Annotated in this window: 55 protein-coding genes, 1 tRNA gene and 2 pseudogenes; 27 read left to right on the top strand and 31 right to left on the bottom strand. The window is 68.2% G+C overall.

The window, feature by feature from the left end; translation table 11 throughout:
- Positions 1-8: 8 nt before the first annotated feature.
- The 3 genes from KW83_RS21270 to nrdR all read right to left on the bottom strand — a co-directional run bounded on the left by KW83_RS21270 (position 9) and on the right by nrdR (position 2,272).
- Positions 9-455: a transposase gene (locus tag KW83_RS21270; protein ID WP_200879708.1), complete on the bottom strand. Its 447-nt coding sequence runs from the start codon at positions 453-455 to the stop codon at positions 9-11.
- A gap of 264 nt (positions 456-719) precedes the next feature.
- Positions 720-1,808, bottom strand: coding sequence for a bifunctional diaminohydroxyphosphoribosylaminopyrimidine deaminase/5-amino-6-(5-phosphoribosylamino)uracil reductase RibD (gene ribD / locus KW83_RS17280; RefSeq protein WP_036181440.1), 1,089 nt, complete (start codon positions 1,806-1,808; stop codon positions 720-722).
- Positions 1,805-2,272 carry a transcriptional regulator NrdR gene (gene nrdR / locus KW83_RS17275; RefSeq protein ID WP_036181438.1) on the bottom strand — a complete coding sequence of 156 codons (468 nt, stop codon included), beginning with the start codon at positions 2,270-2,272 and terminating at the stop codon, positions 1,805-1,807. Before nrdR ends, ribD begins: the two co-directional genes overlap by 4 nt.
- Before the next feature lie 173 nt (positions 2,273-2,445).
- Between nrdR and KW83_RS17270 the strand changes: the two genes are divergently transcribed.
- Positions 2,446-3,117, top strand: coding sequence for an SDR family oxidoreductase (locus KW83_RS17270; RefSeq protein WP_036181436.1), 672 nt, complete (start codon positions 2,446-2,448; stop codon positions 3,115-3,117).
- Positions 3,118-3,134: 17 nt separating this feature from the next.
- Here the strand turns inward: KW83_RS17270 and KW83_RS17265 are convergent, their stop codons facing one another.
- Both KW83_RS17265 and KW83_RS17260 read right to left on the bottom strand, forming a co-directional pair.
- On the bottom strand, positions 3,135-3,545 hold the full coding sequence (locus tag KW83_RS17265; protein WP_036181434.1) for a secondary thiamine-phosphate synthase enzyme YjbQ: 411 nt from the start codon (positions 3,543-3,545) through the stop codon (positions 3,135-3,137).
- On the bottom strand, positions 3,542-3,901 hold the full coding sequence (locus KW83_RS17260; protein ID WP_036181432.1) for a hypothetical protein: 360 nt from the start codon (positions 3,899-3,901) through the stop codon (positions 3,542-3,544). Before KW83_RS17260 ends, KW83_RS17265 begins: the two co-directional genes overlap by 4 nt.
- A gap of 113 nt (positions 3,902-4,014) precedes the next feature.
- Here KW83_RS17260 and KW83_RS17255 point away from each other — a divergent pair, with 113 nt between their 5' ends.
- On the top strand, positions 4,015-4,584 hold the full coding sequence (locus KW83_RS17255; protein ID WP_051928624.1) for a DedA family protein: 570 nt from the start codon (positions 4,015-4,017) through the stop codon (positions 4,582-4,584).
- Positions 4,585-4,632: 48 nt separating this feature from the next.
- Here KW83_RS17255 and rpoD read toward each other — a convergent pair whose 3' ends face one another.
- From rpoD to KW83_RS17240, 3 genes are all read right to left on the bottom strand, one after another.
- A complete protein-coding gene (gene rpoD / locus KW83_RS17250; protein ID WP_036181430.1) occupies positions 4,633-6,636 on the bottom strand; it encodes an RNA polymerase sigma factor RpoD in 2,004 nt (667 codons plus the stop codon).
- A 147-nt stretch (positions 6,637-6,783) separates the two neighbouring features.
- Complete coding sequence (dnaG, locus tag KW83_RS17245) at positions 6,784-8,709, bottom strand: DNA primase (protein WP_036181428.1); 1,926 nt, start codon at positions 8,707-8,709, stop codon at positions 6,784-6,786.
- A gap of 46 nt (positions 8,710-8,755) precedes the next feature.
- Positions 8,756-9,181, bottom strand: a complete 426-nt coding sequence (locus KW83_RS17240; RefSeq protein ID WP_036181426.1) for a hypothetical protein — start codon at positions 9,179-9,181, stop codon at positions 8,756-8,758.
- 171 nt (positions 9,182-9,352) lie between these two features.
- Between KW83_RS17240 and KW83_RS17235 the strand changes: the two genes are divergently transcribed.
- Complete coding sequence (locus KW83_RS17235) at positions 9,353-9,847, top strand: fasciclin domain-containing protein (RefSeq protein WP_036181424.1); 495 nt, start codon at positions 9,353-9,355, stop codon at positions 9,845-9,847.
- Positions 9,848-9,941: 94 nt separating this feature from the next.
- Here KW83_RS17235 and KW83_RS17230 read toward each other — a convergent pair whose 3' ends face one another.
- Entirely contained in the window at positions 9,942-10,418 is a 477-nt protein-coding gene (locus KW83_RS17230; RefSeq protein ID WP_036181422.1) for a hypothetical protein, read from the bottom strand.
- A gap of 97 nt (positions 10,419-10,515) precedes the next feature.
- Here KW83_RS17230 and KW83_RS17225 point away from each other — a divergent pair, with 97 nt between their 5' ends.
- From KW83_RS17225 to KW83_RS17180, 10 genes and pseudogenes are all read left to right on the top strand, one after another.
- Positions 10,516-10,818: a hypothetical protein gene (locus KW83_RS17225; protein WP_036181420.1), complete on the top strand. Its 303-nt coding sequence runs from the start codon at positions 10,516-10,518 to the stop codon at positions 10,816-10,818.
- 289 nt (positions 10,819-11,107) lie between these two features.
- Positions 11,108-12,400, top strand: coding sequence for a homoserine dehydrogenase (locus tag KW83_RS17220; protein WP_036181418.1), 1,293 nt, complete (start codon positions 11,108-11,110; stop codon positions 12,398-12,400).
- Between the two features lie 97 nt (positions 12,401-12,497).
- Positions 12,498-13,481: a class II fructose-bisphosphatase gene (glpX, locus tag KW83_RS17215; RefSeq protein ID WP_036181417.1), complete on the top strand. Its 984-nt coding sequence runs from the start codon at positions 12,498-12,500 to the stop codon at positions 13,479-13,481.
- Positions 13,481-14,161, top strand: coding sequence for an orotate phosphoribosyltransferase (locus KW83_RS17210; RefSeq protein WP_036181415.1), 681 nt, complete (start codon positions 13,481-13,483; stop codon positions 14,159-14,161). Before glpX ends, KW83_RS17210 begins: the two co-directional genes overlap by 1 nt.
- A 203-nt stretch (positions 14,162-14,364) precedes the next feature.
- On the top strand, positions 14,365-15,855 hold the full coding sequence (locus tag KW83_RS17205) for a replicative DNA helicase (protein ID WP_036181413.1): 1,491 nt from the start codon (positions 14,365-14,367) through the stop codon (positions 15,853-15,855).
- A pseudogene (locus KW83_RS17200) lies at positions 15,855-16,223 on the top strand (VOC family protein); the annotation flags it as partial. The gene KW83_RS17205 and the pseudogene KW83_RS17200, both read left to right, overlap by 1 nt.
- Positions 16,224-16,306: 83 nt before the next feature.
- The gene (gene alr / locus KW83_RS17195) at positions 16,307-17,344 is read left to right on the top strand and encodes an alanine racemase (protein WP_036181411.1); all 1,038 of its coding nucleotides are present in this window, start codon (positions 16,307-16,309) and stop codon (positions 17,342-17,344) included.
- 136 nt (positions 17,345-17,480) lie between these two features.
- A complete protein-coding gene (locus KW83_RS17190; protein ID WP_051928623.1) occupies positions 17,481-18,248 on the top strand; it encodes a hypothetical protein in 768 nt (255 codons plus the stop codon).
- A gap of 41 nt (positions 18,249-18,289) precedes the next feature.
- Positions 18,290-19,654, top strand: a complete 1,365-nt coding sequence (gene radA, locus KW83_RS17185) for a DNA repair protein RadA (protein WP_036181409.1) — start codon at positions 18,290-18,292, stop codon at positions 19,652-19,654.
- 10 nt (positions 19,655-19,664) lie between these two features.
- Entirely contained in the window at positions 19,665-20,219 is a 555-nt protein-coding gene (locus tag KW83_RS17180; RefSeq protein WP_036181407.1) for a CvpA family protein, read from the top strand.
- Between the two features lies 1 nt (position 20,220).
- Here the strand turns inward: KW83_RS17180 and KW83_RS17175 are convergent, their stop codons facing one another.
- Both KW83_RS17175 and KW83_RS17170 read right to left on the bottom strand, forming a co-directional pair.
- Positions 20,221-21,111, bottom strand: coding sequence for a DMT family transporter (locus tag KW83_RS17175; protein WP_036181405.1), 891 nt, complete (start codon positions 21,109-21,111; stop codon positions 20,221-20,223).
- The gene (locus KW83_RS17170; RefSeq protein ID WP_036181449.1) at positions 21,108-21,707 is read right to left on the bottom strand and encodes a LysE/ArgO family amino acid transporter; all 600 of its coding nucleotides are present in this window, start codon (positions 21,705-21,707) and stop codon (positions 21,108-21,110) included. The genes KW83_RS17175 and KW83_RS17170 overlap by 4 nt, the downstream gene beginning before the upstream one ends.
- A 115-nt stretch (positions 21,708-21,822) precedes the next feature.
- On the opposite strand from KW83_RS17170, the gene KW83_RS17165 reads away from it, so the two are divergent.
- Positions 21,823-22,095 (top strand): DksA/TraR family C4-type zinc finger protein, encoded by a 273-nt coding sequence (locus KW83_RS17165; protein ID WP_036181403.1) that lies wholly within the window; start codon positions 21,823-21,825, stop codon positions 22,093-22,095.
- 212 nt (positions 22,096-22,307) lie between these two features.
- Here KW83_RS17165 and KW83_RS17160 read toward each other — a convergent pair whose 3' ends face one another.
- The 4 genes from KW83_RS17160 to KW83_RS17145 form a co-directional block, all read right to left on the bottom strand.
- Positions 22,308-23,048 carry a YebC/PmpR family DNA-binding transcriptional regulator gene (locus KW83_RS17160; protein WP_036181401.1) on the bottom strand — a complete coding sequence of 247 codons (741 nt, stop codon included), beginning with the start codon at positions 23,046-23,048 and terminating at the stop codon, positions 22,308-22,310.
- A gap of 92 nt (positions 23,049-23,140) precedes the next feature.
- Complete coding sequence (locus KW83_RS19390) at positions 23,141-23,464, bottom strand: hypothetical protein (protein ID WP_051928622.1); 324 nt, start codon at positions 23,462-23,464, stop codon at positions 23,141-23,143.
- Positions 23,465-23,478: 14 nt separating this feature from the next.
- Complete coding sequence (locus tag KW83_RS17150; RefSeq protein WP_036181398.1) at positions 23,479-25,257, bottom strand: SLC13 family permease; 1,779 nt, start codon at positions 25,255-25,257, stop codon at positions 23,479-23,481.
- A gap of 121 nt (positions 25,258-25,378) precedes the next feature.
- Positions 25,379-26,185, bottom strand: a complete 807-nt coding sequence (locus KW83_RS17145; protein WP_036181395.1) for a TIGR00282 family metallophosphoesterase — start codon at positions 26,183-26,185, stop codon at positions 25,379-25,381.
- 94 nt (positions 26,186-26,279) lie between these two features.
- On the opposite strand from KW83_RS17145, the gene KW83_RS19385 reads away from it, so the two are divergent.
- Positions 26,280-26,960 carry a copper chaperone PCu(A)C gene (locus KW83_RS19385; protein WP_051928621.1) on the top strand — a complete coding sequence of 227 codons (681 nt, stop codon included), beginning with the start codon at positions 26,280-26,282 and terminating at the stop codon, positions 26,958-26,960.
- A gap of 4 nt (positions 26,961-26,964) precedes the next feature.
- On the opposite strand, the gene KW83_RS17135 is transcribed toward KW83_RS19385, so the two are convergent.
- Both KW83_RS17135 and mgtE read right to left on the bottom strand, forming a co-directional pair.
- The gene (locus tag KW83_RS17135) at positions 26,965-27,522 is read right to left on the bottom strand and encodes a 5-formyltetrahydrofolate cyclo-ligase (protein ID WP_036181393.1); all 558 of its coding nucleotides are present in this window, start codon (positions 27,520-27,522) and stop codon (positions 26,965-26,967) included.
- On the bottom strand, positions 27,519-28,898 hold the full coding sequence (mgtE, locus tag KW83_RS17130) for a magnesium transporter (protein WP_036181392.1): 1,380 nt from the start codon (positions 28,896-28,898) through the stop codon (positions 27,519-27,521). Before mgtE ends, KW83_RS17135 begins: the two co-directional genes overlap by 4 nt.
- A gap of 133 nt (positions 28,899-29,031) precedes the next feature.
- On the opposite strand from mgtE, the gene guaD reads away from it, so the two are divergent.
- A complete protein-coding gene (gene guaD / locus KW83_RS17125) occupies positions 29,032-30,381 on the top strand; it encodes a guanine deaminase (RefSeq protein WP_051928619.1) in 1,350 nt (449 codons plus the stop codon).
- On the opposite strand, the gene KW83_RS17120 is transcribed toward guaD, so the two are convergent.
- From KW83_RS17120 to KW83_RS17105, 4 genes are all read right to left on the bottom strand, one after another.
- The gene (locus tag KW83_RS17120; protein WP_051928618.1) at positions 30,356-30,814 is read right to left on the bottom strand and encodes a CAP domain-containing protein; all 459 of its coding nucleotides are present in this window, start codon (positions 30,812-30,814) and stop codon (positions 30,356-30,358) included. The two genes, guaD and KW83_RS17120, sit on opposite strands and share 26 nt — an antisense overlap.
- 34 nt (positions 30,815-30,848) lie before the next feature.
- Complete coding sequence (locus tag KW83_RS17115; protein WP_036181390.1) at positions 30,849-32,189, bottom strand: 8-oxoguanine deaminase; 1,341 nt, start codon at positions 32,187-32,189, stop codon at positions 30,849-30,851.
- Positions 32,186-32,986: an inositol monophosphatase family protein gene (locus tag KW83_RS17110; RefSeq protein WP_036181388.1), complete on the bottom strand. Its 801-nt coding sequence runs from the start codon at positions 32,984-32,986 to the stop codon at positions 32,186-32,188. Before KW83_RS17110 ends, KW83_RS17115 begins: the two co-directional genes overlap by 4 nt.
- 88 nt (positions 32,987-33,074) lie before the next feature.
- A complete protein-coding gene (locus KW83_RS17105) occupies positions 33,075-33,446 on the bottom strand; it encodes a helix-turn-helix domain-containing protein (protein WP_036181386.1) in 372 nt (123 codons plus the stop codon).
- Between the two features lie 187 nt (positions 33,447-33,633).
- Between KW83_RS17105 and KW83_RS17100 the strand changes: the two genes are divergently transcribed.
- Both KW83_RS17100 and KW83_RS17095 read left to right on the top strand, forming a co-directional pair.
- A complete protein-coding gene (locus tag KW83_RS17100; RefSeq protein WP_036181384.1) occupies positions 33,634-34,596 on the top strand; it encodes an NADPH:quinone oxidoreductase family protein in 963 nt (320 codons plus the stop codon).
- A complete protein-coding gene (locus KW83_RS17095) occupies positions 34,593-35,483 on the top strand; it encodes a homocysteine S-methyltransferase family protein (RefSeq protein WP_036181382.1) in 891 nt (296 codons plus the stop codon). Before KW83_RS17100 ends, KW83_RS17095 begins: the two co-directional genes overlap by 4 nt.
- Before the next feature lie 4 nt (positions 35,484-35,487).
- Here KW83_RS17095 and KW83_RS17090 read toward each other — a convergent pair whose 3' ends face one another.
- The gene (locus KW83_RS17090; RefSeq protein WP_036181380.1) at positions 35,488-36,366 is read right to left on the bottom strand and encodes a LysR family transcriptional regulator; all 879 of its coding nucleotides are present in this window, start codon (positions 36,364-36,366) and stop codon (positions 35,488-35,490) included.
- Positions 36,367-36,487: 121 nt separating this feature from the next.
- Here KW83_RS17090 and KW83_RS17085 point away from each other — a divergent pair, with 121 nt between their 5' ends.
- From KW83_RS17085 to KW83_RS17075, 3 genes are all read left to right on the top strand, one after another.
- Positions 36,488-36,700 carry a DUF1127 domain-containing protein gene (locus KW83_RS17085; RefSeq protein WP_036181379.1) on the top strand — a complete coding sequence of 71 codons (213 nt, stop codon included), beginning with the start codon at positions 36,488-36,490 and terminating at the stop codon, positions 36,698-36,700.
- A 109-nt stretch (positions 36,701-36,809) separates the two neighbouring features.
- Entirely contained in the window at positions 36,810-37,553 is a 744-nt protein-coding gene (locus KW83_RS17080; protein WP_036181377.1) for a Bax inhibitor-1/YccA family protein, read from the top strand.
- 161 nt (positions 37,554-37,714) lie between these two features.
- Positions 37,715-38,806, top strand: coding sequence for a sensor histidine kinase (locus KW83_RS17075; RefSeq protein WP_036181375.1), 1,092 nt, complete (start codon positions 37,715-37,717; stop codon positions 38,804-38,806).
- A gap of 493 nt (positions 38,807-39,299) precedes the next feature.
- Here KW83_RS17075 and KW83_RS17070 read toward each other — a convergent pair whose 3' ends face one another.
- Positions 39,300-40,958: an NAD+ synthase gene (locus KW83_RS17070; protein WP_036181373.1), complete on the bottom strand. Its 1,659-nt coding sequence runs from the start codon at positions 40,956-40,958 to the stop codon at positions 39,300-39,302.
- 143 nt (positions 40,959-41,101) lie between these two features.
- Between KW83_RS17070 and KW83_RS17065 the strand changes: the two genes are divergently transcribed.
- Together KW83_RS17065 and KW83_RS17060 are read left to right on the top strand one after the other, a co-directional pair.
- Positions 41,102-42,496, top strand: coding sequence for an MORN repeat-containing protein (locus KW83_RS17065; RefSeq protein WP_051928617.1), 1,395 nt, complete (start codon positions 41,102-41,104; stop codon positions 42,494-42,496).
- A gap of 409 nt (positions 42,497-42,905) precedes the next feature.
- Entirely contained in the window at positions 42,906-43,898 is a 993-nt protein-coding gene (locus KW83_RS17060) for an LLM class flavin-dependent oxidoreductase (RefSeq protein ID WP_036181371.1), read from the top strand.
- Positions 43,899-44,004: 106 nt separating this feature from the next.
- On the opposite strand, the gene KW83_RS19380 is transcribed toward KW83_RS17060, so the two are convergent.
- The 4 genes from KW83_RS19380 to KW83_RS17040 all read right to left on the bottom strand — a co-directional run bounded on the left by KW83_RS19380 (position 44,005) and on the right by KW83_RS17040 (position 47,299).
- Entirely contained in the window at positions 44,005-44,526 is a 522-nt protein-coding gene (locus KW83_RS19380; RefSeq protein ID WP_051928616.1) for a hypothetical protein, read from the bottom strand.
- Between the two features lie 67 nt (positions 44,527-44,593).
- Positions 44,594-46,120: a cryptochrome/photolyase family protein gene (locus tag KW83_RS17050; protein ID WP_036181369.1), complete on the bottom strand. Its 1,527-nt coding sequence runs from the start codon at positions 46,118-46,120 to the stop codon at positions 44,594-44,596.
- A complete protein-coding gene (locus KW83_RS17045) occupies positions 46,114-46,779 on the bottom strand; it encodes an SDR family NAD(P)-dependent oxidoreductase (protein WP_036181367.1) in 666 nt (221 codons plus the stop codon). The genes KW83_RS17050 and KW83_RS17045 overlap by 7 nt, the downstream gene beginning before the upstream one ends.
- 118 nt (positions 46,780-46,897) lie before the next feature.
- Positions 46,898-47,299, bottom strand: a complete 402-nt coding sequence (locus tag KW83_RS17040) for a SufE family protein (RefSeq protein WP_036181365.1) — start codon at positions 47,297-47,299, stop codon at positions 46,898-46,900.
- Between the two features lie 130 nt (positions 47,300-47,429).
- On the opposite strand from KW83_RS17040, the gene KW83_RS20755 reads away from it, so the two are divergent.
- Positions 47,430-47,873, top strand: coding sequence for a hypothetical protein (locus KW83_RS20755; RefSeq protein WP_036181363.1), 444 nt, complete (start codon positions 47,430-47,432; stop codon positions 47,871-47,873).
- Positions 47,874-47,877: 4 nt separating this feature from the next.
- On the opposite strand, the gene rnd is transcribed toward KW83_RS20755, so the two are convergent.
- From rnd to purM, 3 genes are all read right to left on the bottom strand, one after another.
- Positions 47,878-49,035, bottom strand: coding sequence for a ribonuclease D (gene rnd / locus KW83_RS17030; protein WP_036181361.1), 1,158 nt, complete (start codon positions 49,033-49,035; stop codon positions 47,878-47,880).
- Between the two features lie 80 nt (positions 49,036-49,115).
- Positions 49,116-49,727 (bottom strand): phosphoribosylglycinamide formyltransferase, encoded by a 612-nt coding sequence (purN, locus tag KW83_RS17025; protein WP_036181350.1) that lies wholly within the window; start codon positions 49,725-49,727, stop codon positions 49,116-49,118.
- On the bottom strand, positions 49,724-50,773 hold the full coding sequence (gene purM / locus KW83_RS17020; RefSeq protein ID WP_036181348.1) for a phosphoribosylformylglycinamidine cyclo-ligase: 1,050 nt from the start codon (positions 50,771-50,773) through the stop codon (positions 49,724-49,726). Before purM ends, purN begins: the two co-directional genes overlap by 4 nt.
- A gap of 139 nt (positions 50,774-50,912) precedes the next feature.
- Here purM and KW83_RS17015 point away from each other — a divergent pair.
- The 3 genes and pseudogenes from KW83_RS17015 to KW83_RS17005 form a co-directional block, all read left to right on the top strand.
- Positions 50,913-50,989: transfer RNA gene (locus tag KW83_RS17015), tRNA-Ile, on the top strand.
- A 166-nt stretch (positions 50,990-51,155) separates the two neighbouring features.
- Complete coding sequence (locus tag KW83_RS17010) at positions 51,156-51,914, top strand: tyrosine-type recombinase/integrase (protein WP_081904675.1); 759 nt, start codon at positions 51,156-51,158, stop codon at positions 51,912-51,914.
- A 39-nt stretch (positions 51,915-51,953) separates the two neighbouring features.
- Positions 51,954-52,202, top strand: a pseudogene (locus KW83_RS17005) (IS5/IS1182 family transposase); the annotation flags it as partial.
- Positions 52,203-52,218: 16 nt separating this feature from the next.
- Here KW83_RS17005 and KW83_RS17000 read toward each other — a convergent pair.
- Positions 52,219-52,415, bottom strand: a 197-nt coding sequence (locus tag KW83_RS17000) for an IS3 family transposase (RefSeq protein ID WP_036181346.1), incomplete at its 5' end; no start/stop codon positions are given.

Below are 52,415 nucleotides of genomic sequence, written 5' to 3'. Positions count from 1 at the left end.
TGAATACATCAATTGCTTCTACATGCCGCGGCGCCGCCACTCAGCACTGGGCTGGAAAAGCCCCGTCGCATTCGAAAGAAAAGTGGCTTAAACGAGCACTTGGGGCGGCACGAAATCGCGACAGGTCCAGTTCTGCTCCTCGGCGAGTTGGGTCTTTTTTTGAACGAGTAGCCCGTGCGGCGCACGAAGGCCCAGACGGTGCGGTAGTCGACCTTGAGCCCGCGCTCGGCCAGTTCCACCACCAGTCCGCGCAGTGTGAACGGCTCCGTTATCCGCTCCAGAAGCCACGCCTCATGCCCGCCTGCAATCTTGCGTGGCGGGTGGCCGCCTGTCCCTGCCGGAGCGCAACTCCCGGTCGCACGCAAACGCTGCGACCACTTCACAACACTGGACGGAGCCACATCCAGGGCCGCTGCGACCTGACGCACGCTCTCGCCCCCCAACAGCCGCGCCATTGCCCTCTCTCGAAGGTCCATTGAAAGTGCTCTACCCACTACTCGCCCTCCATCTTGTGGTCGGCAACAGTGAATCACCAAAATGCAGGCCTGTGAATCCTCTATCGATTCAGGCTGATTTCATCCCGCTCTAGGGTCGATCGGCACGACAGACGGGGCCTCCGGATGCGCTGCGGCGTGGCGGTCGCTGCCTTCGGTGGATCGAGCGCGGAGCACGTCCGTGCGCGCGTCCCGGACGCACGAGCGGACCGGGCCCGAACCGGGCTAGCGCCTTGTCCAGCGGCTCAGCACGTCGCCGCCAAGGCTCCGGCTCTCGTCCAGCCGGAACCGCGGCGCGTCGGCCAGCGCGTGGATGCCGAGCGCGCCAAGCGCCGGCTGCCCCTCCGCCCCCAGCGCCACCCCGGCGGAGAAACCCATCAGCCGGTCCACCAGCCCGGCCTGCAGCAGCGACGCGCCGAGCGATCCGCCGCCTTCGCAGAACACCCGCGTGATGCCGCGCGCGCCCAGCGCCGCCAGCATCGCCGCGGGATCCAGCTGGCCGCGCGTCACCGGGACGTCCAGGCAGGTGGCCCCGAGCGCGGTCCAGCGGGCGATCCGGTCGGCGGGCGCCTCCTTGCCGTGGACAAGCCACAGGGGCGCGTCCCGGGCGGAGCCCGCCAGCGTTCCCGCAGACGGCAGATCGAGTTTGCGCGACACCACGATCCGCACCGGCTGGCGCACGGCTCCCAGACCGCGCACCGTCAGCCGGGGGTCATCGGTCCGCGCCGTTCCGCCGCCCACCAGCACCGCATCGTGCTCCAGCCGCAGGGCATGGACCGACCGCCGCGCGTCAGGCCCGGTGATCCAGCGGCTCTCTCCGCTGGCCGTGGCAATGCGCCCGTCGAGCGAGGTGGCAAGCTTCAGCGTCAGAAGCGGGCGTCCCTGGGTGACACGCATGAAGAACCCGGCCTGATCGTGGCGCGCCTCTGCCGCGCGCAGTCCGGTGACGACCTGCGCACCGCCCTGGCGCAGGATCGCGTGCCCGCGGCTCGACACGCGGGGGTCGGGATCCTCCAGCGCGGTCACGACGCGCGCGACTCCCGCGGCCAGCAGAGCCTCGGCGCAGGGCGGGGTGCGGCCGTGGTGGGCGCAGGGCTCCAGCGTGACATAGGCCGTCGCTCCGCGCGCCCGCGATCCGGCCTGCGCCAGGGCCACCGTCTCTGCGTGGGGGCGACCGCCGGCCTGCGTCCAGCCGCGTCCCGCGACCCGGCCGCCCGCCACGATCACGCAGCCCACCGCCGGGTTCGGCCAGACCGATCCCAATCCGCGTCGCCCCAGGGCCAGCGCATGGCCCATATGGGCCCGGTCGCTCATTCCTCCGGCTTGGCCAGGGGTCTGAGCTCGCTCACGAATTTGTCGAAATCATCCGCGGCCTGGAAGTTCTTGTAAACGCTGGCAAACCGCACATAGGCCACGGTGTCGATCCGGGCCAGGCTTTCCATGACGATCTCACCGATCACCTTCGACGGAATGTCCGTCTCTCCCATGCTTTCCAGCCGGCGGACGATGCCGGAAATCATCTGATCCACGCGCTCCGGCTCCACGGGCCGCTTCTGCATCGAGATCCGCACGGACCGCTCCAGCTTGTCGCGGTCGAACTCCTCGCGCCGCCCGTTCGACTTCACCACGACAAGGTCGCGCAGCTGCACGCGCTCATAGGTAGTGAACCGTCCGCCGCAGGCCGGACAGAGCCGGCGCCGCCGGATCGCCACGTGATCCTCTGCCGGACGCGAGTCCTTTACCTGGGTGTCGACATTTCCGCAGAACGGACAGCGCATGGCCTCTTCCTATGCTCTCGATCGCCTCGGGTCTGGGGCGACCATAGCCATACCCCCCAAGGATGGACAGTCCGAATGCCGCGGACCCAAGATAAGGGGCGGGCGCGGAGACACCTGAACCGATGCGCGCCAGCGACGTTGGAGGCGGACATCCACCAGCGAAGGAACAGCACATGGCCAGGACCCTTTTCATCACCGGCGCAAGCACCGGCATCGGCGCCGCCACGGCCCGCGCGGCAAGCCGGGCCGGATGGTCCGTCGCTCTGGTGGCGCGGTCGCGTGACAAGCTTGAGGCGCTGGCCGGTGAGATCGGCGATTCGGCGCTGGCCCTGCCCTGCGACGTCACCGATCTCTCCGCGCTGGAGAAGGCGGTCGCGGCCGCCGTGGACCGGTTCAGCGGCATCGACGCGGTCTTCGCCAACGCGGGCCGCGGGCTGAGCAAGGCCGGCACGGTAGAGGGCGACGCGGAGGATATCTCGGCTCTCGTCGACCTCAACATCAAGGGGGTCGTCTGGACGGCCCGCGCCACCCTGCCCGAATTGAAGAAGACTAGGGGAACGCTGGTCATGACCGGCTCTGCCGCGGGCCGGCGGCACATCTCCGGCTCTATCTACGGGGCGACGAAATGGTTCGTCCACGGCTATGCCGGCAACATGGCCGAGGCCATGCGCGAATGGGGCGGGCGGTGTTCGGTGATCGCGCCGGGCATGGTCGATACGCCGTTCTTCGATGAGGGCAAGCCCGACAAGCTGAAGCCAGAGGACGTGGCCGATGCGGTCCTGCACGCGATCGAGGCCGACCCCCGCGCGGCGGTGCGCGAGATCTACCTGATGCCCCAGAACTGACGCGCGAAGGTGGAGGATCAGCTGAGGACAGCGACGATCCGGCGGGTCTGCGGGGCGTCGCGATGCTCCCACAAGTAGATCCCCTGCCAGGTCCCCAGCAGCAGCCGACCGTCGACCGCCGGGATCGACAATGAGACCGGCAGGTGGGCGGCCTTGATATGGGCGGGCATGTCGTCCGGGCCTTCGGAGCGGTGGCGCAGATAGGCCATGTCGGCCGTATCGGCGCGGGGGACCAGCCGATCGATCCACGCCAGCAAATCGCGGCGTACGTCCGGATCGGCGTTTTCCTGAATGACCAGCGAACAGGAGGTGTGGCGCACGAACAGCGTCACCACGCCGCTGGCGTCGGGCAGCCAGCCCGCCACGCGGTCGGTGATCTCTGTCAGGCCGGGACCGTCGGTGCGGACCTCGAACTCCGTCCGCGTCACCGGGACCTCTCACAGAAGCGGCGCGCGTAGGCGGCCGTCAGACCGCGCCCGCCCTGGAGCCGGAGAAGCCCGGTCGGCTGGGCGCGGCTCTCGTCCAGGCCGAAGCGGATCCCCTCACCGCCCTTCCGCCGCGGCGCGTCATAGCGGAAGATGCGCGTCGCCGTGGGCAGGTTCAGACCGCGGATCGCGTAATCCCCCGCCGCGCACCAGAAGTCGGGGGCGCCGGAGGGACCGGTCCAGGCCACGTCGAACGCGTCGGATCCGTCCGCGCGGACCACCAGACCGTTCTGTGCCAGGAAGGCGGAGGCGGGCGTGGCCAGAGCGGCGCAGACGGCCGCGGTGAGAAGGTGTCTCATGTCAGGGCTCCTTGCATCGGCGCTGAACCGAAAGGTGTCGCGCGCGGCCGCCGCTGTCCACTCACGATTGCCCGACCGTTCCCGCCGGACGTCAACCTCTATAGAGAGGGGCAATGGATATCGACGCGCTTCTGAATCGCTACGGGCTGGCCTTCGTCTTCGTGGGCTGCTTTGTGGAGGGCGACACCGTCGCGCTGACCGCCGGCGTGTTGGAACACAAGGGCCTTCTGCCCTTCTGGCCGACGGTTCTGGCGGCGGCGGCGGGAGGCTGGGTCTGGGACATTTCCATATTCGCGCTGGGTCGGGGGTTCCGCGCCCATCCTCGCGTCGCCCGCGCCATGTCCCATCCGCGCGCCCGTGCCCTGACCGGCCGGCTGCTGCGCTGGCCGATCCTGCTGGCGGCGGTGTTCCGCTTCATCCCCGCGACGCGGACGGTGGCGCCTCTTGCGCTGGCGACGGGCAGCACATTGCCGTTCGCGGTCTACGCACCGGTCACGCTGCTGTCCGCCCTGGTCTGGGCGCTGACTCTGGTCAGCATCGGGCACGACCTGGGGCAATACATAGAGCGCGCGTGGGGCGGCATTCGAGACATCCGGCTGATGCTCCTGATCCCGGGGCTGAGCATCGCCGGCATCGCGATCTGGACCGGGCTTCGGCTGCGGCGCCGCAGCAAGCGCGCATAGCCGCGCGATCCGTCGCACGCGGCCAGGGACAGTGTGTACCGAACCGGTCTACTGGTCCAGGAAACTGCGCAGCTTGCGGCTGCGGCTGGGATGTTTCAGCTTGCGCAGCGCCTTCGCCTCGATCTGACGGATCCGCTCGCGGGTGACGCTGAACTGCTGGCCGACCTCTTCAAGGGTGTGGTCGGTATTCATGCCGATGCCGAAGCGCATCCTGAGCACGCGCTCCTCGCGCGGGGTGAGGGAGGCCAGAACCCGCGTCGTCGTTTCCTTGAGGTTCTCCTGAATGGCCGAGTCCAGCGGCAGGACAGCGTTCTTGTCCTCGATGAAATCGCCGAGCTGGCTGTCCTCCTCGTCGCCGATGGGCGTCTCCAGGCTGATCGGTTCCTTGGCGATCTTCATCACCTTGCGGACCTTCTCCAGCGGCATCTGAAGCTTTTCGGCCATCTCCTCGGGCGTCGGTTCGCGGCCGATCTCGTGCAGCATCTGCCGGCCCGTGCGCACCAGCTTGTTGATCGTCTCGATCATGTGGACGGGGATACGGATCGTGCGCGCCTGATCGGCGATCGACCGGGTGATCGCCTGCCGGATCCACCAGGTCGCGTAGGTCGAGAACTTGTAGCCGCGGCGGTATTCGAACTTGTCCACCGCCTTCATCAGGCCGATGTTGCCTTCCTGAATGAGATCAAGGAATTGCAGACCGCGGTTGGTATATTTCTTGGCGATGGAGATGACCAGGCGCAGGTTCGCCTCGACCATTTCCTTCTTGGCCTGCCGGGCTTCCTTTTCGCCTTTCTGGACCTGCTGGACGATGCGCCGGAACTCGGAGATGTCGACGCCGACATACTGGCCGACCTGGGCCATCTCGCCGCGCAGGTCCTCGATCTTGGGGCGCGACTTGTCCAGAAGCATCTGCCAGCCACGGCCGGTCTTCTCCGACACACGGTCGATCCAGTTCGGATCGAGCTCTGCGCCGCGGTATTCCTCGATGAACTCGCGCCGGTTAATGCGGGCCTGATCGGCCAGCTTCACCAGCGCGCTGTCGATCGACATGATCTTGCGGTTGATGCCGTAGAGCTGGTCGATCAGCGCCTCGATGCGGTTGTTGTGCAGGTGCAGTTCCTTGACCAGCACGACGATTTCGCCGCGCAGGGTCTGATACCTGGCTTCGGCCTTGTCGGTGAAAGAGCCGTCCTCGTTCAGCGTGGCGGACATGCGCAGGTCCTGCATCTCCGCAAGCTGGGTGTAGTCGTCGGCGATGGCGCCGAGCATCTCGAGCACGCGGGGCTTCAGCGCGGCTTCCATGGCGGCAAGGGACAGGTTCGCCTGCTCGTCGTCATCCTCATCTTCGTCGGCGGTCTCGATCGGATTGCCGTCGGCATCCAGATCCCGGGTCTCGGCCACCGGCGGCTTGGGCCGGGGCGGGGCCATGTCCTGGGGCGTGGAACCCAGATCCGACACCACAGGCTCCTCTCCCTCATCGGCCATCGAACGCCCGAAGGTCGTCTCCAGGTCGATGACGTCGCGCAGCAGGATGTCCTCGTTCAAGAGTTCGTCGCGCCAGATGGTGATCGCCTGGAAGGTCAGAGGGCTTTCGCACAGCCCCGCGATCATGGTGTTGCGCCCGGCCTCGATCCGCTTGGCGATGGCGATCTCGCCCTCGCGGCTCAGAAGTTCGACCGATCCCATCTCGCGTAGGTACATGCGGACCGGGTCGTCGGTGCGGTCGAGCTTTTCGGTCTCCGAGGACGACACCGCGACCTCGCGGCTGTCTGTCCGCGTCGCGACGTCGGTACTTTTCTTGTCCTCGTCCTCGGCCTCGTCGTCCTCGATAACGTTGATGCCCATCTCGGACAACATCGACATCACGTCCTCGATCTGCTCGGAGCTGACCTGCTCGGGCGGCAGGACCTGGTTCAGCTGATCGTAGGTGATGTAGCCGCGTTCCCTGGCATCGGCGATCATCTTCTTGACGGCGGTCTGGCTCATGTCGAGCATGACCTCCCCGTCCTGATCGTCCTTGGAGCGTTCTTCGCGGTTGTCCTTGGCGGCCATTCGGCTCTCTCCTTCACGCGTCCGAAGCACGCATCCCCTCGCACTTCACACCATTACTTGGCGAATCGTAGCCCGAATCGGTGATTCGCCAATTCATAAACCTGATTCTCTTAGCAAACCCTGCAGCCGTAACCCAGAGCACACGTTTCACCGCCGGTCGTCGTCTGAAACGAACCCGATCTCCCGCAGCAAGGCCGCCAGGGCGTCTCGTTCGTCACGGTCGACACGCAGGCCGTTGGGGGCCTTGTCGAAACGCCTCTTGTCTTCCGTCTGGCCACGCTCCGACCGCTCGACGGCCCGGGCGGCCTGTCCCAGACGCCAGGTTAGGAATTCCGTATCGGCGGCGGCGATGTCCTCCAAGGCTTCGTTGACCTCCCGCCACGCGCCCCGCCGCGCCACCAGCTTGCCCAGCTCTTCGCCAAGGCACTGCGCGGCGGCGTCGATGTCGTCCGACAACAGCGCCGGGATCACGGTCAGGTGGCGCGTCGATCCCAGCTTTTCAAGGGTTGCGGGGCCAAGACGCGCGGCGATCTCGGACCGGCAGCCGTGGCTGTCTGCGGGCTCGATCTCCATCAGGCAGGCCGCGAGCCGGGCGTAGTCGGGGTCAGAGAACTCCACGGTGGACAGCACCGGCTCGACCGTTTCGATCAGCTTGGGAAAGCGGATCAGCAAGGCCAGCACCACCGCCTCGCGCAGCGACTCGCCCTGAACGCCGGACACGAGCTCAGAGCCCCGGGTGGTCGCTGAGGCCTGGGCGGGGGCGGACCTGCCGCGCGGCACCCATGCCTTGCGCGGGTTGAACAGCTGGTAGCTGCGCTCGCGGATCGCGGCGCCGTAATGGCTGCGGATCGACGGGTCCGCGATCCGCCCCAGGGTGTCGCGCAGCGATTTGTCGAGCGCCGCGCGCCGCTCCGGACTGTCCAGCCGCCGGCCTTCGGTCGCCCGCGCCCAGAGCAGGTCCACCATCGGCCGGGCGCCGTCCAGAAGCGCCTGCATCGCCTCCGGGCCGCGGGCCTTCAGCAGATCGTCTGGGTCCATCCCGTCCGGCATCAGGCAGAAACGCAGCGACTGCCCGGCCTCCAGAAGCGGCAGGGCCAGGTCCATCACCCTGAGGGCGGCACGCTGGCCGGCCGCGTCGCCGTCCAGCGCGATGACCGGCTCGGGATGGATCCGCCACATGAGCCGCAGCTGATCCTCGGTGATCGCGGTGCCCAGCGGCGCGACGGTGGCGGAGAACCCGGCCTCCGACAGGGCGATGACATCCATGTAGCCTTCGGCAACGACAAGCTGCGCGTCCCGGGCACCGGCGCGCGCGGGTCCGATGTTGTAGAGTTGCCGCCCCTTGTCGAACAGCGCGGTCTCGGGCGAGTTCAGGTACTTGGCGCTCTCCGCGGGATCCATGGCCCGGGCACCGAAGGCGATGGCCCGGCCGCGCGCGTCGCGGATCGGGAACATGATGCGGTTGCGGAAGATGTCATAGGGGGCGCCGCCCCTGGCGCTGGTCTTGGCCAGGCCGGCCGCCGCGACCAGGTCCGGCGCGACGCCCTTCGCGGCCAGATGGTCCGACAGCCGCCGCCAGTCGTCCGGCGCGAAGCCGATTTCCCACCGCTCCTGCGCCTCTGCGCTGAGGCCGCGCCCGTCGAGATACCCGCGCGCCCCAGACCCCGCCGCGGTCTTGAGCTGCAGGCGGTAGAACTTCACCGCCTCCTCCATCACCTCGGCAAGCCGGGTGCGGCGGTCGGCCTTTTCCTGTCCCCGTGCATCGCGCTCCGGCATCTGCAGGCCGATCTCGTCGGCCAGGATCCGCACCGCCTCCATGAAAGCCACGTTCTCGGTCTTCTGGACGAAGTCGATGGCGTCGCCCTTCTCGTGGCAGCCGAAGCAGTAGTAATAGCCGTCGCGGTCCAGCACGTGGAACGACGCGGTCTTTTCCTGATGGAACGGGCAGGCGGACCACATGTCCCCCTTGCCCTGCTGGGACTTGCGCATGTCCCACGTGACTTTGCGGCCGACCACCTGGGTCAGGCTCACGCGGGTGCGCAGCTCATCGAGAAAACCGGGCGGAAGGCTCATGCCCCTTTATATCGAAACCCGGGCCCGGCCTGTCCAGTGGCCGCGCTCAGCACTCGGTGACTTCGATCGCTGCCAGGGGGGCGCCGTCGGCGGTGACGATGTCGGCGGCCACCCCGTCATAGGTTTTCACGAACCGGGCCGTCGCGGGCTGGGCGCACATCTGTTCGCGGATGGCGCGGGTGGCGACCAGCGCGTAGCCCTCGCGCTGCGATGGCGAGAACTCCGCCGCGTCGCGGTCGTGGCGGAAGCGCATGTCGAGACGCCGGCCTTGCGCGGCGGCGCCCAGGATCGTCAGGTCGCCAGACAACCTCTCGCCCTTGCGGGCATCAAGCGCCTGCGCCACGGCGGCAAGGTCCGGCGGCGATTGGGCGGCCCGGGTTGCGCCGGCACTGTCCACGGCAAGCGTGTCCCGGGTGCCTGAGGCACAGCCGGCCACGGAAAGGACGGCAAGCAAGGACGCGTAGCGGATCATGTCATTCCCTCCGGCATACTGTGCCGCCAAGACTGGGACATCCCCAGGCGGCGCGCAACCGCCATCACGGGTCCGTCGCGGCGTGCGACTTTGTCGCGGAAACGATCCGGGCCGCCGCGGGTTCGGTGTGCAGATGCGGAGAAAGTCCGCTCGCATATCAGGAGGAACTCCATGCTACGTTCAACCATCGTCACCGCCACCGCTGCCGCCGCCATGTTCGCCGGCGGCATCGCCTATGCGCAGGACTCGATGAACATCGTCGAGACCGCGCAGGATGCCGGCGATTTCGAGACCCTGCTGACCGCCGCGGAGGCCGCGGGACTGGTCGAGACCCTGTCGGGCGACGGCCCGTTCACCGTCTTCGCCCCCACGGACGAGGCGTTCGCGGCCCTGCCGGAGGGCACGGTCGACGATCTTCTGAAGGAAGAGAACAAGGACCGGCTCACGGCAATCCTGACCTATCACGTCGCGCCGACGGCGGCGATGTCGAGCGACCTGTCCGACGGGCAGATGATCGACACCGTGAACGGCGAGCAGCTTGAGGTGTCGATCGACGGCGATACGGTCATGGTCGGCGAGGCCACCGTGACGCAGCCGGATATCGAAGCGTCGAACGGCGTCATCCACGTCATCGACACGGTGTTGATGCCCCCCGAAGCCATGTGACGACCCATCGCGGACGTCCGCGCCGCGAGCGGGGCCGCCTTCGGGCGGCCCCTGGCATTTGCGCGGTCGCCATGCCGCCGAATCCGGATCCCGGTCAGCCGCGGCCTGCCAGCCGGATCGCCAGGATATCGGCCATCGCCCGCCCTTCCGCCGCACGGGTCACGCCACCGATGCCCAGCCTGCGCCCGAACCGCCACCACATCCCCGGCGCCCACCCCCGCTCCGTCGGGCGGTTCAGCCGCAGGACGAAACCGTTGGACGGCTTCATGGCGAACATGCCGCGATCCACCGCCGCGATATCCTCCATCGGCGCCAGAACCCGGCCCGACGTGTCGAGGATCCCTGTTTCCGTCAGGACGATTCCGTGCCGTGTCGCCTGCCAAAGCGCCAGCGCGACGGCGCCGAACAGCGCGCCGCAGAGCGCGAAGACCAGCCGCCAGACGCCGCCCTCCGGTCCGGCGGCGCCCAGCCACAACAGCATCAGGCCAAGGGCGCCCAGGATGCCCGTGCCCAGCAGCCGACGGGGCGCGGAGGCATCGAGCCGGGCGAGGATATCTGCGTCGTCAACCATGCTCTGCCTCTAGCCGAGCCGCGCGGGGCTGGAAAGCGCATTGCCCGCGGAAGGCCGCGCGGGCTAGGCTTTCCGTCCAGCCTTAGGTGACGGATCCATGCGCCCTGCCCTGTTGACCCTGTTCTTTCTGTTCGGCTGTGCCCTGCCGGATATCGACGTGCCGGAAGCAGAGCGCACGGCCGCGTCCGCATATCCACGCCTGATCCCTTTCGACGAGGTTCTGGACCGGATCCCCGTCCAGGGCAGGATCACGCCGGCCACGACCGCCGCGCTCGACGCGCGGGCGTCGAACCTGCGCGCCCGCGCCCAGGCGATGCGCGCCTCCGCCCTGACGCAAGCCGAGCGAAGCCAGATCCGCGCCGCCGTGGCCCGCCTTCGCGCCCGCCTGGCGGAGGGCTGAGTCGTCCGCATCGTGCGCGCCCCGGCGGCGGAGGACAGAGGCCGCGGCGGGGCGCGTCCGCTCCGGTGACAGACCGAAGCCCCGGCATCGCCGCCGGGGGGGCGCAGAGCCCGCGCGCCACACCGTCTGACCGGCGTCCTGCCATACGATCGACCGTTCGCTACGCTCAGCCACGGCGGTGGCGCGCGCGTCCGCACCGGGCGTTCGGCCCAGGCGGACGCGCGGTCTATGATCCCGGCGGGAAACCGGCTAAGCCCTCGCGCGTCCCGACCTGCCAGGAGCCGATCCCATGTCCCGACCCCTCCGCCTCGGCCTTGCCGGTCTTGGAACCGTGGGCACCGGCGTGGTCCGCATCGTGCAGGGCCGCGCCGGTCTGCTGGCCGCGCGGGCGGGCCGCGCCATCGAGATCGCGGCCGTCTCCGCCCGACGCCGCGACCGGGATCGCGGCGTCGATCTGTCCGGCTACGGGTGGGAGGACGATCCGGTGGCGCTGGCGGCGCGCGACGATGTGGACGTGGTGGTGGAGCTGGTCGGCGGCGATGCAGGCCCGGCAAAAGACCTGGTCGAAGCCGCCATCGCCCATGGCAAGGACGTGGTGACCGCGAACAAGGCGATGCTGGCGCTGCACGGCCAGGACCTGGCGGAGGCGGCAGAGGCCAGGGGCGTGGTCCTGCGGTTCGAGGCCGCCGTGGCCGGCGGCATCCCGTGCGTCAAGGCGCTGACCGAAGGGCTGGCCGGCAACCGGATCGAACGGGTGATGGGCGTCATGAACGGCACCTGCAACTACATCCTCACCCGGATGGACAGCGCCGGACTGCCCTACGACACCGTCTTCGCCGAGGCGAAATCGCTGGGTTATCTGGAGGCCGACCCGACGCTCGACGTCGGCGGCATCGACGCCGGACACAAGCTGGCGCTGCTGGCGGCCATCGCCTACGGCACCCGCGTCGATTTCGGGGGCGTGGCGCTGGAGGGGATCGAACGGGTCTCGATCGAGGATATCCGCCGCGCCGGCGACATGGGGTTTAGGGTCAAGCTTCTGGGCGTGGCGCAGATGACCGGGCGCGGGCTCGACATGCGCATGTCGCCCTGCCTGGTGCCTGCCGGCTCTCCGCTGGGACAGCTCGACGGGGCGACGAACATGGTGCTGCTGGAAGGCGACGCCGTGGGGCGCATCGTGTTGCGTGGCGCCGGCGCGGGACAGGGCCCGACGGCCAGCGCGGTCCTGTCCGACATCGTGGACATCGCGCGGGGGATGCGGCTGTCGACCTTCGGCCAGCCGGCGGCATCGCTGAAAACGGCGACGCGGGCCAGCGCCGGAACCCCGTCGCCCTACTACCTGCGCATGGATCTGCAGGACAAACCCGGCGCATTGGCCAAGATCGCGGCCTGCCTGGGCGACGAAGGGATCTCCATCGACAGGATGCGCCAGTACGACCACGCGACCGGGACCGCGCCGGTCCTGGTCGTCACCCACCGCGCGTCGCGCCCCGCGCTCGACCGCGCGGTAGAGGCGATGGCCGGGACGGGTGTGCTGGTGGGCGATCCCGTCGCCCTCAGGATCGAGGAAATCGCCGACTGACCGCCGGTTCCCGCGTGCTGTCAGCGCCACCACGCCTTGTGCGCCGGCCGACGGGCGGGCTAGACCGGCGCAAACCACGTCACCACGAGGGGGCCCCATGGCCGACAAGGATTTCAACGACCGGATGCTTTCCCTGGGCCTGGCCCGCGTGTCGGAGGCCGCGGCGCTCGCCTCGGCGCACTGGATCGGGCGCGGCGACGAGAAGGCCGCCGACCAGGCCGCCGTCAACGCCATGCGCGAACAGCTCAACAGGCTCGACATCGCCGGCACCGTGGTCATCGGTGAGGGGGAACGCGACGAGGCGCCGATGCTCTACATCGGCGAGGAGGTCGGCACCCAGAACGGCCCCGAGGTGGACATCGCGCTCGACCCGCTGGAGGGCACGACCCTGACCGCCAAGGACATGCCCAATGCGCTGACCGTCATCGCCATGGGCGGGCGCGGCTCGATGCTGCATGCGCCGGACGTCTATATGGAAAAGCTCGCCATCGGTCCGGGCTTCCGCCCCGGCGTTGTCACGATGGACATGAGCCCCGCAGAGCGCGTGTCGGCCCTGGCCGCGGCCAAGGGGGTGTCCACCCACGACATCACCGTCTGCGTGCTGGAGCGACCCCGCCACGAGGACATGATCGCGGAACTCAGGACCACCGGCTGCGCGATCCGGCTGATCACGGATGGCGACGTGGCCGGTGTCATCCACTGCGCCGATGCTGGCCGGACCGGGATCGACATGTACATGGGATCCGGCGGCGCGCCGGAGGGCGTTCTGGCCGCCGCGGCGCTGAAATGCATGGGCGGTCAGATGTTCGGCAAGCTGGTGTTCCGCAACGACGACGAGAAGGGCCGCGCCAGAAAGGCGGGCATCGCCAATTTCGACCGGGTCTACACCCGCGACGACCTGGTGACCGGAGACGTGATCTTTGCCGCGACGGGTGTCACCGACGGCTCGATCCTGCCGGGCATCAAGCGCGAGCCTGGGTATCTGACCACGGAGACGATCCTGATGCGCTCCAAGACCGGATCGCTCCGGCGGATGACCTATCGCAACCCGGTGGACCGCTCTCCCGGCGGGCGCGGCTGATGATCCCGTCCGCGTTCCCCGACCGCACGGAGATCGCGCGCCTGTCGGCGGGGATGCTGCTGGAGGTCGGGGCGGTGGACTTTCGCCCGGATGCGCCCTTCACCCTGGCCAGCGGTCTGCCGTCGCCCACCTATATCGACTGCCGCAGGCTGATCTCCTATCCAAGGGTTCGCGCCGCGCTGATGGATTTCATGGCCGTCACCGTGATGCGCGACGCAGGCTTCGAGGCATTCGACACCATCGCGGGCGGCGAGACGGCGGGGATCCCCTTCGCGGCACTGGTGGCCGAGCGTCTGGCCCTGCCCATGACCTATGTGCGCAAGAAGCCCAAGGGCTACGGGCGCAACGCGCGGATCGAGGGCGTGATGGCAGAGGGCGACCGAGTCCTGCTGGTCGAGGACCTGACCACCGACGGCGGGTCGAAGCTGTCCTTCGTGGACGCGATCCGCGAGACGGGGGCGAGCTGCGCGCATACGGCGGTGATCTTTTCCTACGGCATCTTTCCGGAGATCGAGACCACGCTGGGCGCCCATGGCGTGACGCTGCACCATCTCTGCACCTGGTGGGACGTGATGGCCGTGGCGCGCGAGCGCGCGGCGTTCGACTCCGCGACGCTGGAGGGGGTCGAGGCGTTCCTCACCGCGCCCCGCGCCTGGCAGGACGCCCGCCGGACCGATTGAGCGGCATCCACGGACACTCCACAGGCGGGCTGTGGAGGCGCGTGGCGTACCGCCCACATCTTGCGCTCCGGCCACCACTTGCCGCATGATCTGGCCTGTGGCGGTATTCCGCGTTCGGGGTTTTCCACTTTGACGCAAACCGCCGGCTGGCTGTATCCCCAAGGTTCATCAGGGGCCGCACGGCGGATGAAGGGGCAGAGCGAATGAACAAGATTTCCACCATACCGGCGACACCCGACGGCGCGGATACCGACCCGCTGCCCCACAATATCGAAGCCGAGCAGCAGCTTCTGGGCGCGATCCTGACCAACAACGACGTCTTCGACGCCGTGGCCAGCATCATCACCCGCGACCATTTCTACGATCCGGTCCATGCCGACATCTTTGAGGTCGCGACCGCGCGAATCGCCGCCAACGCACTGGCGTCCCCGGTCACGCTGAAATCGTTCCTGGAGGACCACGCCGGTCTCAAGGAACTGGGCGGGGCTGCCTACCTCGTCCGGCTGGCGGGGTCCGCCATCTCCTCCTATGCCGCGCGGGACTACGCGCGGATGATCTACGACATGTCGATCCGGCGGCAGTTGATCGACCTGGGGCGCAACATCGCCGCCAAGGCCGCCAAGGTAGAGGTGACGTCCGAGCCGAAGGACCAGATCTCCGAGGCCGAGCAGCATCTCTACAAGCTGGCCGAGGCGGGGCAGGTCAACCAGGGCTTCCAGACCTTTCTGAGCGCGGTGACCGACGCGGTGAACGTGGCCAACGCCGCCTACAAGCGCGACGGCCAGCTGGCCGGGGTCTCCACCGGGCTGGTCGATCTGGACAAGAAGCTGGGCGGGCTGCACCGTTCGGACCTGCTGATCCTGGCCGGGCGGCCGTCCATGGGCAAGACGTCGCTGGCCACCAACATCGCCTTCAACATCGCCAAGGCCTTCCGGGCGGGGCCGCTGCCCAACGGCAAGGAGGGCGCGGTGGAAGGCGGCGTGGTGGGATTCTACTCCCTGGAGATGTCGGCGGAACAGCTTGCCGCACGGATCCTGTCCGAAGCGTCCGAGATCCCGTCCGACCAGATCCGCCGCGGCGACATGAACGAATCCGAGTTCCGCCGCTTCGTCGATGCGGCCAAATCGCTGGAATCCTGCCCGATCTTCATCGACGACACGCCGGCCCTGGCGATCAGCCAGCTGGCCGCGCGCGCCAGGCGCCTCAAGCGTGAACACGGGCTGGACGTGCTGGTGGTGGACTACCTGCAACTCGTCAAGGGCACCGGACGGAACGAGAACCGCGTCAACGAGATCTCGGAAATCTCCCAGGGCCTCAAGGCCATCGCCAAGGAGCTCGACATTCCGGTGCTTGCCCTGTCGCAGCTGTCGCGGCAGGTCGAGAACCGCGAAGACAAGCGCCCGCAACTGTCGGACCTGCGCGAATCCGGCTCCATCGAGCAGGATGCCGACGTGGTAATGTTCGTGTTCCGTGAGGAGTACTACAAGGAGCGCGAGAAGCCCGGCGAGCATGAGCTGGAGAAGATGGCGACCTGGCAGCAAGAGATGGAGCATCTGCACGGCAAGGCGGAGGTCATCATCGGCAAGCAGCGCCACGGTCCAATCGGCGCGGTGGACTTGAGTTTCGAGGGCAAGTTCACCCGCTTCGGCAACCTTGTCCAACCTTGGCAGAAGGGATCGGACCGGGAGTTCTGATGGCCGTCACCGGGATCGGCCACGTCACCCTGGCGGTCACCGATCTGGACCGTTCCGTGAAATTCTACACCGACACGCTGGGCGCGCGCCTCCGGGCGCATTGGCCGCGCGGCGCCTATCTGGAATTGGGCACGCTCTGGCTGTGCCTTGAGGTCGCGGCATGGGTCTCCGACCGGCGCGACGACAGCCATCTGGCGCTGGCCGTATCCCCAGAGGCGTTCGGCGGGTATGCGGACCGCGTCCGCGGCGCGGCGCCCGTCTGGAAGGAGAACCGCTCGGAGGGTCCGTCGCTCTATGTGCGCGATCCCGACGGGCACAAGCTGGAGCTTCACGCGGGCGATCTGGAAAGTCGCCTGGCCGCCTTGCGCGGGCGCGCGGACGTGACGATCCTGCCGGGGCGACGCCCCCGATCCGGCTTGACCCCCGGATGCAGACGGTGGACGAACGGTCCATGGGAACCGCGACGCTGACGATCGATCTCGACGCGCTCGCCGCGAACTGGCGCGCGCTCGACGCCATGTCGTCCCCCGCCTGCGAGACCGGCGCCGTGGTCAAGGCCGACGGCTACGGCCTTGGCGTGGCGCGGGTCGCGCGCACGCTGCACGCCGCCGGCGCGCGGCGTTTCTTCGTCGCCGTGGCCGAAGAGGGGCCCGCCCTGCGCCAGGCCGTGGGGCCGGACGTCCCGATCCACGTCTTTTCGGGCCATATGCCCGGCGACGCGGACTTGCTAAGGGGCGCGGGGCTGATCCCGATGCTCAATTCCATAGAGCAATGCACCCGCCATTTCGATGCCCTGCCCGGCCATCCCTTCGGCGTGCAGCTCGACTCGGGCATGAACCGCCTGGGGCTGGAGCCCGCCGACTGGGCGGCGATCCGCCGGATCGTCCTGGCCGAACGCCCCGCGCTGGTGATGAGTCACCTTGCCTGTGCCGACGATCCGGACGATCCGATGAACGCCCGCCAGCTTGACGCCTTCCGGGAGATGGCGGGCGGCATCGACGCACCTTTGTCCCTGTCGGCCACAGGCGGGATCCTGCTGGGGCCGGACTTTCATTTCGACGTGACCCGACCCGGCATCGGGGTTTACGGCGGCCTGCCGTTCGCGGAGGCGCGGACCGTAGTGCGCCTGTCGGTTCCCGTGATCCAGGTCCGCGACATCGCGCCAGGCGAGACGGTGGGCTACGGCGGCGCCTGGATGGCAGACGAGCCCGCGCGCGTGGCGACCCTGGCGGCAGGCTATGCGGACGGGCTGATCCGGCGGATGGGCACCGACGCGGTGCTGTTTCACGGCGACACGCCCTGCCCGCTGGTCGGCCGGGTGTCCATGGACCTGCTGACCGTGGACGTCAGCCATCTGGAGGGCGTGCCCGACTGGCTGGACATCCTGGGCCCGTTCCAGAGCGTGGACGACCTGGCCGATGCGGCCGGAACCATCGGATACGAGATTCTGACCTCTCTGGGTTCGCGCTACCGGCGGCAGGAGCTCTAGCCCCTTTGGACGGGCGACCCCGCCCGGTTGGGCCATCCCCCCTCGTAAGCGCCATCCTTGCGGAACCAAAAAGGTCAAGATTTCTTTTCGCCTTGAGCGATTTCTCGCTTATGGTGGTTCAAAGGGGATCGAAACCATGGCTCAACCTGATAGCTACAGCCGCCGGAACGACATCGCGGCCTATGCCCAGACCGCGTCGATGGCGCTTCTGACCGGCGCCGGGCTGGCGCTGACCGGGGCGACCGTCGCGGCCGCGCTGGGTCTGCTGCCCTTCCTGACCCTGCCGTTGCAGTTCGGGGACACCGTTTTGCCCCAGGCCGGAATGGTCGTGCAGATCGGAGTCGTCCTGCTGTTGCTTTGCATCGCCGCCGCCCTGCCGTCGGGTCTGCGGGTCCTGCGGCTGGAGCGCAGCCACCGGGATTTCTCCGTCTGCATGTCCGACGTGGCGGACGCCTACCACGCCGCCCATACCGCGGACCGGGCCGGCGCCTTCGGCCTTGGCGCGGAGTTCGACGCGGTGAAGGAACGGATCATGCATCTGCGCCGGCATCCGGACCTTCGCGCCGCAGAGCCGGAGATCCTGGAAATCGCAGCGCAGATGTCCTTTACCTCCCGCGATCTCGCCCAGACCTATTCGGATGAGAACGTGGCCCGGGCACGCGGTTTCCTCAGCCATCGGGAGGAAGAGATCGCGCTCTTCGAAGGGCGGATCCGGAAGGCCGTCGCCGTCAGCGCCGAGCTGCGCGACCGCATCGCGGCGATCGAAACCGCCGAACGCGACAACGACATCCGGCTCCGCGCCCTGGAGGAAGAGTTCGGGGATCTGCTGGCCGACCTGGGCTTTTCCCGGCCCCGGCACGATGGCGCCATCATTTCTCTGCCCCGCGCCACGGCGGCCGAATAAGTCCGCTTGCCCGCCGGGCGACCTGCGGGCATTAGGGCGCCATGGCCAAGCTTCCGTCTTTCGTCTGCCAGTCCTGCGGCGCGGCGCACTCGAAGTGGTCCGGCCGCTGCGACGCCTGCGGCGCGTGGAATTCCATCGTGGAAGAGACCCCGCTCAGCGCCGGTCCGCCGTCGAAATCCCTGGGGACGAAGCGCGGGCGCGGCATGGCGCTGACGGATCTGTCTCGCGACGAGCCGCCGCCGCCGCGCACCACATCCGGCATCGCCGAGCTTGACCGCGTGCTGGGCGGCGGGCTGGTCCCGGCCTCCGCCGTGCTGGTCGGGGGCGATCCCGGCATCGGCAAGTCGACGCTGCTCCTCCAGGCCGCCGCCAGCTTCGCCACCCAGGGCCTGGGCTGCATCTACGTGTCGGGTGAGGAGGCCTCTGCCCAGATCCGCATGCGCGCCCAGCGGCTTGGCCTGGGTCAGGCGCAGGTCCGGCTTGCCGCGGAAACCAATCTGCGTGAGATCCTGACCACGCTGGAGGCGGAAAAGCCGCAACTGGCGATCATCGACTCGATCCAGACCATGTGGTCGGATGGGGTGGACAGCGCGCCCGGCTCCGTCGCCCAGGTCCGCGCCGCCGCCCATGAGCTGACCACATTCGCCAAACGCCACGGCATCGCGGTGGTGCTGGTGGGCCATGTCACCAAGGAGGGCCAGATCGCCGGCCCCCGCGTGGTCGAGCACATGGTCGATACGGTGCTCTATTTCGAAGGCGAGCGCGGCCATCAGTTCCGCATCCTGCGCGCGGTCAAGAACCGTTTCGGCCCCGCGGATGAGATCGGCGTTTTCGAAATGACCGGCGGCGGGCTGGCGGAGGTCGCCAACCCCTCGGCCCTGTTTCTGGGCGACCGGGAAACGCCGCAGCCGGGCGCCGCGGTCTTTGCCGGGATCGAGGGGTCGCGCCCCGTGCTGTGCGAGTTCCAGGCCCTTGTCGCACCCACGCCCCATTCCCAGCCCCGCCGCCAGACCGTGGGCTGGGACGGCGGGCGGCTGGCGATGATCCTGGCCGTACTGGAAGCCCGCTGCGCGATCCCGTTCTCCGGACTCGACGTCTATCTCAACGTGGCGGGGGGCCTGCGCGTGCGCGAACCCGCCGCCGACCTGGCCGTTGCCGCAGCGCTTCTGTCGGCGCGCGAGGACATCGCCCTGCCCGCCCAGAGCGTCGTCTTCGGCGAAATCAGCCTGTCGGGACAGCTGCGCCCCGCCGGCCAGACGGAAAACAGGTTGAAAGAGGCGGCCAAACTTGGTTTCTCCACCGCCATTGCGCCGGCCCAGTCCAAGGCGCCGTCATCGGAGGGTATGGCGATGCGCCACTATTCCGATCTGGCGGCCCTGGTGGGCGACATCTTCGGTGCCGGGTAAAGGAACGCGCATGGACGGCTTCACCATCATCGACGGGATCGCCGCGCTGATCCTTGTGGTCTCGGCCATCCTGGCCTATTCGCGCGGCATCGTGCGAGAGGGCATGGCGATCCTTGGCTGGATCGTGGCCGCGGTGGCGGCATTTGCGCTGGCGCCCGCCGCACAGCCGCTGGTCAAGGAAATTCCGGTCCTCGACAGCTATCTTGCGGACAGTTGCGAGCTGTCGATCATCTTCGCTTTCGGCGCGGTCTTTGCGGTGATGCTGGTCATCGTGTCGATCTTCACGCCGGTGCTGTCTGGTGTGGTGCAGGACTCCGCGCTCGGGCCGATCGACCGCGGGCTGGGCTTCGCCTTCGGTGTGCTGCGCGGGATCGTGCTGATCGCGGTGGCCTTCGTGGTCTACGAACGGATCGGCGTCACCGAAAGCATCGCCGCCGTGGACAACAGCCGGACCGCGAATGTGTTCGCACGGTCCGAATCCACCATCGACGAAGCCATCCCGCAGGACGCGCCGGGCTGGATCGTGCGCCGCTACGAATCGCTCGTGTCGGTCTGCGCGGAATAGCTCAGGGCGCCACCGGCGGGGTGCGCACCTTCTTGCGGGCCTCGCGGATGGAGATCGCCACCACCGACCCGATGATGATCGCACCGCCCGACAGCACGAATCCATCCACGCCCTCGCCGAAGACCGCCCAGCCCAAAAGCGTCGCCCAGACCAGCTGCAGGAAGGTGACCGGCTGCGTGACGCTGATCGGTGCCGCCTGAAAGGCCAGCGTCATGGTGAAATGGCCGACCGTGGCGAAGGTCGCCACCATGAAGAGCCAGCCCAGCTCCGACGGGCTGGGCCAGACCCAGACCGATACGGCGAAAGGCGCCAGCCCCAGCGTCGTCCAGACCGACAGCATGGCCACGACCGTGGCCGGTGAGACCTCATCCGTCATGACCTTGGCGATCAGATAGGATCCGGCGAAAAGCACCGCCGTGCCCATCATCGCCAGATGGCCGGGGCTGACCTCCCGAAATCCCGGCCGCACGATCAGCAGCACGCCAATGAGGGCGCAGACGATGGCGATACCGCGCGGCCATGAGAACCGCTCGCCCAGAAAGATCGCGGCGCCCAGGCTGACGTAGACGGGAGAGAGGTAATTCAGCGCCGTCACCTCGGCCAGCGGGATCTGGGTCATCGCATAGAACCACAGGATCACCCCCACGGCGTGGAGCATCCCGCGTCCGGCGAACAAGGCCGTCCGCCGCCGGGTAAAGCGCGTGGCGCGGATCTGGCGGACCATCGGCACCAGGAACACCAGCCCCAACAGGTAACGCAGAAAGGCGGCTTCGGCGGGGGGCACGCGATCGCCCAGATGTTTCACCGTCGCGGTCACAGCGACGAACATCACGCCGGTCACCAGCATCCAGACGACGCCGGCCAGCGGCCGGTCCGATACGCGTCCGCTCATGCCGATACCGCCAGCTTCAGCGCCAGCGCCCACATCACCACCCCGACGCCCCCGTCGAGCACGCGCCAGGCCATGGGCCGGGCGAAGAGCGGCGCCAGCAGCCGCGCGCCGTAGCCAAGCGCGAAGAAGAACACGAAAGAGGCCGTGACCGCGCCCAGACCGAACAGGGCCGGCCGCTGGACCGTGGTCGCCACGGAGCCCAGCAGCACGACCGTGTCCAGATAGACATGCGGATTGAGCCAGGTCAGCGCAAGGCAGGTCGTCACCGCGCCGCGCAGGCTTCCCGCTCCGTCGGCGGCCGCCAAGAGCCCGTCGTCGACGGTCCACGCGCGGCGGATCGACAGCGCCCCGTAGGCCAGCAGGAACGCCACGCCGCCCCAGGTGAACGCCGGCTGGATCCAGGGTGCGGCCTCCACCGCCCAGCCGAAGCCCGCCACCCCGGCGGCGATGAGGACGGCGTCCGACAGCGCACAGGTCAGCACCACCGCCAGCACATGGGCGCGGCGCAATCCCTGGCGCAGGACAAAGGCATTCTGCGCACCGATCGCCAGGATGAGGGAGAGGCCCAGCAGAAACCCGGGCAGGATGGATGACATGGCGCCAGCCATACGCCGCCCCACCGCAGGTGAAAACCCGTTCCGGACCGCGGGCCGGACTTGCAAGCACCGCGCTGAGGTCCGATGTTCAAATGCGTCAGCGACGGAGGACACCATGGCCGGAGGATGGTCGCGCGACGGCGCGGTGAACGAGCAGATAGAGGCGTCGATCGCCGATGAGCTTGCACGGATGCAAGCGGGAAGCCGCGGCGCCTCGCGCCCGTCGCGTACCCATTGCGCCGAATGCGATGAGCCGATCCCCGAAAAGCGCCGCGCCGCGATCCCCGGCGTGCAACTCTGCATCGACTGCCAGTCAGAGCGCGACAGCCGCACTGCACCGCGCGGCGGCATCAACCGCCGCGGCTCCAAGGACAGCCAGTTGAAATAGCCCCGGCGCACATGCCAGCCGAAGCCGACCGGAAATAGAACGCGACGGTCCGCACGGAACTGCCACGCCGGCGCGCACCGCCTGCCCGGTCCGGGCCGCACAGATTGCCACCGTGCCGTCGCAACCCATTGACCGGACGCCACGCCTCCACCGTTCTGCACCCCCTCGGGCCGCCGGGAAAGCCCGACGATCCGTCCAGCGCGAAGGTGGCGTCAGAGCTGGTCCATCACCTCGTCCGAGGTCTCGAAATTCGCCGTGACGTTCTGCACGTCGTCATCGTCGTCGAGGGCGTCCATCAGCTTCATCAGCTTCTGCATCCCCTCCAGGTCCATTTCTGTCGTGGTCTGCGGGCGCCAGACCAGCTTGGTGGTATCCGACTCTCCCAGCAGCTCTTCCAGCTTGCCGGCCACGTCGTTCAGATCGGAGTCCGCGCACCACACCACGTGACTGTCTTCCGAACTCTCCACATCCTCGGCGCCCGCCTCGATGGCGGCCATCATCACCGTGTCCGCATCGCCGGCCTCGGCGGGATAGATCACCTGGCCCTTGCGGTCGAACATGAAGCTCACCGATCCGGTCTCACCCAGGTTGCCGCCGTTCTTGGAGAAGGTCGAACGCACGGTCGAGGCGGTGCGGTTGCGGTTGTCGGTCATGGCCTCGACGATCACCGCCACGCCGTTGGGGCCGTAGCCCTCATAGCGGATCTCTTCGTAGTTTTCCGCGTCGCCGCCCTGGGACTTCTTGATCGCGCGGTCGATCACATCCTTGGGGACGGACTGGGACTTGGCCTCCTTGACCGCGAGCCGCAGCCGCGGGTTCTTGTCGGGGTCGGGGTCGCCCATCTTGGCGGCGACGGTGATTTCCTTCGCCAGCTTGGAAAACAGCTTGGACCGGGCCGCGTCCTGCCGCCCCTTGCGATGCTGGATATTCGCCCATTTCGAATGGCCGGCCATGGGTCACCTCCGATGTCGGTTGATGGAGCGGCATATACGCCGCCCGGAGGGGGTGCTTCAAGCCCGCTTCGGCCCGATTCCCGCGTCCGCATTCAGCGCCGCGGACCGAACCCCTGCACACCGGACGGACCGCCCAGCGTCACCCACGGGTCCGCCGCCACCGCCGTCAGCGGCACGCGGGCTTGCGCGGTAGGCCGGATCACATCCACCGGCCAGGCATGGGGGCAGCCCCGGAACGGCGCGGCCCATGGCCCGGTGCGGCCCTCTCGTACGGCCGCGCAAAGAGCGCCGTCCGACATCCGCGCCGTCACCGTGTCGCGGTAGAGCGTGACCTGGGCCGCGCGCACATCGCCGCGCGGCGCGGACGGGGCGTCCGGTCCGGTCCGCGCGCCGCATGCGGCCAGAACCGCCAACATGAGGACCGCCCCCCTCATAGCGGCCAGATCAACGGGATCGTCACGCTTGCCGAGCAGGCCAGGAGCAGGTTCATCGGGATGCCCACCTTCATGTAATCCGTGAAACGATAGCCGCCGGGACCATAGACCAGCATGTTCGTCTGGTACCCGATCGGTGTCGAAAAGGCCGAAGAGGCCGCGAACATCACCGCGACCACCAGCGGCCGCGGGTCATGGCCGAGCGACGTGCCGATCTCGATGGCGATGGGGGTCAGGATCACGCCGACGGCGTTGTTAGACACCATTTCCGTCAGCGTCGATGCGATGAGATAGATCACCAGCACCAGCGCCACGGGGGGCAGCTGCCCCAGATGCGGCGACAGCCACCCGACGAGAAGCGTGACCGCGCCAGAGGACTGCAACCCCGCCCCCACCGCCAGCATGGCGAAGATCAGCGCCAGAAGACGCCCTTCGACGAAGGAGAACGCCTCATCCGCGTCGATGCAGCGCGCCAGCAGGATCAGCGCCACCGCCACGACGGCAAGGCCCAGGATCGGCGCGACCCCCATGGCCGAAAGCACCACGACCCCGCCCAGCGCCCCGATGGCCACGGGCGCCTTGGACCGGCGGTAGGCCTGGGCGGTCGGACGCGCGATGTCCACCAGGTCCATGTCCGTCGCCAGCCGTTCTATGTCGCCATGGGTCCCTTCCAGCAAAAGGGTGTCGCCGACCCGCACCACGACCTCGTCAAGCTGCCGCCCGATATTCTGGTTCCGGCGGTGCACTGCCAGCGGATAGACGCCGTAGCGCCGCCGCAGGCGCATCGCGCCCAGAGAGCGCCCGATCATCCGGCACCCCGGTGAAATCAGAACCTCCACAGTCTCCGTCTCGACAGAGGACAGCCGGTCCACACCCTGAAGGTCCTTGTTCTCCTTGAGGCTCAAAAGCTCCGACATCTCGGTGCGCAGCACTACGCGGTCGCCGGTCTCCAGCACCACCGGGCCAAGATCGCGGCGCAGCGAGGCGTCGCCCCGCAGCACGTCGATGACCCGCCCGCCCTCACGCTTGAAGGCCTCGACCTCCATGACCGGCTCTCCCACGAGAGAAGAGCCCTCCGGGATCGCGACTTCGGTGAAATACTTCATCTTGCGCCGGTCCGACAGCATCGAGCTGAGCGAGGCACGCTCGGGCAGGAGCCGCCGGCCCACGATCGCCAGATAGGCGCCGCCCATGGCGACCTGAACCAGCCCAAGCGGCATGATCTCGAAGATCGAGAACGGCGCCAGGCCCTGGGCCCGCGCGACGCCGTCCACCAGCAGGTTGGTCGAGGTGCCGATCAGCGTCAGCGTCCCGCCGAGGATCGCGGCGTAGGACAGCGGGATCAGGACCTTCGACGGAGACACCCCCAGCCGCTTGGCCAGCTGCACGAACACCGGGATCATCACCACCACCACGGGCGTGTTGTTCATGAAGGCGGACCCGATGGCCACGGCCCCCAGCGCGACCACCAGCGTCACCAGCGGGCGCGTCTCGGCCCTCTGGTCCGCGACTTCCGTCAGCCACTGCAACGCGCCGGTGCGCACCAGGCCGCCCATGATGAGAAACATCGCCGCGATGGTCCAGGGGGCGGGGTTCGACAGCTGCTCCAGCGCCGCCTCATAGGGCAGCAGGCCGGTCGCGAACATGACCGCCGCACCCGAAAGGGCGACCACTTCCGTCGGATAGGTCTCCCGCGCGAAGAGCACGAACATCGCCACGACGATGACGAAGCTCAGGATGGCGGCGGCGGCGGGGTCGAGCGCGGTCGCAATCATTGCGGAAGGTCCAGGTTGCGGGCCGATCCGCGCGACCTTACCGGGTGTTCCCGGCCATGCAAGCGCGTTGGCCGTGCGGCATACCCCGTCGCTGGATCCGGGCCGGGGTTGCGCCGCGACGTCAGGACGGGGTCAGACATCCGCCCTGGCGGATCATGCGCACGTTCAGCGCGCGCCCGGTGGTGTCGTCGGTCTCCACCAGCAGGCCCGAAAGTGTGGCTTCTCCGCGCGCCGGCTCGAACCGGCCCCGGGGCATGCCGGTCAGAAACCGGCGAAGCGGCTCCTCCTTGTCCATCCCGATCACGCTGTCGTAGTCGCCGCACATCCCCGCATCCGTCTGATAGGCCGTGCCGCCGGACAGGATCATGGCATCCGCTGTCGGAACATGGGTATGGGTGCCCACCACCACGCTGGCGCGCCCGTCGCAGAAATGCCCCATGGCCATCTTCTCGGACGTCGCTTCGGCGTGCACATCGACCACGATCGCCTGCACGGCACCGCCCAGCGGAGCGCTCTTCAGGACGGGTTCGACGGCCGAGAACGGGTCGTCGAAGGGGCGTTTCATGAACACCTGCCCCAGCACCTGCGCCACCAGCACGCGGCGGCCGCGCACGGTCTCGAACACCCGCGCGCCGCGCCCCGGAGCGGCCTTGGAGAAGTTCAACGGCCGCACGATGCGCGGCTCTTCGTCACAAAAGCGCAGCATATCCTTCTGGTCAAAGGCATGGTCGCCCAGGGTCACGGCATCTGCCCCCGATGCCAGCAGTTCGCGCGCGTGGGCCGGCGACAGCCCCGCGCCGCTGGTCGCGTTCTCACCGTTCACGACGCAGAATTCCACGCCAAGCTCCTGCCGCAACGCCGGAAGCCGCGCGGCGATGGCGCCGCGGCCGGACCGTCCCATGACGTCACCCAAGAACAACAGTCTCATCCGCACTGCCTATGGCGACAAATACTCCGCGACAAGCAACTAAACTTGTCTACGAACCGTTGAATACCTTTCCTACCACCGGGAAGGAGACTCCATGCACCGGTTCCTGATCGTACTCCTCGCCGTCGCCGCCCAGCCGTCCCTGGCCGGCAGCGGAGCCTCCGACATCACGGTGTCGGGGTCCGCGATCCTTGAGCCGGCACCCGCCGCACGGGCCTCTGCGGGATACCTGAGCGTGACAAATCGCGGCGATGACCCGATCCGGCTGACAGGCGTCGAATCCGATTACGCCGTGCGGATCCATGAGAGCGTCGTCGCGGACGGGGTGACGCGCAGCGAGCCGCGGCGGGCTGCGGTGATCTATCCGGGCGCGACCGCCCGTTTCGAACCCGGGGGGCCGCATATGGTGTTCACCGGCATGCGTGGCCAAATGAAATCGGGGGCATCGGTCAACGCAGTCCTGGTCTTCGACGGCGCCATCCGGGTGCCGGTCACATTCGAGGTCAGGGCGCCGCAATCGGACGACACGGTCGGTTCGGGCGACATGGCGTTGCGGAACACGGCCCCGCAAGCCCCCGTCGGATTTTTCAGAAGCACAACGTCCGGACCCGGGGCAGAGAGGGTCGGCGACCGCGCGTCTCTGGGACACGGATATCGCGACGACGGCAACTCCGCCATGAGCCAGGCGCGCGGCGGAGAGCGCTACGGCACCAATCCGGATGGCACCAGGTCGCAGATCCGCGACCGCGGGAACGAGCGCCTGCCCCGGCCCTAGCCGTTCAGCCGGTCGCGCGGCGGATCACGCCGGTGTCCGTGACGATCAGATCCAGGCGTTCGTCAGTGTCATCGAGGGGCACCTGATCAACCTCCTGCGCCGCAAAGGCATAGCCGATAGCCAGGACCGGCCCGGCCCGGCGCAGTTGGGCCAGGGTGCGGTCGTAGAACCCGCCGCCGTAGCCCAGCCGCCCGCCGCCCCGATCAAAGGCGAGCAGCGGCACGATCAGCACCGCCGGCACGATCATTTCGCCTTCGGTCGGGATCTGGACGCCGAACGGTCCGTCCGTAAGTACCGCATCCGGTGTCCAGCGCCGAAATGACAGCGGGCGGCGCGGCCCCTCGATCACCGGAACCCCCACCGGACCGGCGGCGGAATGGGCCGCCATCGCGCGGCGCGGGTCGATTTCGGTCCGGATCGGCAGGTAGCCGGCCAGGACGGAACCCGCGTGATCGGCAAGCACACGCTCAAGAACGCGGGCATCTTCGGGTCCGGCTCCCGCATGGGCGGCCTTGCGTGCCGCCAGCGCCATGCGCCGGGCCGCCGCCTTCGCATCGCTCACAGCAGCACAACCGCGGCAAGGCCCAGGAACGCGAAGAACCCGACCACATCGGTCACCGTGGTCACGAAGGTCCCGGAGGCCAGGGCGGGGTCGACGCCGAACTTGTCCATCGCGATGGGCACCAGCACGCCCGCCAATCCGGCGACCACCAGGTTGATGACCATGGCCATGGCGATGACAACGCCCAGCATGGCGTTGCCGAACCAGACCATGCTGACAAGTCCGATGATGACGGCGAATCCGGCGCCGTTCAGGAACCCCGCCGCGGTCTCGCGCCGCACGATCCGCCAGGCGTTCGAACCGGTCAGGTCGCGCGTGGCGATCGCGCGCACGGCGACGGTCATGGACTGGGTACCGGCGTTCCCGCCCATGGAGGCCACGATGGGCATGAGCACCGCCAGCGCCACCACGGCGGCGAGCACATCCTCGAACTGGGCGATCACCAGGCTCGCCAGGATCGCGGTGGCAAGGTTTACAAGCAGCCAGGGGAACCGTTGCCGGACGATCTGAATGGTCCGGTCGGCGATGCTTTCGTCACCGACACCGGCCAGAAGCAGCAGGTCCTCCTCGTTTTCTTCGGAGAGCACGGTCATGGCGTCGTCGATGGTGATGACGCCGACCAGCCGCCCGTCCTCATCGACAACGGGGGCCGAGATCAGGTGATACTGGTTGAACGCATAGGCCACGTCCTCTTCGTCCTGGGTCGCGGGGATGGTGCGATAGGAGTCTTCGCGGATGTCGGCCAGCGGCGTCACCCGGTCCGACGACATGACCTTGCCCAGGGTCACGTGGCCGATGGGCCGGTAGCGCGGATCGACCAGGACGATGTGATAGAACTGTTCGGGCAGATCCAGGCTGGCGCGCATGAAGTCGATGGCGTCGCCCACCGTCCAGTGCTCGGGCGCGGTCACGACCTCTCGCTGCATGAGGCGGCCGGCGGAGCCGTCCGGGAACCCCATGGCGCGCTCGATGGCGATCCGGTCGGGACGCTCCAGCGCGTCCAGGATCACACCTTGCTGGGGTTCCTCCAGCGTTTCGAGCAGGTCCACCACATCGTCGGATTCGAGCTCGCGGACCGCGTCGGTCAGCACCGCGGGCGACAGGGCGGCGATCACGTCTTCACGGATCGACTCGTCGAGTTCTGACAGGATCTCGCCGTCGAAGGCGTGTCCGTAGACGGCGATGAACTTGTGACGCGGGCCTTCGTCGAGCTGCTCCAGAAGGTCGGCGATGTCGGCGGGGTGAAGCGGCTCCATCGCCGCGATCAGCGAATCGCGGTCCTCGGCCTCGAGCGCCTCTCTCACCAGGCGCATGGTATCGCGGTCGAGCGCGTAGGCGTCGTCGTCGGTCTCGATCAGATCGTCCGCCTCGGCCATGGTCCGCCTCCGTTCGTCCGGGTCCGCAGAGATCTAGGCCAGTCCGCCGCGCGGCGCCAGTGGCCCCGGCACTGCGGCGGGTTCCGGCGTCCGGCCCGCGATGCTAGACGAAAGGCGGCAGCGGAGGCGGACCATGGCACATCTCATCACCGGGCGGCTCCTGCGCTTTACCGCCGATCCGTTCGCCGCTCCGCCGGAAGCCTGCGCCACCTTCGACGCCCACGGCGCCGTCCTGGTGGAGGGCGGCACGATCCGCGCGGCCGGTCCGGTGGACGAGATCGCGCGCCTGGCACCCGGCGCCACCCGCGACCATATGGGCGACGCGCTGCTGTTGCCGGGCTTCGTGGACGCCCACATGCATTATCCGCAGACCGGCATGATCGCCTCCTGGGGCAAGCGGCTGATCGACTGGCTGGAGACGTATACCTTCCCGGAAGAGGCGCGGTTTGCCGATCCCGCCTATGCCCGGCAGCAGGCGGCGCTGACGCTGGACCTGGCCCTGGCCAACGGAACCACCACGCTGGCCAGCTTCTGCACGATCCACCCCGGCAGCGTCGAGGCGCTGTTCGAGGCGGCAGAGGCGCGGGGCATGGCCGTGGTCGCGGGCAAGACCTGCATGGACCGCAACGCGCCGGACGCCCTGCGCGACACCGCGCAGAGCGCCCATGACGACAGCGCGCGGCTTCTGGCGGACTGGCACCGGCGCGGCCGCGCGGTCTATGCGATCACCCCGCGGTTCACCCCCACCTCGACGCCCGACCAGTTGGAGGCGCTGGGCGCGCTCTGGGCCGAACACCCGGACTGCCCCATGCAGACGCACCTGTCCGAACAGATCGATGAACTGGCCTGGGTCCGCGCGCTCCACCCCGGCGCGGCGGATTACCTGTCCACATACGAGGCACATGGGCTTGTCGGACCCGGCGCGCTCTTCGGCCACGCCATCCATCTGACTGCGCGAGAACGGGCGCGGCTGGCCGAAAGCGGTGCGGCCGTGGTGCATTGCCCGACATCGAACACCTTCATCGGCTCAGGGCTGTTCGACGCGGCCCGCACCCGCGCCGACGGCATCCGGGCGGGGCTGGCGACCGATACCGGCGGCGGGTCATCGTTCTCGATGCTGCGCACCATGGCCGCGGCCTATGAGATCGGCCAGCTTGCGGGAACGGCGCTGCACCCGGCCCAGCTGCTATGGCTCGCGACCGAGGGATCCGCCCGCGCGCTCAGGATGGAGGACCGGATCGGAACGCTGGCGCCGGGGTCGATGGCGGATCTGGTGGCGCTGGACCTGGCGTCGGTCCCTGCCATCGCCCAGCGGACCGAACGCGCCGGGAATATCTGGGAAGCCCTGTTCCCGACCATCATGATGGGCGACGATCGCGCGATCCGGGCCGTCTGGGTCGCGGGCGTGAAGCGCGCCGGTTCCGGTCGGGATCGAACGCTGGAAAACGCCGCAGCGCTCAGCACCCTGCCGAGAGCACCATGACCCATTTGTTCCCGACCTGTGCCAGACCGAAGCTGCGCACGGCGGGAAGGGTGATGTTCCGCCGGTGGCTGGGAGAGTCGATCCAGGCCGCAACCACGCTCTCACCGGTATAGGGGCCGTAGGCGATGTTCTCCGCCCCGCCGCGGCAGCCCGCGGCGCGCAGCCGCGTCGTGTGGGTCGAGCCGTCCGTCCCGCGATGGTCGAAAAAGTTGTTGCGTGCCATGTCCGCCGCGTGACGGCGCGCCGCCGCGTCGGCCCGTGCCGAGCGTTGGATCGGACTGGCGCCCGACGATCTGCGCAGGGCGTTGATCGCCTGGGCGACGTTCCCCTGCGGGGCCGCCTGGGCCACGGTCCAGACCGGATCCGCGTGGCTTGCAACCGGCGCGAGAGCCAGAAAGAGGATCGAAACACGTACCGCAAGGAAATAGTTCATCGTACACGCAACCCATACTTGTCCTGGATGGGTGTTATCCGACGAGTGTTTCCAAAAGGTTTCCGTGCTCCTCAAGAAGTTTCGGCAGATCGGCGGTAGTGAGCGCATGGTCGCGCACGATCTGGCGGCCTTCGACGAAAAGGTGCCGAACGCGGCGCGGACCGGCCAGCAGGATCGCCGCCGGATCCCATGAGCCCGCCGACTCCACCCCGGTCAGATCCCACAGCGCCACGTCGGCGCGGAAGCCCGGCGCCAGCTGACCGCACTCCGCCCCACGCCCAAGGATGGCCGCGCCGCCGCGGGTCGCCAGTTCCAGCGCTCCGCGGGCCGACAGGGCATCGGTCCCGGACCGCACGCGCTGAAGCAGCATCGCCAAGCGGGCCTCTTCCGCCAGGGAGCCTGCGTCGTTGGAGGCGGAACCGTCCACGCCCAGCCCGACAGGGACCCCGGCCCGAAGCATGTCCCGGACCGGCGCGATGCCGGAGCCGAGCCTGCAGTTCGAACAGGGACAATGGGCGACGCCGGTGCGAGTGGCTGCGAAAAGGTCGATCTCGGCCGGGTTCAGCTTCACGCAATGGGCATGCCACACATCGTCGCCCACCCAGCCCAGCTCTTCGGCATATTGCCCCGGACGGCAGCCGAAGGTGGCGAGCGAAAAGGCAACGTCCTCTTCGTTCTCTGCCAGATGCGTGTGCAGCATCACGCCCTTGTCGCGCGCCAGGATCGCGGCGTCGCGCATCAACTCCCGGCTGACCGAGAACGGCGAGCACGGGGCCACGCCGACCTGCACCATCGCGCCGGGGTAACGGTCATGGAACGCGTCGATCACCCGGAGGCAGTCGTCCAGGATCGGCCCCTCCTTCTCGACCAGCGTATCGGGGGGCAGGCCGCCGCGGGATTCGCCGATGGACATGGCGCCGCGGGTGGCGTGGAACCGCAGTCCGATCGCACGCGCCGCGTCGATGGTGTCGTCAAGCCGCGCGCCGCCGGGATAGAGGTAGAGATGATCCGCGCTCAGGCTGCAACCCGAGAGCGCCAGCTCCGCCAGCCCGGTCATGGCGGAGACGCGGACATGCTCTGGCCCCATGCGCGCCCAGATCGGATAGAGCGTCCGCAGCCAGCCGAAAAGAGACGCATCCTGGGCCGCCGGGACTGCACGGGTCAGGGTCTGGAAGAGGTGGTGATGCGTATTGACCAGCCCGGGGGTCACGAGGCATCCGCCCGCGTCGACCACCTCGGCGCCTTCGGGCGGCAGACCGGTCCCGATCTCGGCCACGATGCCGCCGCGCAGCCGCAGGTCCGCCCCCGCCAGTTCGCGCCGCTCGTCGTCCATGGTCAGGATCAGACGCGCACCGCGGATCAGGACATCGCTCATTCGCCCGCCAGATGCGCCATCGCCGCGCGATGGAGCGCGGGACCGGACGCCGCGATCACACGTCCGCCATCGCGGGCCGGCCCCCCCGTCCAGTCGGTGACAATGCCGCCCGCGGCGTGGATCACCGCCATGGGCCCCTGGATGTCGTAGGGCTGGAGTCCGGCTTCGATCACGAGGTCGACCTGCCCCATGGCCAGCAGCGCATAGGCGTAGCAGTCGAGCCCGTAGCGGGTCAGCCGGACCTCTGCCGAGACGCGCGCGAAGGCGTCGCGCTCCGCCGCGGTGCCCACTTCGGGAACGGTGGTCATCAGGATGGCATCGGACAGGGGCCGGTCCGGAGCCACGCGGATATCGCGGGCGCCGGTCGGACCCGTGTAGCGGGCGCCATCCGGTCCGCCGTAGAACCGCTCCTGGATATGGGGCTGGTCGATGAGGCCCAGGATCGGCCCATCGGCGTCGGAGACCGCCACCAGAACGCCCCAGCTGGGCGCTCCGGCCAGATAGGCCCGGGTCCCGTCGATCGGGTCGAGCACCCAGGTCAGGCCGGTCGATCCCGCAGAGGCTCCGAATTCCTCCCCGAGAATTGCGTCGTCGGGACGGCGGATGGCCAGAACCGCCCGCATGGCGCGTTCCGCCGCCCGGTCGCCTTCCGTGACCGGGTCGAACCCGTCGGCGCGCTTGTTGTATGCCGCCGTCCCGATGCGGAAATGTCGCATGGTTTCGGGTCGCGCCGCATCGGCCAGCGCATGCGCTGTACCTGCAAGCTCTGCGGCAAGGGCGGACGACAGGCGGGGCATCGAAAACTTTCCGCGGTTCTATCGTCCCGGCTAGGTAAACGGGATGCCAGCGTCAAGTCCGCTCGCATCCTCCTGCAACCGGACCCTTTCAGGCGGCGTCGGACAGCACGCGGGCAAGTTCGAACAGGCGGCGGCGCTGGACCTCGGGGATCGCGTAATAGGATCGCACGAGTTCAAGGGCTTCGCGGTCGGCGAAAATGTCACCGACGACGGCCGCATCCTTTTCCTGCTCCGAATGCTCGCCCTCGAGGCCTTCGAAGAAGAACGACACCGGCGCGTCGAGGGCCTCTGAGATGTCCCAGAGGCGGGACGCGCTGACCCGGTTCATGCCGGTTTCGTATTTCTGGATCTGCTGAAACTTGATACCCACCTTCTCAGCCAGCTGCTGCTGGGTCATGCCCAGCATCCACCGCCGCTGCCGGACGCGGGATCCGACATGAACGTCCACGGGGTGCTTCATTTCTCAAATCTCCTTAAATTCCTAAAGTTGAGTGTAGATCGCCGTTTTCTCGCAAACCGACAACTTGTCTTTCCGGATAGGTCCAAAGGGTCAGGTGCCCTGATCGGCCGGGGCATTGATCTTGCCCAGCCTCCCGCTTTGGTGGGATGTATGCCCCCAAATTCCCCGTTTCACACAGGAATCCGCCATGCGCGCCTTTCGAATCCACGATCACGACAGCCCACCGCGTCTCGACCAGATCGACCGGCCCTCCCCCGGCCGGGGCGAGATCCTGGTCCGGATCGCCGCCTGTGGGCTGAATTTCGCCGACCTGCTGTCGATCAAAGGTACATATCAGGCGATCCCGCCCCTGCCAGCGACCCTGGGGATGGAGCCTGCGGGAACGGTGGAGGCTCTCGGCGACGGTGTGGAACGGCTAAAGGTTGGACAGCGCGTGGCGGTCCATGCCGGCCACGGCGGGCTGGCGGATTACGGCGTGTTCCGCGCCGATGACGCGGTCGCGCTGCCAGATGCCATGCCGTTCGAGATCGCCGCAGGGTTCATGGTCGCCTACGGCACCTCCCACCTGGGCCTGACCCGCCGCGCCCGGCTGCGGGACGGCGAGCGGCTCGTGGTTCTCGGCGCGGCCGGCGGCGTCGGACTGACGGCGGTAGAGATCGGCGCCGCCCTGGGGGCCGAGGTGGTGGCCGTGGCGCGCGGCGCAGACAAGCTGGAGGTCGCCCGGCGGGCCGGGGCGCATCACCTCATCGACAGCGAGACGACCGACCTGCGCGCGGCGCTGAAGGACCTGGGCGGCGCCGACGTGGTCTATGACGCGGTCGGGGGCGATCTGACGGCCGCCGCGCTGCGCGCTTGCCGCCCGGAGGCGCGGCTGCTGATCGTCGGCTTCGCCAGCGGCGACGTGCCGACACTGGCGGCCAACCACCTGCTGGTGAAGAACGTCGAGGCGATCGGCTTCTACTGGGGCGGCTACGGACAGTTCGCGCCGGAGGTCCTGACCGACAGCCTTGCCGAGCTCATGGAATGGTACGTGGCCGGCAGGCTCTCTCCGCATGTGAGCGACACCTTCCCGCTCGACCGCGCGCAGGAGGGGCTGGACTTTCTTGCCGGGCGGCGATCGACCGGCAAGGTCGTCGTGACCATGACATGACCCGCGCGGCGCAACGCGATGCGGTCACCATATTGGACGGCGGGCTGGGCCAGGAACTGGTCGCCCGCGCCGGCCGGGCCACGTCGCTCTGGTCGGTTCAGGCGCTTGTGGACGCGCCGGAGCTTGTTCGCGCGGTGCATGACGATTTCTTTGCCGCAGGCGCAGATATCGCGACCGCGAACACCTATGCCCTGCTGCCCGACCGGCTGGCCGCCCATGACATGGCAGACGCCCTGGAGGTGCTGACACTGGCCGCCTGCCGGATCGCCGCGGAGGCACGCGATGCCGCCGGACGCGGAGCGGTGGCCGGCGCGCTCGGCCCCTTGGGCTTTTCCTACCGCCCCGATCTGGCGCCCCCGGCCGACGAGGCCGCCGCGATCTATGCCGGTCTGGCCCGGCTCAATGCGCCGCTGGTCGATTTCCATCTGGCCGAGACGATGTCCTCCGTCGATCAGGCGCGCGGCGCGCTCATGGGCATGTCGGTGACGGGCAAACCGTTGTGGATCGCCCTGAGCGTCATGGACAGCGACGGCACGCGCCTGCGCTCCGGCGAGCCGCTGGCGTCCATCGCACCGCTGATCGAAAAGCACGCGCCGGAGCGGGTCCTGCTGAACTGCTCCGCCCCCGAGGCCATTGCCCAGGGCTTGCCCATCCTGGCCGGCCTGAACCGGCCGTTCGGCGCCTACGCCAACGGGTTTACGGAAATCTCATCGGAGTTCGACCGCATCGGCGCGACGGTCGAGGTGCTCGACAGCCGAACGGATCTTGATCCCGCCGCCTATGCCGATCACGCGGCGCTCTGGCACGGTCTGGGTGCGCGGACGCTGGGCGGCTGCTGCGAGATCGGTCCCGCCCATATCGCCGAACTCGCCCGACGCTTCCGCTGACGCGTTATTCGGCGGCGATGCGGGGCCGGTCGAGCCGGCCGTAGTTCTGCCGCAGCAGCGCCGCCAGGGCATCCGACACCTGCGGCTGAAGCGTTCCGGCGCGGTACAGGTTGATGTTCTGGTCCGGCAGGGCCGGCAGGCCGGCGCCGAACGGCACCTTCTGGATGCCCGCCGGCAGGGTTTCGTCCAGGATCACATAGACGGCCAGGTCGGCCATTACCGCCGCCTCCGACGCCCGGTCGCTGGCCGCGTCCACGACCGACTCCCAATCGATCCCGGCGCGGTCCAGCGCCCCCCGCGCGATCGGGCTGAAGATGCAGTTGCGGCAGAACGCGAAGCGCACGGGCCGTGCGCGATAGGCGACACCTCCGGCGGCACCCGCCCAGACCAGCGGCACCCGGACCAGCGTCTCCGCCCCCTCGCCCACGGTCTCCTCGGTGGTCAGGATCAGGTCGCATTCGCCGCGCGCGAACATCTCTCGCAGGATCCGGGTCGGGTGGGACTGCAGGTGGACCCGGATCCGCGGGTAGAGCTGCGCGAAGGCCGCCAGCACCGGCGGAATCGCGGGGTAGAGGATATCGTGGGGCAATCCCACGGTGATCTCGCCCTCGAAGGCGTCGCCGGTCAGCCTGGCGATGGCCTCGTCGTTCAACACCAGCATCCGGCGCGCGTAGCTCAGGAGTTGCTCGCCGATGGGCGTCAGTTGCACGTTGCGGGCCGAACGGTCGATCAGTGACAGATCCAGCCCGTCCTCCAGGCGCTTGAGCTGCATCGACACCGCCGACTGGGTCAGGTGCAGCTGGCCGGCCGCGCGGGTGACACCGCCGACATCGGCCACGGTGACGAAGGAGCGCAGAGCGGTCAGGTCCAGGTTCCGGGGCATATCACAGTCCTTGATGCGTAAGGTCAGGAACATTCGTTTCCAAGATGTACCGTGCCGTGGCACGGATATCAACAGAAGTGATGCAGCGCGACCCAGGCATCACCGAAACCGGAGCGATGCCATGTCCCGAACCTATTCCCATGTCCTTCCTGCCCGCCTCTACCGGCCCCTGCCCCGCAGCATCCTGCTCCGTGCCTGGGCGCTCTACCGTCAGCGCCGGCATCTGGCCGAACTCTGCCCGCGGCGCCTCGAAGATCTGGGGCTCGACCCGGCTGAGGCGCGGGCCGAGAGCCTGCGCCCGGTCTGGGACGTACCCGAATACTGGCGCGGCTGACCATCTGACCCCCTCGGAGCGCCTTAGATCTTGAACCGGTGGCAGCGATTGCCAATATATCGTTCCAAGGGTCCGTTCGGCCCTCTGCTTTACCCTTAGGAGGCGATCCATGGCTGACTATCAGACGATCCGGGCCGGGACGGGAACCCGGACCGCCCAGATAGATGAGGGCCTTAAGGCCCATATGAACAAGGTCTACGGCACCATGTCCGTGGGCATGATCATCACCGCCCTCGCGGGCTGGGCGATTTCAGGCCTTGCCGTGAACGACGCCGGCCAGCTGACCCAGGTCGGCACGGCGATCTACGCCTCGCCGCTGAAATGGCTGATCATGTTCGCGCCGCTCATCATGGTGTTCGCCTTTGGGGCGGCCATCAACCGCATTTCCGCGGCCGGCGCGCAGCTGTTCTTTTACACCTTCGCGGTGCTCATGGGCCTGTCGCTCAGCTCCATCTTCCTGGTCTACACGGGCGTCTCGATCGCGCAGACCTTCCTGATCACGGCGATCGCCTTCGCGGGACTGTCGCTCTGGGGCTACACCACGAAAAAGGACATCTCCGGCTGGGGATCGTTCCTGATCATGGGCGTGATCGGTCTGATCGTGGCGTCCATCGTGAATATCTTCCTGGGCAGCCCGGCCATCGCCTTCGCGGTATCCGCCCTGGGCGTGCTGATCTTCGCGGGACTGACCGCCTACGACACCCAGAAGATCAAGAACGACTACATCCAGCATGCGCAGTCGGCAGACCGGGAATGGCTGGCGAAATCGGCGATCATGGGGGCGCTGAACCTCTATCTCGACTTCATCAACCTGTTCATGTTCCTGCTGAGCTTCATGGGCAACAGAGAATAAACACCATCAGATCCGACCATCAGGCCCGCCGGCATCCCGGCGGGCCTTTTTCGTTGGCAGCCCGGAAATCGGTAAGAATTTAGGCAATCGGCCTGATCCGATAAGAGAGATGAAACCATTCCGGCCCATGCTGTCAGTCGTCCAGCAGGCAGAGGTATCGGATGTATGACGGTCAGACCCTCGATGTCGATCCATTCTTCAGCACGCTGGATTTCATCGGCAGCGCGATCTTCGTAGTCGACCGCGTCGGCCGCGACCGGTTTCGCATCGCCTATCTGAACGCCCACTACCGAAAGGTGTCCAACCTGGACATGGCGGCCGTCACCCGCGCCCCGATAGATGAGGTTTTTCCGCCCCGCATCGCCCAGGTCCTGGCGGGCAACTACGCGCGCGCCCTGCAGCAAAGCGAACCCTATTGCTACGACGAGCTCCTGGCCGTCGACGGGCGCGAGACCTGGTGGAGGACCACGCTCAGCCGCGCGCCCGGGACGGCGCGTCGGCCCGACCGGCTGGTGGGCGCCGCGGTCGAGGTGACCGATCTCAAGCGCAAGGAGATCCGCCTTGCCTCGGAAATCGCGGACCGGACCCAGTCCCTGTCGGACGTGCGCACGCTCGCCGCGCTGTCGGCCCATGACCTTCGGGGGCCCCTGGCCAACGTCGTTTCCCTGACCGACATCGTCCTGGATGGGTTCAGCGACCTCGGCGACGGCAAGCGCGACATGATCGAGGCGTGCGGAGATGTCGCCCGCACGTCGCTGAAATCCCTCGGGGACCTCATGGCGCGGGTGGGTGAGGACGGTTCGGACGACGTGCCGCCCGATCGGGTGGACCTGTCGCGCCTGTGCCGCGACCTGACCGCCATCGCCGATCCGGCCGGACGGCTTGCGATCACCTCTCCGGAGGCGCTGGTCGAAACCGATGAGGTCGTCCTGCAGGTGAGCTTGCGCAACCTGATGGACAATGCAGCGCGCTACACGCGTGGCCGTATCGACATCGGATTGGCCGAAGATCGCGCGCAGGGAACGCTGATGCTGACGGTCGCGGACGACGGCCCCGGCTTTCCCAAGGACGCCGATCCGCTGGGTCGCGCGATGCAGGCCCGGACCGACCTCTCTGCACGCGGGTTCGGCCTGGGCGCGGTGATCCGCCTTCTGGCCAGTCGCGGCGGAAAGCTGGACCATCTCCGCCGACCCGGCCCCGGCGCGACGATGCAGGTCACCTTGCCGGGACGGATCCTCAATCCCGCATCCTGATCCGCGCTGGCCTCCGAAACCCCGCGAAGACCAACGGATCGCGATATGTCTGGCGCCGCCGGACCCGTTCCGGCCGTCTCGTGGACATGGCAAAGGGCGACCGATGGAACAGGCCGGCCTGCGACGCGCGATCAGAACGGCCGGGCGTGCGGCCATGAGAAAGCCCTGCGACACTGCGCAGCATCCAGCGCGCAACGCGCGGGCCCGCACAGCACCGGGGACGGATCGCCTGGGTCGAAGTCAGCCGCGTGGTCCGGCCGAAAAGGCCGCGCGTGCGATCGGTCGTCCGCCGCCATGCGCGCGCCGCGCGGCCGACCCTCTCGCAACACCGCACTATTGCAGACGGCAGACGGACCGACGGAACGTCTCTGGCAGACATCCGCCCTGCGACGGACGGGCTGCGTTTCGCCGGTCCAGGAGACGAACGGCGCCGGGGAACCGCGCCGGCGACGCAAGGACAGCATCCGGACAGGCGGACTGGCCATGTCCTGCGTCAGGACGGGTCGCGCCAGCGGTTCACGATCGGATAGCGCCGGTCCAGCCAGAAGGCGCGCGGACTGAGGCGCGCGCCGGGCGCGGCCTGGAAGCGCTTGTATTCGCTGCCGTAGATCAGTGCCTCGACCTTTTTCACCATGTCGCGCGGGTGGCCGGCATCGACGACTTCGGCGACGCTTTCCTCCAGGTCGATCAGGCGCTCCAGAATGTCGTCGAGCACCGCATAGGGCGGTAGCGAATCCTCATCGAGCTGCCCCTCCCGCAGCTCCGCCGTCGGCGGCTTGTCGATCACGGCGGGCGGGATGATCTCTCCTGCCGGGCCCATCATCCAGGGTCTGTGGTTGGCGTTGCGCCAGCGGCAGGTCTGAAAGACGCGGGACTTGTACATGTCCTTGATCGGATTGAACCCGCCGGCCATGTCGCCATAGATCGTGGCATAGCCCACCGCGACCTCGGACTTGTTGCCGGTTGTCAGCAGCATCTCACCGAACTTGTTGCTGAGCGCCATCAGCGTCACACCGCGCAGGCGGGACTGGATGTTTTCTTCGGTGACGTCCTCCGCAAGCCCGTCGAACAGCGGTCCCAACGCCTCTTTCATCGCCCGGCGCGGACCTTCGATCGACACCGTGTCGAGACGGCAGCCCAGCGCCCGGGCCACCGAAGCGGCATCGTCCAGAGAGGTCTGCGAGGTGTATTCCGACGGCAGCATCACGCAGCGCACGTTCCGGGGGCCAAGGGCGTCCGCCGCGATCGCCGCCACGATGGCCGAGTCGACCCCGCCGGACAGGCCCAGCAACACCTTGCCGAAGCCGGACTTGCCGCAGTAGTCCCGGAGCGACTGGACCATGACGCGGTAGTCCTGCTCCCATTCGTCGGGCAGGGGCGGACGCGGTTTCTGCAGCGCCACCCAGCCGTCGCCCCGGCGCTCCAGGTCCACGTGCCGCAGTTCCTCGTCGCAGAACGCCATCTGGTGGGCCAGCGCGCCGCCCGGATTCAGCACGAAACTGGCCCCGTCGAACACCTGATCGTCCTGGCCGCCGACCATGTTGAGATAGAGGAGCGGCAGCCCGGTCTCGACCACGCGCGCGACCATGTGCCCCAGCCGCAGGTCATGCTTCTGGCGGTGGTACGGAGAGCCGTTCGGCACCAGCAGGATCTCTGCCCCGGATTCGGCCAGCGCCTCGGCCACGTCCTCATGCCACGCGTCCTCGCAGATAGGTGAGCCGATGCGAACCCCCCCCACGCGCACGGGCCCGGTGATCGCGCCGGCGTCGTAGATCCGCTTTTCGTCGAAGACCGCGGCGTTCGGCAGGCTGTGCTTGAGCACCCGCGCCGTTACGCGCCCGCCCTCGCAGATCCAGTAGGCGTTATAGAGCGCGTCGCCGAACGCATAGGGCGCGCCGACCGCCAGCGCCGGCCCATCGGCGCAGTCGCGCGCCAGCGATTCGACCGTTTCCATCGCGGCACGGCCGAAGGCGGGCTTCATCACCAGGTCCTGGATCTGGTAGCCGGTGATGAACATCTCCGAAAAGGCGATCAGGCCGGCACCCGCCGCCCTCGCCTCTTTCCAGGCCGCGCGCACCTTGGCCGCATTGCCCTGAAGGTCGCCCACCACCGGGTTCAACTGCGCAAGCGTGATGCGAAACGTGTCGGTCATGGCGGCCCCTCTTCATGCCCAGTCGCGACTTACCAGAACCCACGCGGATGGGAAGGGAACCGACCGCCGAAACTCTTGCGGGTATAGGGGCCGCTGGCTACCCTTTGGGCCGAACGGACGGACCGCACACAAAGGACCCGAGCGTGCTGAGAGCAACCACCGCCATCGCGCTGATCGCCCTGACCGGCACGGCCCAAGCGCAGGACGGCGAGATCGTCACCAAGCAATACGAGGACGGCGGCGTCTACGAAGGCACCTTCACCGACGGCAAGCAGGACGGCACCGGCACATATCAGCTGCCCAACGGCTACGAGTATTCCGGCGACTGGGTGATGGGCGAGATCCGCGGCGAAGGCACGGCGCAGTTTCCCGACGGGTCGGTCTATGAGGGGTCCTTCGTTTCCGGCAAGCCCGATGGGCAGGGGCGCATCACCTACGGCGACGGCGCAACCTACGAGGGGACCTGGGCAGCCGGCGTCATTCAGGGAAAGGGCGTCGCGACCTATCCCGACGGGTCCCGCTACGACGGCGAATTCCGCAACGGCCGCCGGCATGGCCGCGGGCGGCTGGAGACCGCGCAGGGCTATGTCTACGAAGGCGGATGGCTGGATGGCGTTCAGAGCGGACAGGCCACGATCACCTATGCCGACGGCTCAACCTACACCGGCACGATGCAGGCCGGTGTTCAGGAGGGCGAGGGCCGCCGCGAGACCGCCGGGGGACTGGTCTACGAAGGCACCTGGTCCGGCGGCAAGATGACCGGGACCGGCACGCTCACCCTGCCCTCCGGCGATGTCTATAGCGGCCCGGTCGTGGACGGCCAGCGCCAGGGCGACGGGCGGATGGACTATGCCGACGGTGGTGCCTATGCCGGCGGTTTCAACGCCGACCTGCGGGAGGGCAAGGGCAGACTGACCCGGCCCGATGGCTATGTCTACGACGGAGACTGGGTCGCCGGCCGGATCGAAGGCGACGGCAGGGTCGTCTATCCCGACGGCGCCGTCTACGAGGGACAGTTGCGCGACGACCTGCCCGCCGGGCGCGGCAAGATCACCTATGCCGACGGCACGACCTATGTGGGCGGGTGGAAGGCGGGCCGGATCTCCGGCGACGGGGTGGTGACCCATGCCAACGGCGCGACCTATGAGGGCACCTTTGCGGACGGCAAGCGCGAGGGCCAGGGCGTTCTGACGTTGCAGGACGGAACGGTCTATGACGGCACCTGGGTCGGCGGCGTCCGGGAGGGCACCGGCACGATGAGCTATCCCGACGGGTCGGTCTATACGGGCGGGTTCGCGAACGACCGGCGCCACGGCACGGGGACGATGACCTATGCCGACGGCGCGACGTATGAGGGCAACTGGGTCGAGGGCCGGATCGAGGGCGAAGGAACGGCGACCTATGCCAATGGCGATGTCTATACCGGCCTCTTCGCCGATGGTGTCCGCGAGGGTCAGGGAACGCTCCGCTACGCCTCCGGCGCAAAGGACAGCGGGGTCTGGACCGATGGCGCGCTGACGGCGCCCTCCGGCGGCTGATCGGGACCGGCTGGGCGGCGGGACCGCGCCCGCCCAACGTTCCGCCAAGGGCCGGCCAGGCCATGCACGGGAGCGGGCCTGCCATTCAAGGCCCCGGCAGTGCCTGGCAATTCCGCGACGTCCGGACCCTGCCGGGTGCGCGCGCGATCGCCAGGGCGACCGGCACGGGCCCGCGGTGTCCCGGAGCCCGCCCTGCAGCAACACCGATGCAGCGCCTAGCTGGCGGACGACAGGTCGCGCCGGCCAACGGGGCGCGCGGCCCCCGCGGCGTCCCGCCGTCACCTGGGGCCGGCTGCGGCATCGGGGTTTTCGGCCATGGGCGGTCGCGCCGGCCGGATCGCGCATCGCCGCCCGCGTGCTTTTCAGGAACCGCCGCGGTTCCCATATGGACCGGAAAGGAGTCGGTCCCATGCGCTATTCCCTGCTCGATCTCGCCCCGGTGCCGGAGGGCGCCACCCCGGCCCAGGCGCTTGCCGACAGCGTCGATCTGGCCCGCGCCGCGGAGGCGCTCGGCTATCACCGCGTCTGGCTGGCGGAACACCACAACATGCCCGGCATCGCCTCCTCCGCGACCGCGGTTCTGATCGCCCACATCGCGGCCGCGACGCGGACCATCCGGGTGGGGGCCGACGGGATCATGCTGCCGAACCACGCGCCCCTGATGGTGGCCGAGGCGTTCGGCACCCTGGCCACGCTCCATCCCGGACGGATCGACCTGGGGCTGGGCCGGGCGCCCGGCGGCGACATGGCCGTGGCGCGGGCGCTGCGCCGGCCCGGTCAGGACGATTTTCCCGCCGACGTGGCGGAGTTACAGCGTCTGCTGGGCCCGGCACGTGCCGGCGCCGCGGTCCGCGCCTTTCCCGGTGAGGGCACCCACGTGCCGCTCCATATCCTTGGCTCTTCCCTTTACGGTGCCAGTCTTGCCGCGCACCTGGGCCTGCCCTATGCCTTCGCATCGCATTTCGCGCCCGACGCGATGGAGGACGCGCTGCGCCTCTACCGAGAGCGCTTCCGCCCGTCTGAGACGCTGGCGCGGCCCTACGCGATGATCACGGTCAATGTCTTCGCCGCAGAGACGGACGCCGAGGCGCGGCGGCTGCGCACCTCCATGCAGCAGGCCTTCGCGCGGCTCAGGAGCGGACAACCCGGACCGCTTCCGGCTCCTGTGGACGACATCGAGGAAGCCATCGGCGCCCCGATGCTCCGGGCGGTGGACCATGCGCTGCGGATCAGCGCCACCGGGACCGCCACACAGGTCCGCGACCGCCTGGCCGACCTTGCGCGACGGCACCGCCCGGACGAGATGATCCTGACCGGAACGATTCACGGTTCCCGGGCGCGAAGGTCGTCGTTCGAGATCGCGGCCCGCGCGGTGCAGGAGGCCGGCGCGCTCGCGGCCTGAGGGGCGAAGCACGGCCCGCACCGCAGCACGCATCGTCCCGCCGGATCGGCGGCGGGGCGGGATCGCCGCCGCGCAGCGATGATCGGCCCCTCAGGCGCGGCGCACGTCAGCCGAGCGCGTCCCGGTGAAACCGTTCCTCGACGAAGGAGACCGGCCGCCCGTCCAGTTCCGCCACGCCGCGAAGCGTCAGCAACGGCACGTCCGCGCGTTCCTCGGCGCCGCATCCAAGGTCTCCGACGCCGGGCGGCACGAAGATGCGGACCGTCTTGCGGGTCTGTCGCCCGGGTGCCAGCGCGGTCCCGAATGGCGTGTCGGTCTCGAGCAGCAGCGCAACGGCGCTTTCCGGAAGCCGCGTCGGCACGAACCAGTTGTCGGCGTCGAGCAGCGGCACCGATCCGGCCATCAGCGTGATGCGCCGGAAAAAGACCGGCTCATGGGGGCGCAGGAGAAGCGCGGGCTCCGTCGGCGGATCCACGGCATCGGCGCGCAGGTGGACATGTGACCGGAGCGGCACCTGGCCGATGCCGCGGGCGGCACACCATTCCGTCATCGCCGCGGTGACGCTCTGCGCGCCGAGCACGGCCGACCGCAACGCCTGCGCGCGGTCCCGCAGATCGTTCTCATCCATCGCCGTCCCTTTTCTGCCGGTTTCATGGCATCGCATGTCCCCTCAGGGAATCGGCGCGCCTTTGAAATCAGACAACGGCGCCCTGGGCCATTCGGTTCAGGAAAGTTTCCGCCTCCGACAGGATTGTACGGCGCCGGTCTTCGTCCATCCGGTCCCAGTTGGCGTAGATCCGGCTCATGCGCGGGTTCTGCGCGAACCGGTCGCGGTGGCGATTCAGGAAATGCCAGTAGAGCAGGTTGAACGGGCAGGCGCCCTCTCCCGTCTTGGTCTTGGCGCTGTAGTGGCAATCGCCGCAATAGTTCGACATCCGGTCGATATAGTTGGCCGATGAGACATAGGGCTTTGAACCGACGATGCCGCCGTCGGCGAACTGGCTCATGCCGATGACATTGGGCGCCTCTACCCATTCATACGCATCGGCATAGACCGACAGGTACCATTCATGGACCTGATAGGGGTCGATCCCGGCCAGAAGCGCGAAATTGCCCGTGACCATGAGGCGCTGGATATGGTGGGCATAGGCCTCGTCCCGGGTTTGCGCCACGGTGAGGGAGACGCAGCGCATCCGCGTCTCTCCGCCCCAGTAGAACCACGGCAGGGACCGCGAATGGCCCAGCTCGTTGCGGCGTGTGTAATCGGGCCCTTCCCGGAAGTAGATGCCGCGCATGTATTCGCGCCAGCCGATGATCTGGCGGATGAACCCCTCTACCGCGTTGATCGGCGCATGCCCGTCCCGCCACGCCTCTTCCGCCGCGGTGCAGATCTCTTGCCAGGTCAGCAGACCGGCGTTGAGATACATCGAGACGACCGCATGATAGAGAAACCCGTTCTCCGCCAACATCGCGTCCTGATAATCGCCGAACCGCGGCAGGGCATGGGTGATGAAATGGGTCAGGGCGCGCCGCGCCTGGCCGCGGTCCGTTGCGAAAGCAAAGGGCCGCAACTGCCCGAAATTGTTGTCGAAGCGGCGCGCGACCAGATCCAGAACCTCCTCTACCTCCGCGTCGGGGGTGAAGGACATCGGCCCGCTGAAGGCCACCGCGTCCGGGGCGGGCTTGCGGTTGTCGTGGTCGTAGTTCCACTGGCCGCCCGCAGGCTCGTCCCCGTCCATCAACAGCCCCGTCTTGCGGCGCATGTCGCGGTAGAACCACTCCATCCGCAGCTCCTTGCGGCCCTCCGCCCAGTCCTGGAACGTGGCGTGGGACGCCAGAAACCGGTCATCCTGCAACTGCGTGATCCTGAGGGGACAATCGTCCAGCGCCTGGATCAGCCGCCATTCGCCCGGCTCCGTGGCGATGACCTCATCGGTGCCGTGCTGCTCTGCGCGCCGCAGGAGTTCGCCCGGGATGGAGCCGGCATTGTCGGGATCGTCGAGCCGGGTGTAGGCGACGTCGATCCCGTCGCGGCGCAATGAGTCGGCGAACTTGCGCATGGCGGCGAAGAGGAACGCGATCTTCTTGGGATGATGGGGAACATACCCCGCCTCATCCCCGACCTCCGCCATCACGACCAGATCGCCCGGCTCATGGCGCCGCAGCGCCGCCATGTCGGGGGAGAGCTGGTCGCCCAGGACCAGGATCAGGCGGCTCACCAGGGGATCTCCCGGCCCGCGTAGTCGCGAAATCCGCCGCTGTCCCGGGTGGTCAGGCCCCCGATCGTGTCGATCAGGTTGCGGGCGGCCGTATCGGGGGTGACCTTCTCGTGCTCGGGATAGTCCGCGGTGAAGCTGGTGGAGACGGTGCCGGGATGCAGGCAGATGGCGATGGCCTGCCGGTGGGTGCGGGCAAGCTCCACCGCGGCACCGTGGATCAGCGCGTTGAGGGCCGCCTTGGACGTCCGGTAGGAGTACCAGCCCCCCAGCCCGTTGTCGCCGATGGAGCCGACCCGCGCCGACAGGACGGCAAAGACGAACCGTGCCTTGCGAGGGATCGCGGGCTTGAGATGCTTCAGGACCAGCGCGGGACCAAGGGCGTTCAGCGCGATCTGGGCCATGAGTTCCGGCGCCCCGAGGTCGGACAGCGACTTTTCCGGCGCGTCGCGGGTGCAGGTCAGCGCGCCGGTGGCGACGATGACCAGATCCACCGGGCCGATGCCGTCGAGTGCGCTGGCCACACTGTCCTCATCCGTGATGTCGAACCCGTCCTGCCTGCGCGACAGCGTCGCCACCGTACATCCGCGCCCCGTCAGTTCCCGGACCAGTGCCGCGCCGATGCCACCGGAGGCGCCGACGACCAGCGCCCTATCAGCGGCCATGGGATCGCGGCGCGTTGGGGTGATTATCTGTACTGGCCCTTGTCATGGCCGGCCATCTAAGTCCCCAGAGAGGCCGGTCAATCCGGCGGGACAGCCGGTCGCAGCCCCCCAGCCCCGCTCAGCCGGCCGAGGCGCGGATCCGCTCGACCATCGCCCTCAGTCCGTTGGAGCGCTGTGCGGAGAGGTGATCGTGCAGCCCCAGGCGCGCCAGTTCGGCCCGCGCGTCGATCCGCGGGATCTCTTCCACGGCGGCACCGGCATAGAGCGCGTGGAGCACCGCGATCAGCCCCTTGACGATCATCGCATCGGAATCGCCCTGAAAATCGAACCGGCCGCCGTCGACCGACGGCATGATCCAGACCTGGCTGGCACAGCCGTCGACCTTCGTGGCAGGAACCTTCAGCGCATCGTCCATGGGTGGCAACGCACGGCCCATCTCGATCACGTGGCGATAGCGGTCCTCCCAGTCGTCCAGGAATTCGAAGGTCTCCGCGATGTCTTCGAAGGCGGGGCTGGCCATGGGCTCTCTCGTTCGGGCTACGGTGGGCACGTAGGCGCGGCGGGCGGGCGCGGCAACCGCCGCAGGCGGCTTTTCACCGCGCGGCGCATGGGCTACTGCCGTTCGGGAACGACCATTGGGGAGGGCTGGCATGGGCCGCGTTCTGATCGGACTTCTCTGCACCGCCGCGCTGGCCGGCTGCGGACCCCTTGGCGGCAACGGCCCGTTCGGCCGGTCCAGCGACCTTGCGGCCCCGTCCCCGGCGCCCCTTGACGGGGTCGCCGACGCGCGCCCCCCGATCGACCGTGTCGAGACGCTGACCGTGATGCAGACGCCCACGGGCGCCGTGATCCGCGCGACCGGCATCGCCCCCGCTCAGGGCGCCTGGAACGGCGCGCTGATCCCGTCTCCGCAGCGCGCGCCGGGGGTGCTGGCCTATACGTTCCGCGCCATTCCGCCGGAGACGCCCGGCGCCGTCTCCACCCCGCGCTCACGCGAGGTGACGGTGGCCGTGTCGGTGCCGAACCGGCAACTGGCCGGAATACGGGAGATCCGCGTGTCGGGGGCCAGCAACGCCCGCTCCGTCCAGCGCTGAGGCGTCAGATCTCGAAAACCTCGACCTCACGTCCCTTGGCGTAAAGGCCGACCTCTCCGGCGATGAGCCTCAGCGCATCGGCGCCGAACACCTTGCGGCGCCATCCGGTCAGCGCGGGCAGGTCGCGGGCGCCGCCCGCGATCAGGTCCAGATCGGCAGAGGTGGCGACCAGCTTCTGCGCCACGCCGGCACTCTCGGCGCGCGCCTTCAGCAGAACGCGCAGCAGATCGGCCAGCGCCGGATTGACCGGCGGGCCGAAGGCGCGCTTGTCCAGCGGCGGATGGCTCTCCGGGTCGGAGGCCTGACCGCGGGCGACCGCCGCCAGGATGCCTTCGGCGATCTCTCCGCGGCGCGCCTCACGCAAAAGCAGACGGGAGCCGGCCAGATCCTTTTCGGTCTGCGGTTTGGTAGACGCCAGTTCCACCAGCGCGTCGTCCTTGAACACCCGGCTGCGCGGAACGTCGCGGGACTGGGCGTAGCTTTCGCGGAACGCGGCGAGTTCCCGGACGATGGCCAGAAAGCGGCCAGACTGGGTGCGGGTCTTGACGCGCTGCCATGCGTCCTCCGGGCGGGTGACGTAGGTGGCCGGGTCGGTCAGCACGGCCATCTCTTCCTCGACCCACGCGGTGCGCCCGCTGCGGGCAAGTTCGGCGGCCAGATGTTCGTAAACCGGCCGCAGATGGGTGACGTCGGCCAGCGCATAGCTTTTCTGCGCGTCGGTCAGCGGACGCCGGGACCAGTCCGTGAACCGCGAGGACTTGTCCACCTGAGCCTTGGCGATCTTGCGCACCAGCGTCTCATAGCCGACCTGCTCTCCGAATCCGCAGACCATGGCCGCGACCTGGGTGTCGAACATCGGGTCCGGCACCACCTTTCCGTCATGAACGAAGATCTCCACGTCCTGGCGCGCGGCGTGAAACACCTTGACCACCGACGTGTCGCGAAACAGCGCGTAGAGCGGATCAAGCGACAACCCCTGAGCCAGCGGATCCACCAGAACGGCATCGTCGTCGGTGTCGCCCGGCACGGCCAGCTGCACCAGGCAGAGCTTGGAGTAGTAGGTCCGCTCGCGCAGGAACTCCGTGTCGACGGTGACGTAGTCGAAAGACCTGGCCCGGTCGCAGAACGCGGCGAGTGTTTCGGTGTCGGTGATGGTGATCATGCGGCGGCAACGGTCCTGGAATGGCTTGGCGGGGTGATACGTCGCGCACGGGCCGATGAAAAGCCCGCCTATGTGTGCGCTTACCCCGCCACGTGATCGGTGGCGTCGAGCCAGACCGGGCGGCGGTCACAGGCAGCGAAGCGCCGCAGGACCGCCGGATAGAGACGATGCTCCTGGACCAGGACGCGCGCGGCCAGGGTGGCGGCTGTGTCACCCGGGCGCACCGAAACGCGCGCCTGGCCCAGGATCGGGCCGTCGTCGAGTGCCGCGGTGACCTCATGGACGGTGCAGCCGGCCTCTGCCGCGCCGTCGGCCAGGGCGCGGGCGTGGGTGTCGAGCCCGCGATAGGCCGGCAGGAGGGACGGGTGGATATTGAGGATCCGGCCGCGCCAGCGCTCGATGAAGGCAGGGGTCAGGATGCGCATGAACCCGGCCAGGCAGAGGATGTCGGGGGCCGCGGCCTCAAGGGGCCGCGACAGCGCGGATTCGAACCCGGCGCGGTCGCCGGCGAAGGGGCGGTGCGGCACCGCCGCCGTGGCGATGCCCATGTCGCGGGCGCGGTCCAGCCCGCCCGCGCCCGGATCGTTCGAGAGCACCAGGCAGGGACGCGCCGGGTGGTCCCCGGCCATGCTGCGCACAAGGGCAACCATGTTCGACCCCCCGCCCGACAGCAGGATCGCCACCCGTTTCATCCCAGCGTGCCGCTGGTGCGGACCCCATCGCCGGCCACGACCGTGCCGATGCGGGTGTGGGCGACGCCCTGACGGTCGAGGATGCGGCACGCCGTCTCGATCCGATCCGGCGCCACCACGGCGACCATCCCGATGCCGCAGTTGAAGGTCCGAAGCATTTCCGGCAGCGCGACGCCGCCGGTGCGCGCCAGCCAGGCGAAGACCGCCGGCAGCTCCCAGGCCGAAAGGTCGATTTCGACCCCCAACCCATCGGGCAGGACACGTGGCAGATTCTCGGCCAGGCCGCCGCCGGTGATATGGCACAAGGCCGCGGCGGCGCCCTGGCGGTGCAATTCCAGGCACGCATCGACGTAGATCTCGGTGGGGGTCAGGAGCGCGTCGCCAAGGGTCCGGCCCGGCGCGAAGGGCGCGTCCGCGTCCAGCGCCAGCCCCGACAGATCGACGATGCGCCGCACCAGCGAGAACCCGTTGGAATGGATCCCGTCCGAGGCCAGCCCCAGCAGGCAATGCCCTTCCGCCACGTCGCGCGGCAAGTCGCGGCCGCGCTCCATGGCCCCCACGGCGAAGCCCGCCAGGTCGAAATCGCCTTCGCCATACATGCCCGGCATCTCTGCCGTCTCACCGCCGATGAGCGCGCAACCGGCGCGGGTGCACCCTTCGGCGATGCCGTCGATCACCTCGGCCGCCTGGTCGATCCGCAGCTTGCCGGTGGCGAAATAGTCCAGAAAGAACAGCGGTTCCGCGCCCTGGCACACAAGGTCGTTGACGCACATGGCGACCAGGTCGATGCCGACGCCCCAGACCGCCCCGGTGTCGATCGCCAGCCGCAGCTTGGTCCCCACCCCATCGGTCGCGGCGACGAGGACCGGATCCGTGTAGCCCGCCGCCTTGACGTCGAAGAGCGCCCCGAAGCCGCCCAGGCCCGCCATGGTTCCGGGCCGCCGGGTGCGGCGGGCGGCGGGCTTGATCCGCTCGACAAGCGCGCTGCCGGCGTCGATGTCGACACCTGCGTCGGCGTAGGTCATCCCCTTCGGCGTGTCCGCCATCGCGCTCTCTCCCGGAATGGTCACCGGCGCGTTACCGCAGGCGCGGGCGCGTCGCAACGCCGAAGACATCGGCCGGCGATCCGTTCCGCCCGCGGCGCCTTTTCCGTGCCGTCCGGGTCTGCTATGGCGCGGGCGTGGCGGGCCTGTAGCTCAATTGGTTAGAGCAGAGCGCTCATAACGCTTTGGTTGGGGGTTCAAGTCCCTCCGGGCCTACCAAAAATTCATCCCGATACGTCCCAAATAGACTGCAAGTTACTTAAAAACAGTGACTTACAGTCTACTTGCGTGTCCATGCGTCCCAATGAATTCCCATGCGTCCCAGCTTTTGTTGGTATGATTTGTTGGTATCATCACCGCGATACCAACAAAATGAGTCGACGCCATGCCCCTCACAGATGCGCAATGCCGTGCAGCCAAGCCTGCCGAGAAGGTTCAGAAGCTATCGGACGCGCGCGGACTGTTCCTGCAAGTCACGCCAGCAGGATCAAAGCTATGGCGTATGAACTACAGGTTTGAAGGAAAACAGCGCACCGCCGCTTTCGGCTCATACCCTGATGTATCCCTCGCATCTGCCCGGATGAACGCCGCCGAGTTGAAGGACAAGCTGGCAGCGGGGATTGACCCTGCCGTGAAGGACGGCGCAGCCGCAGCGCCTGACAAGACATTCAAGGACGCCGCCCGCGCATGGTTCAACGCCAGAGAAGCGCAATGGGTATCAGGCTACGCCGCGCGCATATGGTCTCGACTTGATGCGGACGTATTCCCAAAAATCGGCAGTAAGGATGTGTCCACGATCACCCCTGCCGAAATCTTGGCACTTCTACGCGTGATCGAGGATCGCAACGCGTTGGAAATGGCCAAGCGTGTCCGGCAGACGATCAGTCTGGTGTTCCGCTATGCCGTGGCGAATGGCTGGGCGCTGCAAGACCCCGCCGCACCTCTTGCCGGTGCCATGAAGTCTGCACCCCGACAACAGCACCGCGCGGCATTGAAGGAAGATCAACTGCACGACTTCTTTGCAGCCCTAGCCACCTATAGCGGGGACAGGGCTACGGCGCTGGGCTTGAAGATTATTGCCCATACCTTTGTTCGCACCTCGGAACTGAGGCTGGCAACGGGCTCTGTTGCACAAACCCGGTGAGGGATTCATGTCGTGAGTCCAGCGTGGTAGCTGGACGACATGAGCAGACCCACACCGCCAACCTACAAGACCAAGAACTGGCCGGCCTATAATGAAGCGCTCAAGCGCCGTGGCTCGCTGACGATCTGGTTTGACCCAGAGATGATCTGGGATGCTGCGCCGACCGGCAAACGCGGCCGACAGCCAACCTACAGCGATACCGCCATCCAGACATGCCTGACGATGAAGGTTCTGTTTGGCATGGCGTTGCGCCAGACGACCGGGTTCGTCGAGAGCCTGTTGCGTCTGAGGTGCCCCTAGTTTCCTAGACACCTGCCTCTTTCAGTTTCTGCTGTCTGATTTCGAAGTCAACGGGCGACAGCATGCCGTTGTTCGTGTGCTTGCGCTTCGGGTTGTAGAAGAGCTCGATGTATTCGAACACGTCCTGCCTTGCCGCTTCTCTGGTCGGATAGGTGCGACGTCTGACCCGCTCCCGTTTCAGCAACTGAGGCTCTGTTGCAC

The organism is Palleronia rufa (assembly GCF_000743715.1).
GTDB lineage: Bacteria > Pseudomonadota > Alphaproteobacteria > Rhodobacterales > Rhodobacteraceae > Palleronia > Palleronia rufa.
This window is presented reverse-complemented; position numbering and strand designations above follow the sequence as displayed.

Bases quoted from the DNA above. Each gene is read 5' to 3' on its own strand.
- KW83_RS21270 (WP_200879708.1), bottom strand. From the start codon at position 455: ATGGCGCGGCTGTTGGGGGGCGAGAGCGTGCGTCAGGTCGCAGCGGCC.
- KW83_RS17240 (WP_036181426.1), bottom strand. From the start codon at position 9,181: ATGATCCGCTACGCGTCCTTGCTTGCCGTCCTTTCCGTGGCCGGCTGT.
- KW83_RS20755 (WP_036181363.1), top strand. From the start codon at position 47,430: ATGGGCCGCGTTCTGATCGGACTTCTCTGCACCGCCGCGCTGGCCGGC.
- purM (WP_036181348.1), bottom strand. From the start codon at position 50,773: ATGGCGGACACGCCGAAGGGGATGACCTACGCCGACGCAGGTGTCGAC.
- KW83_RS19390 (WP_051928622.1), bottom strand. From the start codon at position 23,464: ATGTTGGCGGTTCTGGCCGCATGCGGCGCGCGGACCGGACCGGACGCC.
- KW83_RS17255 (WP_051928624.1), top strand. From the start codon at position 4,015: ATGGATATCGACGCGCTTCTGAATCGCTACGGGCTGGCCTTCGTCTTC.
- dnaG (WP_036181428.1), bottom strand. From the start codon at position 8,709: ATGAGCCTTCCGCCCGGTTTTCTCGATGAGCTGCGCACCCGCGTGAGC.
- radA (WP_036181409.1), top strand. From the start codon at position 18,290: ATGGCCAAGCTTCCGTCTTTCGTCTGCCAGTCCTGCGGCGCGGCGCAC.
- mgtE (WP_036181392.1), bottom strand. From the start codon at position 28,898: ATGGCCGAGGCGGACGATCTGATCGAGACCGACGACGACGCCTACGCG.
- KW83_RS17150 (WP_036181398.1), bottom strand. From the start codon at position 25,257: ATGATTGCGACCGCGCTCGACCCCGCCGCCGCCGCCATCCTGAGCTTC.
- KW83_RS19380 (WP_051928616.1), bottom strand. From the start codon at position 44,526: ATGGATGAGAACGATCTGCGGGACCGCGCGCAGGCGTTGCGGTCGGCC.
- KW83_RS17100 (WP_036181384.1), top strand. From the start codon at position 33,634: ATGCGCGCCTTTCGAATCCACGATCACGACAGCCCACCGCGTCTCGAC.
- KW83_RS17090 (WP_036181380.1), bottom strand. From the start codon at position 36,366: ATGCCCCGGAACCTGGACCTGACCGCTCTGCGCTCCTTCGTCACCGTG.
- alr (WP_036181411.1), top strand. From the start codon at position 16,307: ATGGGAACCGCGACGCTGACGATCGATCTCGACGCGCTCGCCGCGAAC.
- purN (WP_036181350.1), bottom strand. From the start codon at position 49,727: ATGAAACGGGTGGCGATCCTGCTGTCGGGCGGGGGGTCGAACATGGTT.
- KW83_RS17270 (WP_036181436.1), top strand. From the start codon at position 2,446: ATGGCCAGGACCCTTTTCATCACCGGCGCAAGCACCGGCATCGGCGCC.
- KW83_RS17160 (WP_036181401.1), bottom strand. From the start codon at position 23,048: ATGGCCGGCCATTCGAAATGGGCGAATATCCAGCATCGCAAGGGGCGG.
- KW83_RS17040 (WP_036181365.1), bottom strand. From the start codon at position 47,299: ATGGCCAGCCCCGCCTTCGAAGACATCGCGGAGACCTTCGAATTCCTG.
- KW83_RS17225 (WP_036181420.1), top strand. From the start codon at position 10,516: ATGCGCCCTGCCCTGTTGACCCTGTTCTTTCTGTTCGGCTGTGCCCTG.
- KW83_RS19385 (WP_051928621.1), top strand. From the start codon at position 26,280: ATGCACCGGTTCCTGATCGTACTCCTCGCCGTCGCCGCCCAGCCGTCC.
- glpX (WP_036181417.1), top strand. From the start codon at position 12,498: ATGGCCGACAAGGATTTCAACGACCGGATGCTTTCCCTGGGCCTGGCC.
- KW83_RS17235 (WP_036181424.1), top strand. From the start codon at position 9,353: ATGCTACGTTCAACCATCGTCACCGCCACCGCTGCCGCCGCCATGTTC.
- KW83_RS17220 (WP_036181418.1), top strand. From the start codon at position 11,108: ATGTCCCGACCCCTCCGCCTCGGCCTTGCCGGTCTTGGAACCGTGGGC.
- KW83_RS17095 (WP_036181382.1), top strand. From the start codon at position 34,593: ATGACCCGCGCGGCGCAACGCGATGCGGTCACCATATTGGACGGCGGG.
- KW83_RS17210 (WP_036181415.1), top strand. From the start codon at position 13,481: ATGATCCCGTCCGCGTTCCCCGACCGCACGGAGATCGCGCGCCTGTCG.
- KW83_RS17170 (WP_036181449.1), bottom strand. From the start codon at position 21,707: ATGTCATCCATCCTGCCCGGGTTTCTGCTGGGCCTCTCCCTCATCCTG.
- KW83_RS17180 (WP_036181407.1), top strand. From the start codon at position 19,665: ATGGACGGCTTCACCATCATCGACGGGATCGCCGCGCTGATCCTTGTG.
- KW83_RS17145 (WP_036181395.1), bottom strand. From the start codon at position 26,185: ATGAGACTGTTGTTCTTGGGTGACGTCATGGGACGGTCCGGCCGCGGC.
- KW83_RS17045 (WP_036181367.1), bottom strand. From the start codon at position 46,779: ATGGCCGCTGATAGGGCGCTGGTCGTCGGCGCCTCCGGTGGCATCGGC.
- nrdR (WP_036181438.1), bottom strand. From the start codon at position 2,272: ATGCGCTGTCCGTTCTGCGGAAATGTCGACACCCAGGTAAAGGACTCG.
- KW83_RS17190 (WP_051928623.1), top strand. From the start codon at position 17,481: ATGGCTCAACCTGATAGCTACAGCCGCCGGAACGACATCGCGGCCTAT.
- KW83_RS17110 (WP_036181388.1), bottom strand. From the start codon at position 32,986: ATGCCCCGCCTGTCGTCCGCCCTTGCCGCAGAGCTTGCAGGTACAGCG.
- KW83_RS17070 (WP_036181373.1), bottom strand. From the start codon at position 40,958: ATGACCGACACGTTTCGCATCACGCTTGCGCAGTTGAACCCGGTGGTG.
- KW83_RS17080 (WP_036181377.1), top strand. From the start codon at position 36,810: ATGGCTGACTATCAGACGATCCGGGCCGGGACGGGAACCCGGACCGCC.
- KW83_RS17205 (WP_036181413.1), top strand. From the start codon at position 14,365: ATGAACAAGATTTCCACCATACCGGCGACACCCGACGGCGCGGATACC.
- KW83_RS17105 (WP_036181386.1), bottom strand. From the start codon at position 33,446: ATGAAGCACCCCGTGGACGTTCATGTCGGATCCCGCGTCCGGCAGCGG.
- KW83_RS17260 (WP_036181432.1), bottom strand. From the start codon at position 3,901: ATGAGACACCTTCTCACCGCGGCCGTCTGCGCCGCTCTGGCCACGCCC.
- KW83_RS17175 (WP_036181405.1), bottom strand. From the start codon at position 21,111: ATGAGCGGACGCGTATCGGACCGGCCGCTGGCCGGCGTCGTCTGGATG.
- KW83_RS17010 (WP_081904675.1), top strand. From the start codon at position 51,156: ATGCCCCTCACAGATGCGCAATGCCGTGCAGCCAAGCCTGCCGAGAAG.
- guaD (WP_051928619.1), top strand. From the start codon at position 29,032: ATGGCACATCTCATCACCGGGCGGCTCCTGCGCTTTACCGCCGATCCG.
- KW83_RS17120 (WP_051928618.1), bottom strand. From the start codon at position 30,814: ATGAACTATTTCCTTGCGGTACGTGTTTCGATCCTCTTTCTGGCTCTC.
- rpoD (WP_036181430.1), bottom strand. From the start codon at position 6,636: ATGGCCGCCAAGGACAACCGCGAAGAACGCTCCAAGGACGATCAGGAC.
- KW83_RS17085 (WP_036181379.1), top strand. From the start codon at position 36,488: ATGTCCCGAACCTATTCCCATGTCCTTCCTGCCCGCCTCTACCGGCCC.
- KW83_RS17060 (WP_036181371.1), top strand. From the start codon at position 42,906: ATGCGCTATTCCCTGCTCGATCTCGCCCCGGTGCCGGAGGGCGCCACC.
- rnd (WP_036181361.1), bottom strand. From the start codon at position 49,035: ATGATCACCATCACCGACACCGAAACACTCGCCGCGTTCTGCGACCGG.
- KW83_RS17165 (WP_036181403.1), top strand. From the start codon at position 21,823: ATGGCCGGAGGATGGTCGCGCGACGGCGCGGTGAACGAGCAGATAGAG.
- KW83_RS17230 (WP_036181422.1), bottom strand. From the start codon at position 10,418: ATGGTTGACGACGCAGATATCCTCGCCCGGCTCGATGCCTCCGCGCCC.
- KW83_RS17075 (WP_036181375.1), top strand. From the start codon at position 37,715: ATGTATGACGGTCAGACCCTCGATGTCGATCCATTCTTCAGCACGCTG.
- ribD (WP_036181440.1), bottom strand. From the start codon at position 1,808: ATGAGCGACCGGGCCCATATGGGCCATGCGCTGGCCCTGGGGCGACGC.
- KW83_RS17115 (WP_036181390.1), bottom strand. From the start codon at position 32,189: ATGAGCGATGTCCTGATCCGCGGTGCGCGTCTGATCCTGACCATGGAC.